43 protein-coding genes (2 of these 43 cut by a window edge) are annotated in these 57,671 nt (G+C 34.2%); 24 read left to right on the plus strand and 19 right to left on the minus strand.

Features of this window, described 5'->3' with window-relative positions; all coding sequences use genetic code 11:
* The 20 genes from F6P99_RS12960 to F6P99_RS13055 all read left to right on the plus strand — a co-directional run.
* A protein-coding gene (locus F6P99_RS12960; RefSeq protein WP_152287921.1) for a hypothetical protein crosses the window boundary here: on the plus strand, positions 1–1,352 show its 3' portion. Its footprint begins 187 nt before the window's first position; only the last 1,352 of its 1,539 coding nucleotides appear in the window; the start codon falls outside the window, past its left edge; the stop codon is at positions 1,350–1,352.
* Between the two features lie 25 nt (positions 1,353–1,377).
* On the plus strand, positions 1,378–4,515 hold the full coding sequence (locus F6P99_RS12965) for a SusC/RagA family TonB-linked outer membrane protein (protein ID WP_152287922.1): 3,138 nt from the start codon (positions 1,378–1,380) through the stop codon (positions 4,513–4,515).
* A gap of 32 nt (positions 4,516–4,547) precedes the next feature.
* Entirely contained in the window at positions 4,548–6,272 is a 1,725-nt protein-coding gene (locus F6P99_RS12970; protein WP_193316082.1) for a RagB/SusD family nutrient uptake outer membrane protein, read from the plus strand.
* A gap of 80 nt (positions 6,273–6,352) precedes the next feature.
* Positions 6,353–7,762, plus strand: a complete 1,410-nt coding sequence (locus tag F6P99_RS12975) for a sulfatase family protein (protein ID WP_152287924.1) — start codon at positions 6,353–6,355, stop codon at positions 7,760–7,762.
* A gap of 6 nt (positions 7,763–7,768) precedes the next feature.
* Positions 7,769–8,437 (plus strand): DUF6250 domain-containing protein, encoded by a 669-nt coding sequence (locus F6P99_RS12980; RefSeq protein WP_152287925.1) that lies wholly within the window; start codon positions 7,769–7,771, stop codon positions 8,435–8,437.
* A 143-nt stretch (positions 8,438–8,580) separates the two neighbouring features.
* Positions 8,581–9,780 carry a glycoside hydrolase family 88 protein gene (locus F6P99_RS12985; RefSeq protein WP_152287926.1) on the plus strand — a complete coding sequence of 400 codons (1,200 nt, stop codon included), beginning with the start codon at positions 8,581–8,583 and terminating at the stop codon, positions 9,778–9,780.
* Positions 9,781–9,785: 5 nt separating this feature from the next.
* Positions 9,786–11,342, plus strand: a complete 1,557-nt coding sequence (locus F6P99_RS12990) for a DUF4955 domain-containing protein (protein ID WP_152287927.1) — start codon at positions 9,786–9,788, stop codon at positions 11,340–11,342.
* Between the two features lie 17 nt (positions 11,343–11,359).
* On the plus strand, positions 11,360–11,956 hold the full coding sequence (locus F6P99_RS12995) for a CBM96 family carbohydrate-binding protein (RefSeq protein WP_152287928.1): 597 nt from the start codon (positions 11,360–11,362) through the stop codon (positions 11,954–11,956).
* Positions 11,957–12,019: 63 nt separating this feature from the next.
* Positions 12,020–13,585: a sulfatase family protein gene (locus F6P99_RS13000; RefSeq protein ID WP_152287929.1), complete on the plus strand. Its 1,566-nt coding sequence runs from the start codon at positions 12,020–12,022 to the stop codon at positions 13,583–13,585.
* Positions 13,586–13,596: 11 nt separating this feature from the next.
* Positions 13,597–15,270, plus strand: a complete 1,674-nt coding sequence (locus F6P99_RS13005) for a glycosyl hydrolase family 28-related protein (RefSeq protein ID WP_152287930.1) — start codon at positions 13,597–13,599, stop codon at positions 15,268–15,270.
* 101 nt (positions 15,271–15,371) lie between these two features.
* Entirely contained in the window at positions 15,372–19,214 is a 3,843-nt protein-coding gene (locus F6P99_RS13010) for a chondroitinase family polysaccharide lyase (protein ID WP_152287931.1), read from the plus strand.
* Between the two features lie 283 nt (positions 19,215–19,497).
* Positions 19,498–21,003, plus strand: coding sequence for a T9SS type A sorting domain-containing protein (locus tag F6P99_RS13015; RefSeq protein WP_152287932.1), 1,506 nt, complete (start codon positions 19,498–19,500; stop codon positions 21,001–21,003).
* Between the two features lie 152 nt (positions 21,004–21,155).
* Positions 21,156–24,206, plus strand: a complete 3,051-nt coding sequence (locus F6P99_RS13020) for a chondroitinase family polysaccharide lyase (RefSeq protein ID WP_152287933.1) — start codon at positions 21,156–21,158, stop codon at positions 24,204–24,206.
* A gap of 86 nt (positions 24,207–24,292) precedes the next feature.
* Entirely contained in the window at positions 24,293–25,291 is a 999-nt protein-coding gene (locus F6P99_RS13025) for a TRAP transporter substrate-binding protein (RefSeq protein ID WP_193316083.1), read from the plus strand.
* An 8-nt stretch (positions 25,292–25,299) separates the two neighbouring features.
* A complete protein-coding gene (locus F6P99_RS13030; RefSeq protein WP_226913086.1) occupies positions 25,300–25,761 on the plus strand; it encodes a TRAP transporter small permease in 462 nt (153 codons plus the stop codon).
* Positions 25,761–27,056, plus strand: a complete 1,296-nt coding sequence (locus F6P99_RS13035) for a TRAP transporter large permease (protein ID WP_152287934.1) — start codon at positions 25,761–25,763, stop codon at positions 27,054–27,056. The genes F6P99_RS13030 and F6P99_RS13035 overlap by 1 nt, the downstream gene beginning before the upstream one ends.
* A 183-nt stretch (positions 27,057–27,239) precedes the next feature.
* Positions 27,240–29,645, plus strand: a complete 2,406-nt coding sequence (locus tag F6P99_RS13040) for a TonB-dependent receptor (RefSeq protein WP_152287935.1) — start codon at positions 27,240–27,242, stop codon at positions 29,643–29,645.
* Between the two features lie 5 nt (positions 29,646–29,650).
* On the plus strand, positions 29,651–30,466 hold the full coding sequence (locus F6P99_RS13045; protein WP_152287936.1) for a DUF4249 domain-containing protein: 816 nt from the start codon (positions 29,651–29,653) through the stop codon (positions 30,464–30,466).
* A gap of 39 nt (positions 30,467–30,505) precedes the next feature.
* On the plus strand, positions 30,506–31,318 hold the full coding sequence (gene murQ, locus F6P99_RS13050; protein WP_152287937.1) for an N-acetylmuramic acid 6-phosphate etherase: 813 nt from the start codon (positions 30,506–30,508) through the stop codon (positions 31,316–31,318).
* On the plus strand, positions 31,315–31,533 hold the full coding sequence (locus F6P99_RS13055; protein ID WP_152287938.1) for a DUF6095 family protein: 219 nt from the start codon (positions 31,315–31,317) through the stop codon (positions 31,531–31,533). Before murQ ends, F6P99_RS13055 begins: the two co-directional genes overlap by 4 nt.
* Here the strand turns inward: F6P99_RS13055 and F6P99_RS13060 are convergent.
* From F6P99_RS13060 to F6P99_RS13150, 19 genes are all read right to left on the minus strand, one after another.
* Positions 31,530–32,027 carry a DinB family protein gene (locus F6P99_RS13060; RefSeq protein ID WP_152287939.1) on the minus strand — a complete coding sequence of 166 codons (498 nt, stop codon included), beginning with the start codon at positions 32,025–32,027 and terminating at the stop codon, positions 31,530–31,532. The two genes, F6P99_RS13055 and F6P99_RS13060, sit on opposite strands and share 4 nt — an antisense overlap.
* 81 nt (positions 32,028–32,108) lie before the next feature.
* Positions 32,109–33,563 (minus strand): lipopolysaccharide biosynthesis protein, encoded by a 1,455-nt coding sequence (locus tag F6P99_RS13065; RefSeq protein ID WP_152287940.1) that lies wholly within the window; start codon positions 33,561–33,563, stop codon positions 32,109–32,111.
* A 1-nt stretch (position 33,564) separates the two neighbouring features.
* Complete coding sequence (wecB, locus tag F6P99_RS13070) at positions 33,565–34,647, minus strand: non-hydrolyzing UDP-N-acetylglucosamine 2-epimerase (protein ID WP_152287941.1); 1,083 nt, start codon at positions 34,645–34,647, stop codon at positions 33,565–33,567.
* Entirely contained in the window at positions 34,648–35,928 is a 1,281-nt protein-coding gene (locus F6P99_RS13075; RefSeq protein ID WP_152287942.1) for a glycosyltransferase family protein, read from the minus strand. It abuts the gene before it with no gap.
* Positions 35,925–37,166 (minus strand): glycosyltransferase, encoded by a 1,242-nt coding sequence (locus F6P99_RS13080; protein WP_193316084.1) that lies wholly within the window; start codon positions 37,164–37,166, stop codon positions 35,925–35,927. Before F6P99_RS13080 ends, F6P99_RS13075 begins: the two co-directional genes overlap by 4 nt.
* On the minus strand, positions 37,153–37,656 hold the full coding sequence (locus F6P99_RS13085) for a methyltransferase domain-containing protein (protein ID WP_394349544.1): 504 nt from the start codon (positions 37,654–37,656) through the stop codon (positions 37,153–37,155). The genes F6P99_RS13080 and F6P99_RS13085 overlap by 14 nt, the downstream gene beginning before the upstream one ends.
* Positions 37,657–37,660: 4 nt before the next feature.
* Positions 37,661–40,075, minus strand: coding sequence for a YfhO family protein (locus F6P99_RS13090; protein ID WP_226913087.1), 2,415 nt, complete (start codon positions 40,073–40,075; stop codon positions 37,661–37,663).
* A gap of 15 nt (positions 40,076–40,090) precedes the next feature.
* Positions 40,091–41,746 carry a DNA repair protein RecN gene (gene recN / locus F6P99_RS13095; protein WP_152287945.1) on the minus strand — a complete coding sequence of 552 codons (1,656 nt, stop codon included), beginning with the start codon at positions 41,744–41,746 and terminating at the stop codon, positions 40,091–40,093.
* A gap of 141 nt (positions 41,747–41,887) precedes the next feature.
* Positions 41,888–42,778 carry a type IX secretion system protein PorD gene (porD, locus tag F6P99_RS13100; protein WP_152287946.1) on the minus strand — a complete coding sequence of 297 codons (891 nt, stop codon included), beginning with the start codon at positions 42,776–42,778 and terminating at the stop codon, positions 41,888–41,890.
* Entirely contained in the window at positions 42,771–43,982 is a 1,212-nt protein-coding gene (gene coaBC / locus F6P99_RS13105; protein WP_152287947.1) for a bifunctional phosphopantothenoylcysteine decarboxylase/phosphopantothenate--cysteine ligase CoaBC, read from the minus strand. The genes porD and coaBC overlap by 8 nt, the downstream gene beginning before the upstream one ends.
* A gap of 3 nt (positions 43,983–43,985) precedes the next feature.
* Complete coding sequence (locus F6P99_RS13110) at positions 43,986–44,312, minus strand: DNA-directed RNA polymerase subunit omega (protein ID WP_152287948.1); 327 nt, start codon at positions 44,310–44,312, stop codon at positions 43,986–43,988.
* A gap of 12 nt (positions 44,313–44,324) precedes the next feature.
* Positions 44,325–45,125: an outer membrane protein assembly factor BamD gene (locus F6P99_RS13115; protein WP_152287949.1), complete on the minus strand. Its 801-nt coding sequence runs from the start codon at positions 45,123–45,125 to the stop codon at positions 44,325–44,327.
* A gap of 120 nt (positions 45,126–45,245) precedes the next feature.
* The gene (gene dapA, locus F6P99_RS13120) at positions 45,246–46,133 is read right to left on the minus strand and encodes a 4-hydroxy-tetrahydrodipicolinate synthase (protein ID WP_152287950.1); all 888 of its coding nucleotides are present in this window, start codon (positions 46,131–46,133) and stop codon (positions 45,246–45,248) included.
* Positions 46,133–46,657: a DUF6913 domain-containing protein gene (locus F6P99_RS13125; RefSeq protein WP_152287951.1), complete on the minus strand. Its 525-nt coding sequence runs from the start codon at positions 46,655–46,657 to the stop codon at positions 46,133–46,135. Before F6P99_RS13125 ends, dapA begins: the two co-directional genes overlap by 1 nt.
* Positions 46,658–46,781: 124 nt before the next feature.
* Complete coding sequence (locus tag F6P99_RS13130; RefSeq protein WP_152287952.1) at positions 46,782–47,057, minus strand: ATP-dependent Clp protease adaptor ClpS; 276 nt, start codon at positions 47,055–47,057, stop codon at positions 46,782–46,784.
* Between the two features lie 45 nt (positions 47,058–47,102).
* Positions 47,103–47,942, minus strand: coding sequence for a 50S ribosomal protein L11 methyltransferase (gene prmA / locus F6P99_RS13135; RefSeq protein WP_152287953.1), 840 nt, complete (start codon positions 47,940–47,942; stop codon positions 47,103–47,105).
* Positions 47,943–48,070: 128 nt separating this feature from the next.
* A complete protein-coding gene (gene tpiA / locus F6P99_RS13140) occupies positions 48,071–48,832 on the minus strand; it encodes a triose-phosphate isomerase (protein WP_152287954.1) in 762 nt (253 codons plus the stop codon).
* 28 nt (positions 48,833–48,860) lie between these two features.
* Positions 48,861–49,358 (minus strand): TlpA disulfide reductase family protein, encoded by a 498-nt coding sequence (locus F6P99_RS13145; RefSeq protein WP_152287955.1) that lies wholly within the window; start codon positions 49,356–49,358, stop codon positions 48,861–48,863.
* 123 nt (positions 49,359–49,481) lie between these two features.
* Entirely contained in the window at positions 49,482–50,558 is a 1,077-nt protein-coding gene (locus tag F6P99_RS13150) for an ABC transporter permease (protein ID WP_152287956.1), read from the minus strand.
* Between the two features lie 118 nt (positions 50,559–50,676).
* Between F6P99_RS13150 and uvrA the strand changes: the two genes are divergently transcribed.
* The 4 genes from uvrA to F6P99_RS13170 all read left to right on the plus strand — a co-directional run.
* Complete coding sequence (gene uvrA, locus F6P99_RS13155) at positions 50,677–53,508, plus strand: excinuclease ABC subunit UvrA (protein WP_152287957.1); 2,832 nt, start codon at positions 50,677–50,679, stop codon at positions 53,506–53,508.
* Positions 53,509–53,594: 86 nt separating this feature from the next.
* A complete protein-coding gene (locus F6P99_RS13160; protein WP_152287958.1) occupies positions 53,595–54,308 on the plus strand; it encodes an LOG family protein in 714 nt (237 codons plus the stop codon).
* 14 nt (positions 54,309–54,322) lie between these two features.
* Positions 54,323–57,148 (plus strand): gluzincin family metallopeptidase, encoded by a 2,826-nt coding sequence (locus tag F6P99_RS13165; protein WP_152287959.1) that lies wholly within the window; start codon positions 54,323–54,325, stop codon positions 57,146–57,148.
* Between the two features lie 126 nt (positions 57,149–57,274).
* Positions 57,275–57,671, plus strand: partial view of an alpha-ketoacid dehydrogenase subunit alpha/beta gene (locus F6P99_RS13170; RefSeq protein WP_152287960.1) — the 5' end (the start) only. It continues 2,060 nt past the right edge of the window; only the first 397 of its 2,457 coding nucleotides appear in the window; the start codon lies at positions 57,275–57,277; its stop codon lies beyond the right edge, outside the window.

A 57,671-nucleotide genomic window follows, 5' to 3' on the forward strand; every position in this document is an offset into this window, starting at 1 on the left:
AAACAAACGGTCTCGTACCTTTTTTTGAAATCGTAAGTGCTAAAAAAGCCGACGGTACTGAATTGGATGAAACTTATATGAAAGATGTGACTATCACAAATCCAGTAGAAAAAACAGTAGACTTAGATCCTGAAGATTATATTATATTTGAGGGTGACACCATCAAGAGCTACACAGCTTACAATTATAGTAAAGCAGGTGTAATTGAAATTGCTGACGAAAATAATTTTGGAATAGACGATTATTATTTTAGTGTAAAGGTTTCAACTCAAAATGGTGAATCTATTACTTCAGCTACTTTTAATGATGTCTTTCATTTAGGAGTTGGTCCCGGATTGGTTACGAACCTATTATACTCTCCAATTGCTCAAAACTTAGTTACGAACACAAATGCTACCACAACACAACCTTACCTTATCACAGGAAACCCGGATGTAACATTTTCGTTAGCAAGTGATACTGATAAATTAAAAATAGATACTCAAACAGGGGTTATTAGTTTACAAGAAGACTATACAACTACACAAAATGACACAATTTACCCTACAGTAGAGGTAACAAGTAACATCAGTCAAGAAGTAACCGAATTTCAAGGATCAAGCTTTCTGTTTTTAGTAGCATCTAACGATCCTGTAGACCTTCCAAAACAAACCAATTATTTCTTTTACCCTACGTTGGAAGCGGAAAGTAAACTCTATGGTTATGAAAAAACCATCACTCAGCCGGGAGATGTTACAGAAGCGAAAACATGGATACAAGCAGCTCCTTCTCCATTAGCAGCTGATGAAAGACCTGAATCTGTAATTGGTAATAAGTCGCTTTGGACAAATATGACTGCCGGCGATTGGGAGCCACATGAATCATATATAACAATAAACCCACAAGACTTAACGCAATATAGATTAGGGTACGATCTTGCGATGGTATTCTATACTAAAAATCAATATGTAGAATATAAAACAGATGGAGCAACTCCAACCGAACTAGAAATTTATATTTCAACGGATTATACGGGGGACGATGAAACTTCAACATGGATACAAATCAATGATCAACTATCTTGTCAAATAAACAGTACAACAAGTACTCCATTTATCGGTACACCATACCCTGGTGATCAAAAATTGGGTGACGGTGACCCAGATGGCAGAAAAGACCCAACAAGAAACGCTGATGCAAAATGGGTAAGAAATGAATTGAACTTGAATCCTTACAAAGATTCTAAAAGTTTTGCTCTGAAGTTTAAAATAGTAGCAACCTATACAGGGCCTGGAAAACCAAGTTCCGGTGCCAAAGGTAGACCTGGTAGATACTATGTATCAGACGTACATTTCAAAGCATCAGAGGAGTAAAAAAAAATCATACAAAACCAATCAAATGAAAAACATAATAACAATATTCATCGCTTTTACTTGCTTTGCATTCTCTGGAATTGCACAAAAGGTAATTACAGGAAAAGTGTCTGACACAAATGGAAACCCTTTACCAGGTGTGTCTATTGTGTCAAAAGAAACAAATCAAGGTACTATTTCAGATTTTGATGGGCTCTTTTCAATAGACAATTTAAAAGAAGGTGTCAAACTTACCTTTAGTTACATGGGTTTTGAAACTCAAGATATTATAATCGGAAATAACTCAACACTGGATATTAAACTAAGAGAATCTAACGTAAGTTTAGAGGAAGTCGTTGTCGTTGGATATGGTACTGTCAAAAAGAAAGATTTAACGGGTGCTGTAGCTTCTATCGCAGCAGAAGATTTGGTAAATACCGCGACGACTAATTTTGATCAAGCTTTGGCTGGTAGAGTCTCAGGGGTTCAAATAGGGTCTGTAGATGGTACCCCAGGAGAAAGTCTCAATATCGTAATTCGAGGTGGAAATTCTATAACTGGTGACAACTCTCCTTTGTATGTTGTGGATGGAATTCCCTTAGAGGATTTTGACCCCGCAAGTATCAGCACTAATGACATCGAAAGCTTTGATATTTTAAAAGACGCATCGGCAACAGCCATTTATGGATCTAGAGCTGCGAATGGTGTCATAATAATTACAACTAAAGAAGGTAGAAGTGATGGTAAAACAGATGTGAAATTTAGCATCGCTCATAGCTTGCAATGGATCCCTAACAGATTGCAAGTTTTAGGCCCTTATGACTATGTCCTTTATCAAGAACAAATCGCAAAAGCTTTAGATAATTATACTCCAGGACAATACACAAACTATTTCAAAAGAGACTGGGTAGACAAAGAGCTGTACCGTGACGCCGAAGGTACTAGTTGGCAAGATGAAATTTTTCAATTAGCACAGACTTCACGTTACAACCTAAGTTTGAGTGGAGGTAACAAAACGACCAAGTTGTACTTTTCAACGGAATACCTCGACCAAGAAGGTACCATGATCAATACGGGATTTAAAAAATATTTAAATAATTTAAAATTTACGCATAGGATAAATTCTAAAACCAGTTTTAACGGTTATTTGCAGTATTCTCACCTTGATCGTACTGGTCCGACAATTTCTGGGAACAAATACACAAGCGTTATCAGAGATGCCGTACAATTTAGACCAGTAGAACCAATCAACGATGACGGATTGGAAGAAGGTGGATATGATTTTGAAGACATCAATCAAAGATACTTATTTAATCCTGTAAAAAACCTTGAAAACACAGACAGATCAAACCGTTCTGATGTAATTCGTGGTAGCTTAGCCATCACACATAAATTCAAACCTAATTTATATTTAAGAGTATCTGGAACTTATCAAGTAGACAACCGTAAAGAAACATTATTCTTTGGTTTAGATACGCAACAAGGTCGTAGAGGTACCGATCATATTAATGGAACACTTACCACTAGAAGGTATCAAACGCTTTCTACTTCTAATACCTTGACATATAAAAAGAAGTTTGGAAAAAACAATTTCAATGTTTTGGGGGGGCTAGAAGCGCAAGCTCGAGATAGTGAATATGCCAGAATGAAGAATTCTGAAATCCCAACTGATTTATTTGGTATGGCCAAATTAGATTTAGGTACTTCCCCTTCGATCCCTGTGACACAATTATCCGCGAATACATTGTTGTCTTATTTTGCAAGAGTCAACTATAGTTACAAAAACAAATATTTATTAACCGCAACGTATAGAGCTGACGGTTCTTCTAAATTTAGTGAATCGAATCGTTGGGGATATTTCCCATCATTTTCTGCAGGATGGAAAATTAGTGATGAAAACTTCATGATGAACCTAGACGCCGTTTCTTTTGCTAAACTAAGACTTGGATGGGGTAAAACAGGAAATAATAGAATTGGAGATTACGATGCTTATAGTCAACTAAATGCAAGTGTATCTAGTGGGTATATTTGGGGAACTGGTCAAACTTACCAACCAGGAGCCTATCAAAGTAATCTTGGTGTTCCTGACTTACGATGGGAAACAACGAGTCAAACTAATGCAGGTTTGGATTTAGGTTTTTTCAATCAAAAGCTACAAGCAACAATTGACTATTATAAAAAATCAACTTCGGATTTATTGTTAAGAGCAGAGATGGCCCCACACACTGGTTTCGATCGTGTTCAACAGAATGTCGGAAAAGTGCAAAATGCTGGTTTAGAAATCACTTTGAATACTGTAAATATTACATCGGACAAATTTAGATGGACTTCATCTTTTAATATTTCATTTAACAAAAATGAAACAATCGCTTTAAATGATGGACAAGAAGCTATATTTACAGATCCTGAATGGAACAATAGTTACTCAGAGTACCAATACATAACCAAAGTAGGTGAACCTGTTGGAATGATGTATGGCTTACAGTTTGACAGAATCTACCAAGTTGATGATTTTAACTGGGATAATGCTTTACAAACGTATATATTAAAAGAAGGAATCCCTGACAACGGAACTTTACCCGTAGCACCCGGTAGTGTGAAATTTATCGATCAAAATGGAGATGGTACCGTAAACGATCAAGATAGAGTTGTAATTGGTAATCCACATCCAAAACATTTTGGTGGACTTTCTAATAATTTTGAATTTGGAAATTTTGATTTCAACTTCTTATTACAATGGTCGTATGGTTTTGATATCTTAAATGCCAACAAAACAGTTTTTGGAGTCCCTGAAGCTGGTAGAAGAAATGGTTTTCCTAATTTGATTAACGCATGGTCACCAACGAATACAGACACGAATACTGGAACTATTAGATACTCAAATGTATACGGAGCAGCACCAAAAGGAAACCGAATTGACAACAGACATATTGAAGATGGTTCTTACTTAAAATTAAAAGCTATTTCTTTCGGGTACACACTTCCATCATCTATAGCTCAACAAATTAAGACTAAAAGTTTACGTGTCTTTGTAACTGGTCAAAACCTATTTACTTGGACGAATTATTCAGGATATGACCCTGATGTTTCGGTAGGTAGATACGGTGCTTTAACACCAAACTTAGATTATTCTGCATATCCGCAAAGCACCACGATAATGACAGGAATTGATATTATTTTTTAATGAAACTTTCAGAAACCTTAAAAATCAAAAAAATGAAAAAAATATATAAAATACTTATATGCGCATTCGCTATATCAGCGATAAGCACTGGTTGTTCTGATTTTCTAAATGAAGAACCTCAATCAACTTGGGGTATCAACGACTTTTACAGTACACCAACAGAAGCAGACATTGCACTGGCGGGGATTTATTCTGTTTTTGCAAGTGATCAAATCTACGGACAAGGATTGTCGGTAATCATGGAATCAGGTACAGATGAAGGTTATTACAATAGAAGATTCAATGAAAATTGGACCGTCGGATTATATAGACATACCTCAGCAGATAATTATGTGAAAGATTTGTGGTCATCACTTTATCAAATCATCAATCTAAGTAATATTTTTATTGAAAAACTGGATCAATCTGGTTTTGAGGAAGATGAATTCAACGCATATATCGGAGAAGCAAAATTCTTACGTGCCCATGCTTATTCGTTACTAGTATCATGGTATGAAGAAGTCCCTATGACATTGTCTTCGACCTTAGATCAATCAGCAAACCATCTAAAACCTTCAAGTCTAGAAGAACTATATGCACAAATCATAAGTGATTACACATTTGCTTCAGAACACCTTCCATTAATCAGTGATCCTAATTACATTCCTGGAAGAGCAAATAAAATGGCAGCACATGGTTTAATGGCGCGTGTATATTTGAAAATGGCGGGGTATCCTTTAAAGGATAACACGAAATACGCTAAAGCAATGGAACAATGTGAAATTGTTATCAACTCAAATGAACATAGTCTTACCCCTTCCATTGTTACAACAAATATTGTTGATGGAGAAGAAGTTGTGACGATAGTAACTGATAATTACAGAAAACATTTTTTAAGTTATTTAGAAAACGTTTACGACACTCAAGAAACCCTTTTCGAAATATCGTTTAAATATTTACGAGAATCTGGAATTGATGCGCATGGAAGAATTGGAGGAATAAATGGTCTAGCGTTTAATTATGGTGGTGGTGATGACGGCTATCCAGGTGCTTATGCTATGTTCAATACAACACCGGTAGTAAGAGATTTATTCGTTTCAAACGACGAAATCCTTAGAAAGGCTTGGAATGTTCCTGCCATGCAATATACAGGAAGTGGAGATGCTAAAGCAGTTACAAGTACCTTAGCTTCAAATTATTGTCCAGGTAAATTTCGTAGATGGGAACCTGCAGATTTTGATGATTTAAATGACTCTCCTCCAGCTGGGGAAATAGATCCGTATATAGTATTAGAAGCCAACCCTAATCCGAACAGAAATTTCACAGGAATAAACATTCCAGTTTTAAGATATGCAGATATTTTATTGATGCATGCTGAAGCAGACAATGCTTTAAATGGCCCTACTACTTCTGCTATCGGATATTTGGATGAAGTTAGAAGAAGAGCTGGATTAGATTTTATTGAAAACACAAGTAGAGCTGCCGCAGTTTCTACTCAGGAATTATTTTTTGAAGAAATTGTAGATGAAAGACTAAGAGAATTCTGTTTTGAAGGTAGAAGAAAACACGACTTAATTCGATGGGAATTATTGGGAACAAAACTTGAAGAATTAAATGCGGCTATCATCGCTTCGCCTGATTTCAAACCAACAGACGAAAATCACAAAGCATTCTTAAGATCTGGTGAATTTTTCGACGAATCGAAACACATGTCATTACCATACCCGTTACAAGAAGTAAACCTCAATAATTTATTAGACCAAAAGCCCGGTTGGTAAAATAAAAAGACAACAAAAAAACCTAGAATTTCAACTTTAAAACTGAAGTTCTAGGTTTTCTCTATTCAAATGATACAATCATGAAACGCAACATTACCTACATACTATTTTTTATTCCGTTATTATTTAGTGCTCAAACAAACAAACAACCCAATATCGTGTTAATACTTACCGATCAACACAATGCTCAAGCGCTTAGCTATATGGGAAACAAAAATGTAAGCACACCTAATTTAGATCAATTGGCACGTACAGGAATGTACTTTGATAATGCTTATGTAACTTTTCCGTTATGTACTCCTTCCAGATCTAGTATGTTTACCGGAAAAATGCCGCATTCCATAGGTGTCAATTCGAACAAAGACGGCGACAATCGAATCATCTCTAACGAAAAACAAAATGTTTTAGGTTCAGTGTTGACAAATGCTGGATATGACTGTGCTTACGGAGGAAAATGGCATGCTCATGAAGCAAGTATGTCAGCCGGTAATGGTTTTGAATTTATTGCCCCAATGGGAGATATCGGATTAGCTGAAAAAAGTGTTGCCTATATAGAATCTAAGAAAAAATCAAAGAAACCGTTTTTTCTCGTTGTATCTTTTGACAATCCACATAATATTTGTGAATGGGCCAGAAATGAACCTTTACCCTATGGGAATGTTTCAATACCCGATATCGATAAAACCCCCAATCTCCCAAAAAATTTTAAAAAATCAAGCTCTTTTCCTGAAGTAGTACAATTAGAACAAAATGCAAATAAAAAAGTTTATCCAACTTCGAACTACACAGAAAATGATTGGAGAAATTACTTGTACGCCTATTACCGTCTCGTAGAAAAAGTTGATTTTGAAATTGGTAAGATTATAAATGCGATTGATCAAAATAAATTAAGAGAAGAAACTATAATTATTTTCACATCAGATCACGGAGATGGAAACGCCGCACATGGTTGGAATCAAAAGACAATTTTATTTCAAGAAAGTGTAAAAGTGCCTTTTATCGCAAACTACAAAGGAGTGATTAAACCGGAAAAGACCACAAACAACACGCTCGTTTCAAACGGACTAGACCTCTACCCTACTATTTGTGCATTTGCCGGAATTAACAAAAAAAAATTACCAGGAAAAAACTTAAAAGACATCTTTCTATCAAAGAAAAAACAACTTGATCGTGAATATGTCATTGTAGAAACAAAATTCGAAGGAAAACAAGCCCTTGGAACAACTGGTCGTACGGTTATTACCAACAAATATAAATACATCCTTTACAATTGGGGTAAAAACAGAGAGCAATTGTTTGATTTAGAAAAAGACCCTTACGAAATGAACAATTTGGTGAATTCTACATATCATAATGAAATTTTAGACAATATGAGGAATACTTTACACAAGTGGTGTATAGAAAACAAAGATTATAAGTTCTTAAAAAAAGTAATCCTTCCTTCAAAAAGTGATGTTTCTAGCAGTACTCTTTTTATGACTCCTTATTAAGCCGATATGAAAATCTCAAGCATTTATTCCATACTTCTATTACTGGTTGCATGTAACCTTGATTCTAATAAGGATACAGTAGCCTTTACACAAAAAAACTGGGTAATAGAACAACAAGAAGGAGGTACTGTTTTTCTAAACAATACAAATATGGAAATCATAGATGCAAAAGGATGCACGATATGGTATCGAAATAAAATCAAAGAACCTCTGCAGATTGATTATATCGTTGAAGTAATAGATCAAGGTGGTCCGCACGATCGCGTTTCCGACTTAAATTGTTTTTGGATGGCAAATGATCCAAATGAACCAAATAACTTTTTTATAAACTCTGAATCAAGAAAAGGAAAATTCAATAATTATCATAGTCTTACACAATACTACGTTGGCTTCGGAGGTCATAATAACACAAAAACCAGATTTAGAAGGTACAATGGCGAACAGAACAGGCCACTACTACCTGAACATGATTTAAGTGGTGATAACTATAAAATATTTGCGAATAAAGACATTCACATAACAATAACCGTTGAAAACAACACCACTGTATATAAAAAAGATGGTGAAATAATATTTAAATATCAAGACAATGCTCCATATCGTACTGGATATTTCGGATTTCGAACAGTTAACAATCATATGGTTATAAAATCATTTAAAATCATCAATTTATAGAAAAACACCACAGCCCCCTATGTTTATTGGGTTTCACACGATATCCCCCCTCTTGTTGAACACTAAATCCCCCTAAATCACCTTAAGTATTTAAGAACTTGCAATCAGATAACAAAACAAAAATATCACACAATCAATACTATATGAAATATCTAAAATTATCTTTATTGCTAGTCATACCAATTATTATCGCATCTTGTATGGCGACTTCAAAGCAAAGTGAGGCACCACAGATTGAAGCACAAATAGAATTTGCCAACAAGCAATTGTCATTATTATTGAAAGTTGCCGAAGAAGAAAACAACATTCCAAGAACTTTAGACGCCGAAGGAAATATGCATTGGATCCATGAAAACTTTGATTGGACGGAAGGATTTTACCCTGGAACTAATTGGTATTTATATGAGTTGACAAAAGATGAAAAATGGAAAATTGCTGCTGAGCAATTCCAAGCAATTTTTGAGAGTCATAAGAATTATACGACAAATCACGACCTTGGTTTCGTGTTTAATTGTTCCTATGGAAATGGGTACCGTCTAACTGGTAATGAAGAGTTTAAAAATGTATTGATAACCGCTGGAAATTCTCTTATTACACGTTTTGATCCTAAAGTAGGTTGTATCAAAAGTTGGGATGTTGAAAAAGGTTGGCAATCTACCAGAGGGTGGAAATTCCCTGTGATTATCGATAATATGATGAATTTGGAATTGCTTTTTGAATTGTCAAAACTCACTGGGGATTCTAAATACGAACAAGTTGCAATTTCACACGCAGATACCACATTAAAAAATCATTTTAGAAACGACAACAGTTCATACCATGTAATCGATTACGATCCTGAAACTGGTGGCGTAAGAAATCGACATACTGCTCAAGGGTATGCACATGAAAGTTCATGGGCAAGAGGTCAGGCTTGGGGAATATATGGATATACTGTTTGCTATAGATATACTAAAAACCCTATCTACTTAAAACAAGCAGAAAAAATTGCAGATTTCATTATCAACTACCCTGGAACGCCAGAAGATGGAATTCCATATTGGGACTATAACGCTCCAAATATCCCTAACGAACCAAGAGATGTTTCAGCAGCTGCAGTGACAGTTTCTGCTCTAATTGAACTTCAAGCTTATTCAAAAGAATCATATCTTCCGGCAATAAATAAAATTATGAATTCACTGGCAAGTCCAGAATACACAGCAAAACTTGGTGAAAACAAAAATTTTCTATTGAAGCATTCAGTAGGAAGTATCCCTCACAACAATGAGATTGACGTACCATTAAATTATGCCGATTATTATTATTTAGAAGCCCTAGGCAGATACAAAAAATTATCAAAATAAAACTCATGACTATAAAAAACATCTATATCTTAGTTCTTGCATTTTTAAGTTCGACCGCACATTATTCTCAAACATCAGAAACTTGGGAAAATTATGTTCAAGCAAAAAAAAAGGGAAAAGAGCCCATACTACCTGATTTTTCTTACGCTGGTTACAAATACAGTGAAGAACAAATACCTAATGTGAATTTTAAAATTTTTGATGTTACAGAATATGGAGCAATACCTTCTGATTCAAAATCAGATAAAAATGCCATCAAGAAAGCAATCGCCGCAGCAATAAAAAACAAGGAAGGAATCATATTTTTCCCTAAAGGTACTTATCATGTCAATACAGATAAAGATGATAGCAGCCCAATCATTATAAACTCATCAAATATAGTCTTTAGAGGTGAAGGCGAAGGAGAAAATGGTTCAATACTCCATTTCATGAATGATTTGCCCCCAGCAGATCCTAAAAAACTGTACAGTTGTCCCGCTGCAATTCAGACGAGTGCAGGTGGTTCTGATAAGTTTTTAACCAACGTAACTTCAAATGCAACTAGAGAAACGTTTGAAATAAAAGTACAAGATGCTTCAAAACTAAAAAAAGGAGATTGGGTAATTCTAAAACTGATAAACAATGATAAAAAGTTGGTTCAAGAAGATATCTCACCCCTGGAACTTGAAGATGATTGGAAAAAAATAATCAACACAGGTGTTCAAGTTAATGAACGACATCAAATTGCCTCTATTAAAGGAAAAACCGTTGTTTTCTGTGAACCTATTCACTACAACGTTCGAAAAAAACATGGATGGAAATTGTATAGCTTTGCACATTCTGAAGGACTAGGTTTTGAAAACCTTAGATTCGAAGGAAATTGGAAGAAAGAATTTGTACATCATAGATCAGCTGAAGATGACAGCGGATGGGGCATTTTAAAAGTGTCGCGTGCAGTAAACTCTTGGGTTAGAAATTGTACATTTAAAAACGTTACGAATCCTTTAGGCTTTTCACAGGCGGCTTACAGTACAGCTATCGATATTACTATTGAAGGAAATATAGGTCACAGTTCTGTTCATGCAGGAGGAGGATCAACAGGAATATTAATTGCAAATGTGAATGATTTGGTTGGTATGCATCATGCAGTTGGCGTTGGTGGAGGAAGCACCTCGGCAACCGTTATCTGGAGAAGTAAATATCCTTCTCACACATCTTTTGAATCACATGCATCACAACCTAGATGCACTTTGTTCGACAACATTGAAGGTGGTTTTTTTACAGGTAGAGCTGGAGGTGCACGTCAGAGTCTTCCAAATCATAGTAAATACTTAGTATTATGGAATTATAAACAGACTAGTGCGGCTATCAAAGATTTTAGATTTGTCGCAACTGATTCTTGGTACTGGAGAATCGTACCCCCTATCATTGTGGGTTTCCACGGAGCAGAGACTACTTTCAAAAATGATGAAGTTCAAATCGCTGAAAGTATCGGGACTCCTGTACAACCTGAATCATTATTTGAAGAACAATTAAAATTAAGATTGGGAGAATTACCCAATTGGATACTTACATATAAATAAACTTAAATCTCAATAAAATGAAAAAATTAATCGCATTACTTGTAATAGTTTCTATGACCTACACTGTAGAAGCTCAAACTCAAAAATTAAAAGTGGTAGAAGATGCTTTTATTCAAGGTGGAAATACCTCGGACACCGCTTTTGGTGAAAGTTCACCGAAAAATCTACGAATTTTTAAATCCAACTCAGATACAAAATATTCACGTATTACTTATTTAAAATTCGAAACTCCAAAAAAACTAAAAAGCGTTGATAAAGTTACATTACATATACCGTTAAAAGTTTATAAAAATGAAGACCAACCCGATGCCACATTTAATTTAGAAATCTATGCTGTAGAGAATGACAAGTGGAGAGAGTTATCCATAACATGGTCTGATGCATTAGAGCTGGGAGAACTTGTTGGAAGCATGGAAGTGCCTCAATCTTTAGATGGAAAGAATCAAAAACTAGCAATTGAGTTAGATGCCAAAATCGTAAGCGATTTATTCAACGGAAAAAAAGATCGAAAAATCACGCTTGCATTGGTGAACTCTAATTTTAATAAAATAAGTGCAATGGCACCTTCAAAAGAACAATCAACAAAAGTTGCTTCTTATTTAATTATCGAATAACATAAAATTAAAAAGTTTTTTAAGGATGAGTTTACTCATCCTTATTAATTCAACTCAACTCCAATGTATTTAAAATATTTTTCATTATTTGTCCTCTCAACAATTTGTATATCCTGTAGTTCACAGAAAACAACAAAGAAAGTAGACACAAGTAAAAAACCCAATGTTCTGATCATCTTTCCTGATCAATTACGTCGGTACTCAGCCGGATTTTGGTCAGAAGCTCCTTACAATGTACACGTCAAAGGAAAACCTGACCCTGTAGTTACCCCGAATATCGATGGTTTGGCAAAAAACGGGATTGTTTTTACCAGTGCAATTAGCAATTTCCCCTTATGCAGTCCTTATCGAGGAATGCTAATGTCTGGTCGTTACCCTGAGCAAAACGGAATTTGGAACAACTGCAAGGTAGGTAGAAATCATAGTCTGAAAGATGACATCACTACAATTCCTGATTTATTTTTAGCTGCTGGATACAATACTTCATATTTTGGAAAATGTCATTGGTTGAAGAATGAACCATTATTTGATAAAAACGGGAATTATGTAGGTACTAAGAAAGCTCCTGGCGGGCATCATGTCAACAAATATGACACTTATGTACCAAGTGACAAAAGACATGGAATCGAATATTTTTATCAAGCCTTAAAAGACGAACATTTCAATCCGAGAATATACTCGAATGACCCTGATGCTATTGAAGGTAAAAAGGATGGAGAGCTCCATCTTCCAAAAATGTTTTCTGCAAAAAACGAAGCTGAAAAAATAATTTCGTATTTACATAACAAAAAATTCCGAGATCCCAACAAACCATTTTGTATGATTTGGTCGATGAACCCTCCTCACAACCCATGGGATGATGAAAATACTGATATGGAATCGTTACATCAGCACTATGATACCGACAAATTCCCACAAATTGACAAACAATTAGTAGTTAGAAAAAATGCAGATATTGATGTGGCAAACTATGCAAGACATTATTATGCAAACGTAACTAGTGCTGACAAATATATCGGTCAAGTCTTAACGGAATTGAAAAAAACAGGTCAACTAGACAATACGATTGTCATTTTTAGTTCAGACCACGGAGAAATGTTGGGTAGTCATGGTTTGACAGGTAAAAATGTAGTAGAGCTAGAATCTTTGGCTATTCCATTTATCGTGCATTGGCCCAAAGGAGTTCAAGCAGGAATTTCTGATATCTTGATGAGTGTTCCTGATGTATTACCAACAGTAATGGGCTTAGCGGGTCTTGAAAAAGAAATACCAAAAGACATCGAAGGTACCAACTATGCACCTTTATTGACAGAGCCTTTAAAAACAGATTTAAAAAAACCAGAGGCTGCATTAATCATGCTCGGTAATTCACGAGGTGTTCAAACGGATAGATACACTTTCTGTGTTCAAGAAAATAAAAGACCTTGGCATAAGAAAAAAGCAACTTCAGTGACTGCTGTTTTTTTCTATGACAATGAAAAAGATCCATACCAACTCAACCAAATACTACCTGAAGAGCAACCTGAAGTAGCCGAAAAATTACTTCATACTCTTGGAGAGCTATTAAAGAAAACTAATGACCCTTGGTACCAAAACAAAACGTATCAAGAAATAATTCCATATAAATAATAATTATTCAAATGAAAATCTGGGTCATTTCTATCTTAAGTTTGTTTCTATTTAGTTGTAAAGAATTTACAAGTGATAGTTTTGAACCCAGAATTTTAAAAAACTTCAAGAAAAATAAGGTTGATTCTAATCTACCAGACTACTCATATGCTGGTTACGAGTATGGTGAAAAAAGTATTTCAAACAAAAACGACCTCCATTCTTTCAATGTACTAGACTTTGGAGCCACTCCAAACGACTCTATAGATGACACAGATGCAATTAATAAAACCATTGAAGCAGCCGGTAAGAATCATGGAGGCATTGTTATGTTTCCAAGGGGAACATTTTTAGTAAATTCATTACCATCAAAAACGAACATCGTTAGAATCAATCACAGTAATATAATTTTAAGAGGGTCTGGTTCGGAAAACGACGGCACGATAATATTCAGTGGTTCTTCAACAAACCAAAATGAAAACGATAGTCCTTGGTTATCTCCTTTTGTTTTTCATAGCGGACTAAATCTGCATGACACTCATAGTTTTTTTCATGTTGATTCAATCCCTCCTACCTCCTCTATATCAAAAAGTGTTTCAAAAAACGAGACAATCATACACATAATTTCTACCGAAAAAATACGCAAGGGTGATTATATTATGATTTCTCTTCAAAACACAGATCAAAAAGGAAACCTAATTCATGAACTGATGCACCCCTTGGTTTTTGAAAAGTTTCAAAAAAGTTATGTCGATGCCGGCAAACAAAAAGCAAGATCATTTCAGTGGTTGGTGGAAGTCGACAGTATTCTTGATTCAAAAACGATAAAAATCGCGCAACCCACGAGAAGAAAAATTGATCAAAAATTCAATCCAATAATTACCATAATACCCATGTTAAAAAATATTGGTGTCGAACATTTTTATTTCAAATCTGCTTGGGATGGAAATTACAAACATCACGGAAATAGAGAAATGGATTATGGTTGGGGAGCAATCAATTTACACAGAGTTGCAAACGGTTGGATTAAAGACATTCATATTGATAACTACACTCAGACCACACAACTCGTAAATAGTAAAAATATCACGATAGAAGATATTCTTATTACGGGTAAATCAGGACATTATGCACCTAAAATGTATCACTCTTCTGACAACCTAGTGCAAGATATTGACGTTCAAAGTAAAATGACGCATGGTCCTAGTTTAGAAGGTTGCTCTTTTGGAAATGTTTTTAGAAATATAAAATTCAAACATCCATCTACTATCGATCTTCATGGAATTGGGAACCCTGGATTTTGTCCACCTATGTACAACTTGTTCGAAAATATTTCCAACATTGAAAAAATTGCAGGCGGAGGGGCTCCACAAAACTTACCTCATTCTGGAGAATATAATACATTTTGGGATATAGAAATTGAAGGGTGGAGAGATGGTGAGTTTAACGAACTGTTTTATTCTTGGATATGGAGAGATCCTAAACGCTTTAAAAACAAACTTCATATAGATTGTCACAAACAATACCTACGCAGCAATGTAGTTGCACTACGATCAAAAACACCTCATAAAAAACTTAGTATTGAACACCAATTTCAAGATAGAAATGACCCATACATTTACGTAGAAGGTTTAAATACTACTAAAAAAACTGTTCCATTATACAGTACGCAATTAGCGCTAAGACTAGATAATCAGAAGCATTGAGCATTTTTACCCTCTTCTTAAGCCAACCAGCCCCCTCTCAATTTCTTTTGTTATTTTTAATTTTATGGATTCAACCAAAATCCAACTAATTAAAAAATCAAATGAAAAAAATTAACATTAAACATTCTAAAAATATACTCCTCTATATAGTATTTGTATTATGCAGTATAGATATTCAATCTCAAGACCAATCTTTTGAAACCAACAGTGTTCCAAGTAACTGGTCAGCATCTTTAGGTACATTGAGTATTTCAGATAAACATACCAAACTTGGTGACAAGTCTTTGAAGTGGAATTGGAGTGCAAACGATGTTCTAACCGTTTCCGACCTAAACCTAAACGGTTTGATCAAAGATGAGGTTCAAGATTACTACAAAAACATGTTTAGAATGTGGATTTACTCAGAACAAGCCATTTCCGGTGATTCCTTTCAAATCGAATTTAAAGACAACAACAATGCTACGCAATTTTATTATGATTTCTTTATAAACTATACTGGCTGGAGAGCTGCTTCTGCTAGTTATAGATACGAAATGTCAGGTTTGAAATCAAATGATGACCTAAGAACTCTAATAATAAAAGCTCCTTCAACAGGAAGTGGCACCATGTATTTTGACTATATCGATTATACTATGGATAGAAATACTTCACGTGCACCAGATTATCAACTTACCTTTATCAATGCAAACAACAATGAACATTGGGGAGATTTAGTTTATTTTCAATCTTTACCCAAAACTGTTGCTATTGATAACTCACCTTCTAATCAAGAATTAACAGATCTTGCCAAAGTAAAACAAGAATACGATTCTTTTATATTGAGTTCGAAACCCGGTGCTTCCGTTTTAAATAAGGCTATTACAGCATATCAAGACCAGGAGATTGAATATGAAAACGGAATTATCTCTGGTCTCCCATTGTATGGAACAGATTACTCCGACAGTCAATCAATAGCCGCAGTAGATGACTTCATCCATATATTTGCAAGAGAGTACAAGCATAACAACAGTAATACGGCCTGTCTAAACTATTTTCTTAACTCTGTCCGATATCTTCTTGATCAAGGGTATGCAGATGGAAGTTTGGTAGAAACTATTCATCACATTGGGTATAGATTTAGAAACGTTGCCAAAGCCATTCATTTAATGAAGAATGAATTAGAAAACGCTGGCTTATGGGATCAAGCTCAAAAAATGGTAGAATGGTATGCTGCTATTGATATCATCTGGCATCCAACTGCACATGACAGCAACATGGACGATGCACTTACAAGGTCACTTCCATTACTTGGCGCTTGCTTATACAAATCAACTCAACCAGAGCAAATCCAATATTTGAAAGGTTTTAGAAATTATGCGCAAACATGGTTGACCACCTATGCGAAAGAAAGAAATGGGGTGAAGGTTGATTATACAGGATTCCATCATCATGTTTATTACCCTCAATATGCATTCGGATCATACAAAAGTCTAGCGCAAGCTGTAAACTACATATCTAGTAGTAGTTTCGGTATTTCTAGCGAAAAAAGGAATGTTTTTAAAAATATACTCTCAGTTGCTAGGGTTGTTATGTCTGATGACAATTTTAATAATTCTTTATCAGGTAGGTCTCCTTTAACCCCAATTTCAATTTCTAGTGCTTATAAAAACCTTGGCCTCATTGCACCTGTTGACGAACAATTAATCGGAGCCTACAATTATATCGAAGGGGCTGATGGTGAAACGAACTCGTATCCTGCAGAAACCCCTCCAAATGGTTTTTGGCAAATCAATTTTTCAAATTTAGGCGTGTACCGTCAAGGAAATTGGGTGGCAGATATAAAAGGTTTTAACAAATATTTTTGGGGAACTGAGATTTATACTAAAGACAATCGATATGGAAGATATCAAAGTTACGGAGCAGTAGAAATCTTGTACCCTGGTGGACATGAAAATTCTGGCTTTAATATCAATGGTTGGAACTGGAATATGCCTCCTGGAACTACAAGTATCCATTTGCCTTTTGAAGATTTAAAAGCTGCAATTAATAGACAAGATGAAAAAACCAACTCAAATTTTGCAGCTAGTTTAAGGTATGGAACTAAAGGTAGTTATTATGTTGATAGTAAATTAGAAGGAACTATCGGAATCTTTGGGATGGATTTTACTCAAAAAGACATTTTATCTGGGGAAGAAGGAGTTACATCAAGTTACAACCCAACATTTACATTTAAAAAATCAATGTTTTGTTTTGATGGAAAAATTATTTGTCTAGGGTCCAATATTAATAACAATGACAACACCAACCTAACAGCAACGAACTTATTTCAAAATAAATTAAACAGTAAATCTACCCCTATTACTATCAATAATAGTAGTACAACTACTTTTCCTTATACACCATCTCCATTATCTTCTTCGAACAATCATTGGATACTTGATGCTTACAATACGGGTTATTACATCAAAAGTGGCTCAGAGATTGTTGTTACTAGAAAAAACCAAACATCACCTCACGAAAATGGTGTTGATGCTGCCACTACTGGAGATTTTTCCTCAGCGTATATCAATCATAATACAGCACCAAATAATGAAGCATATGAATATGTGATAATCCCTGGAACAACAGCTACCCAAATGCAAAGTTTATCGAATGACATGGAAAACGAAAACACTGCTTTTTACCAAGTCATTCAAAAAAATGCAACTGCCCATATTGTCAAATACAACTCGAAACATGGATTTGTATTATTTAACAGTGGATCCTACGGTGCTACTACCCCAATCAAAAGCAACGATACACCCTGTCTAGTTATTACCGAAACTGCCGGGAACAACTTGAAATTATCAATTATGCAACCCGATTTAAATTTTGCTTCTAATTATGGTGCTAGTCAATCAATTACAACCACACTCGTGCTTAATGGAGATTGGTCACTGCAAACATCATCTGGAGGAAATGTTCAAATAACTGCTGGAACCAATGAAACAACGCTACAAGTAGATCTCAAGGATGGTCTACCTGTAGATATTGAACTTTTTTCAGGAGTTTATAATCCATTCTACCCTACTTTCTTTTATGAAGATTTTAGATACAATAACGGTACGAGAGGATATGATGTACAAATTGTTAAAAATACAGATGGTCAGTTAGAATCAAACTTGGGAAAAACGATTTCAAATATCGTTGACAACACTGATTCTAATGATGAATTTAATGAATCTAGACCCAATGTAAGAATTCCCAACAATACTACAAGAGACCAAAAAGCGATTTCAGTAGTTGGAGCTACATCTGGACAAAATTATGAATTGGAAGTTTGGATTCCGCTAACTTCAATTGACTTATCTAGCAACAATCCCTATATTGATGATTCAGACTCAAAAAAATACATTACATTTTGGACACAATCTAGATATGCCAATGGTGGTACTTCATCATTATCTGCACTTATATCTACTGATTATACAAATGACGTAACTACAGCTAATTGGACCGACGTTACTTCTCAACTTGGAAATATTGCCAAAAACGATGATACTAACAACCTAATATATTTGAAATCTATTCTTGATATTAGTGACATTGATAGTGATAATTTTACGTTGGCATTTAAATACGAAAGTAATAACTCTGCTTATTCTTTAAGTAACAGGAATGGTACATTCTACATTTCAGATGTGCATTATTTTACGAGTTCTGAAATCCTAAGTACACAAACTGTAGCTAAAGAGAACCCTTTAATCATTTATCCAAATCCAACCAACTCCAAAATCAATTTCAAATTAAATATTGAGGCTACAGAAAATATTATGGTTAAATTATATAATAGTTTAGGGCAAGTTGTGCATATACAGAACACGAGAAACCCCATTCCAGTTTCAGAGTTTAAGAAAGGAGTATATTTTTTAACAATTCAGCTTTCAAATGGATCTATTTTTACTAAGAAAATAATGATTAATTAATCACTTGACAACCTCATAGATTTTTGCTAATTTTCTATGAGGTTGTATTAAAAAAATATTATTACACTTTTTAAACAACGCAAATTTTGAATTTACAATTGATGAAACCTGAATAACATCCTCTTTTCAATTCAAACAAGAAACAACCACAAAACACTTACAATCAACAAAATAAAAAAACAACGAACATTTCACCCCTCAAAATAGACACGCTACCCCCCTACTGAGAATGCAATAACCTAATAATTTTGTACAGACATTAACCATATAAAGCTTATTAATTATGCGAAAAATTACATTATTTAAATTCTTTTTTATCACAAGCTTCCTGATAAGTTCGACAGTATTCGCTCAGAACGTGATTTATTATCAAGATTTTCAATATTTCACTAACTCTGGATTTAGATCATTTGCTACAAGCAATCCTGATGGAGAAACTTTGGAGGCTTCATCTGGAAACGCCCTTGTTACAAGAAAAACTGGATCAGGAGATATTGCACCTGAAACAACTTTAGGTTATACTCGACCTAGTACAACTATTCCAGATGGAGGAAGCAGAACAACAACAAGTGTTAAAATCGCGGGAAACTATGGTAGTAACAATTTAAATGCAACTGTTTGGGTTGTAACAGATGAAGTAGATATTTCGAATTACGAGAATATGACTGTTTCTTTCGCTACTAAAAATGCCTTCAAAGAGGGGACTAGTTCAAATACATTCAAAGTAATGATAGCAAAAAACTACACAGATGGAACTTCACCTGATGATGTATCATTAACTTGGATAGATGTCACATCCGACATTGTAGATTCAAACAATGATGGCAAAGTATTTGGAAATGATGGTAGTTTCGCCTACACTTATATTGATCTATCCGATTATATTGATGACGCAGGTTCAGACAAATTTGCACTTGCTTTTAAATATGAATTCACAGATCCAGGAGATTATGATAGTCCTACACAACCAATAAGAAACGGTGTTTGGTGGGTTTCGGATGTTCGTTATTATTCTACCCCTGTCGATGTTGCAATAGGAGCATTCTCAGCATTAAACACAAGTGCAAGCGGACAAACAAATATTTTTAAGGCTCCAACTGCAGCTATTTCAAATGCTAATTTTTCTAACAGCGGTACTGCTAAATGGGACGCTATTTTTGTAGATGATAACAGTGTTCCTAGATTAGCCGATGGTGTTGAGGCTCCAGTCAACGAAGGGTATTTATTCGAAGTTGCAGGAGAATACAATCCTATTTTAGTAAGCGAGGTAAGACATAAACTTGCAAATGCAACTTCTTCTAAAGGAGCAACTGGAGATTCTGAATGGATAGTTCAAGCTAGTAACGACGCAAGTAGTTGGACAACAGTGAGTACAGTAATAACTGTAGGATCTAATTCTGCTGACGAACGTACAACAATACTTTCTACTGCTGAAGCATATAGATATTATAGGTTTGTTTTGAATGGACCATGGACACCTAACCAAGCATATACAGCCCTACAACAGTTAGATTTCACAACTGCAGATGAAACGGCTTCAACAAATAATACTATTGATACTTTCAATTTATCAGTTTACCCGAATCCTTCAAATTCACAAATAAACATCGATGTAAAAAACAACGATGCGATTACAAGGGTTAATTTGATCGATTTAACAGGTAAAACAGTTTATTCAAATAACTCAACACAAACTATTGATGTCAGTAACTATGCGAAAGGAATTTATATTTTACAAATTTCAACAAAAATCGGTGAGTCTTCTAGTACCAAAATAGTTGTAAAATAATAGTCAAATGTTTAAGCAAAAAAGCCTCTATAATTTATAGGGGCTTTTTTTTATGAGTATTCTACCCCTTCTTGAAGAACAATATTCCCCACGGTAAAAATTTTAAACTGTGTTAATTTTAACATCTATTCATTTAACATTAACTTAGAATTATGAATCATTCGATATTCCAAATAAATAAATTTCTTTTTGCCTTTGCATTTATTGCACAAACAATTATAGCTCAGAATTCGTATACACCTGCGATAGAATCTTTTGAATACGACACTTCTTTAGATTATTATTCTAATACAAATGGCTCTACCCTATCTACAAGTAAAGAACACCATAAATTTGGAAAACAATCATTAAAATGGTCATGGACCGCTCCAGGAGCAATTTCTACCAAAAATTTCAGAATTTTAAATATAGATGAGAGTCCACTTAAATACGGAGATCATTTTCCTGCTAGTCCTACCTTGTCATTATCTATATACAACGAGGTTGCTCAAAATGAAAAAATAAAAGTATCCGCAACAAACAATTCCAAAAAAGAAATTTATTTCGAATTTGAAATAAACTTTACGGGTTGGAGAACCATTTGGGTTCCCTATTATGAAATGCAAGGTGCAGCTCCTGCGAAAGGTGAAGATTTGCAAATAGATAATTTTTCTATTAGCACTAATGCAACAAACGGAACTCTATATTTTGATGATATAGTTTTCTCTCAATATCAAGATGATCGTCATTCATACCCAGATAAAACGGTACCTTTTATAAAATCAGACAAAGAACCAGGTTCCGATCATTGGATGCCTTTGTTAAAATACATAGATTTTATCAACTCTGTTCAACAATTAGAAATATCAAAACAAAAAATATCTGATTTAAACTCAATTGAAAAAAAATTAGATAATTCTATAGGAACCCATAAAAAAACTCGCGTCAACATAGGAAAAATCAGAGCTGAATTTGAAAAATTAAAGCTTGTAGATAATGGTAAAACCGTTTTAGGTCCGCCAATGAATTTCAAACAAGAACAAGTATATTATAATAGCAAACAACAAGGAACTATCAAAGGAAATGAAATAAATGATTTAGGTAAATTGATAAAAAACATTGGTAAATGTTATCATTCTGCCTCCACAGCAGAAAAAGAAGAACTTAAAGACATGTTTTTAATGGCTACCAATTATTATTTAGATCAAGGTTGGCAAGAAGGAGCTTCTGGAGGAACAAGACATCATATTGGATATAATGTAAGAGAATTGGCAGAAGGTTTCTTTATGTTGCGTAAAACACTGCAAGAGTCAAACCTTTTAAAAGAAGTTGGAGGAAGTCTACAATGGCTATTCAATGTTGGTATGGTTTTGGACGATGAAACCAAATTTCACGTAAATCTCGACTATTTAAATACACAAGCCTATTATCATTTACTACTGATATTTATGGTTGAAGACTTGAACAAACAGGCAACCATACTAAGTGCATATGCAAATTACATAGGTATTACTCTTGGGCAACAAGATCAAGAATGGGGCTTTAAAATCGATGGTACTGCTTGGCATCATAACGGTCATTATCCGGCCTACGGAATGGGAGCATTTAGAAATGTACCAAGAATCATTCAAACTTTATCAGGCACCGAATTTAGAATTTCTGAAAAAGGACATGCGAATTTTAAAAATGCATTTTTAGCGACAAGAACATACAGCCAAAAAATGGATTATGGTTTTGGAAATGCTGGTAGACATCCTTTAGAAGATAATAGTATCAAATCTCTGAAAACGCCCTATCTACAGATGGCTTATTCTGGAAACCCTGAAGGAACGGAGAAAATCGATAGAGAAGTTGCCAGTGCTTACCTGAGACTCTGGGGCAGAAGTGATGCTTTAAACCGAAAAACTTTTACAAGTCTAAACAATATACAAGAAGAAAATTTAGATGGATATAAAACATTTCCATATGCTGCAACAGCCGTCCATAGAAGAAATAATTGGGCAGCCATCATAAAAGGATATAGCAAATATGTTTGGTCGTCAGAGATTTATGTTGGTTCGAATCGCTATGGTAGATATCCTGCAAACGGAACCATACAACTTTTGAATGAAAAAGGAGAGGCTGCAAGTGGATTCAAACAAAAAGGTTGGGACTGGAATAGATATCCTGGTGCAACCATTATTTATCTTCCTTTTGATGAATTAGAGCCTAACACTCCCCTATTAATGTTCCGATCAGCAGAAACATTTGCAGGAGCAGTTACTTTAGATGATAATGGTGTTTTCGGTATGGTTTTAAATGAATCAAAAGGATCTAATGCCGATGGAAACGAAGTTAATGTTGGTTTCCCAGGCAAGCTGAAGGCTAAAAAATCTGTATTTTCTTTTGGTGATAAATTAATTTGTATCGGTACAGGTATCTCGAGCATTGATAATGAAAATCCCACACAAACAAACTTGTTTCAAACTTCAATTACGAAAGCTAATCCTCCTACTTATACCAAAAAAGATAAAAGTATCACAAAGTCATCTTACGAAAAAGAGTGTGGCAATTGGGTAATTGACACCTATGGTAATGGTTATCATATCTTGTCTGACTCCAAAGTAATGACCGCTAGAAAAGAGCAATTTTCATATCATAATAAATATTCCGTTAAAACAGGCAAAATGGATCCTAAAGGAAAAGGACAAAAAGAAACAAAAGGAAAATTTGCAACTGCTTGGATAGAACATGGAATGAACCCGAGCAATGCATCTTATCAATATGTAATCTACCCTTTTCTAAAACAAGAAGAAGTCAAAAATTTTGGAAAAAAAATAAAAAAAGACAATTCATACGATATACTACAAGCGGATGATTTTGCACATATTGTGAAAGATAAAGAGACCAATACTGATGCTTATGTCATTTTCAACGCCTCGGAACCTATTAAACATGGTTTAATCACAGAAGTTTCTGAACCAGCTTTAATTATGTCTAAACAACTAACCGAGAAATCGTACGAAATTTCAATAGTACAACCAGATTTAAATTTTGAACAAATAAAGTCCAATCGATATATTAATAACAGTAGATTGGTTAACCTCAAAATTACGTTGAAAGGAATATGGTCGCTTAAGTCGGATCCAGCTGTTAAAAATATTTCTACTGAAAATGGAAATACAGTTATCGAAATGGTTTTTCAACATGGATTAAAATCTGCCTTAAAGTTAGCCATTAATTAGATTTACTGCATTCAAAAAAACAAATACAATCGATTGTATTCTTGATTTCGTTTACTATATTTACAAAATATTTAAAACTAAAAACTTTGAAGCCAAAATATAAACATTTCAAGATTACAAATCTTCTGTCTGCAGTATTGCTTGTTGTTTTCACATACTCATGTGATTCTATACAACAAACAAAAACTATCAAATTAGCCCATGGGCTAGACATGAACCATCCCGTTCATAAAGCGATGGAATTTATGGCCACAGACCTAGAGAAAAGATCTAAGGGTACATTGAGCATAAAAATATATCCAAACCAACAATTAGGTAACGAAAGACAAACCGTCGAGCTTTTGCAAATCGGGAGTTTAGGAATGACAAAAGTTTCTGCTGCCGTTATGGAGAACTTTGCACCAAACATGAAAATATTTGGGCTTCCGTTTTTATTTAGAGACCGAGCTCATGCTTTTTCTGTTTTGGATGGGGAAATCGGACAAGAACTTTTAGATGGAGGTAAAAAATATTGGCTAAAAGGTTTAGGATACTACGACTCAGGGAGTAGAAGTTTTTACACGAAAGAAAGACCTATTGAAAAGCCAGAAGACTTAAAAGGATTAAAAATTAGAGTTATGGAAAGTGTCACTGCAATGAATATGGTGAACAGTTTAGGTGGCTCTCCTACTCCTATTTCTTGGGGTGAATTGTATACCTCTTTGCAACAAGGTGTTGTAGATGGTGCAGAAAACAATCCTCCTAGTTTTTATTTATCAAGACATTATGAAGTTTGTAAATACTATTCGTTGGACGAGCACACCACTGTACCTGATGTTCTAATAATGGGAACTCACCTATGGGATAGTTTAAATGAACAAGAAAAAAAATGGGTGCAAGAGTCGTCTACGTCTTCTGTCGTATATCAAAGAGAACTTTGGTCGAAAGCTGAAACCGAAGCTTTAGAAGAAGTTCAAAAAGCAGGAGTTAAAATCTTTAGACCAGACAAAAGTAAATTTCAAGAAAAAGTAACTTCTATGTATGAAGACTACATAGATGACAAAGAGATATACAGTTTAATACAAAGAATTCAAGCAGTTAAATAAAAAACATAATGAGAAAAAAAGTAGATAAATTTTTAGGTTCTTGTTTGTCTATAATTATGGCTATTATGGTTGTAAATGTATTGTGGCAAGTATTCACGAGATTCATTATTGGTACGCCAAGTTCTTTTACAGATGAACTTGCTCGATATTTAATGATTTGGGTTGGAGTTTTAGGTGCTGCCTATATTTCTGGTCGAAAAATGCATGTTGCAATTGATATAATTCCATCAAAACAAAAAAAATCAAATCAAATCAAGATAAAAGTATTTGTAAATATTTTGATCATATTGTTTTGCTTTGGAGCGCTAATCATTGGTGGAATCAGGTTGGTTTATATAACTTATATATTAGACCAACACTCTGCAGCACTGCAAATTCCTCTTGCTCTCGTATATTTAGTGATTCCAATCAGTGGAGCACTAATTATTTTTTACAAAATTTCTGACATCATCAATAAACAAATATTATAATGGAATACATACCAATAGTTATTTTAGTCTTAAGTTTCATCAGCTTTTTATTGATCGGTGTACCCGTAGCTTGGAGTATCGCTATTTCTTCACTATTAACCATGTTCGCAAGTATTCCGGTGTTACCTGCCCTAACTACTGTTTCACAAAGAATCGGTACTGGATTAGATAGCTTTGCGCTACTCGCAATCCCATTTTTCGTTTTATCAGGCCAACTTATGAACAAAGGAGGTATCGCTCATCGACTCATCAATTTCGCAAAAACATTGGTTGGTGCTCTTCCCGGAGGATTGGCATTAATTAATGTTATCGCAGCAATGTTGATGGGCTCTATTGCTGGTTCAGCAATGGCTTCTGCATCGGCGATGGGAAGTATTCTCGGACCTGAAATGGAAAAAGAAGGGTATTCAAAAGAATTTGGTGCAGCGGTAAACATTACCTCTTCTACCATCGGATTGATCATCCCTCCAAGTAATGTATTGATCGTTTACTCATTAGCTAGTGGAGGCGTTTCGATTGCTGCTTTATTTGTTGCTGGTTATATCCCTGGTATATTAACAGGTCTCTTTTTAATGCTTGTTGCCTCTTTTTGGGCGAAGAAAAAAGGTTATAAACTTGGAGAAAGAAGCACTTTTAAATCAGTAATCAAAACTTTTTCAGGAGCATTTCCAAGTTTAATGTTATTGGTTGTTGTTATTGGAGGAATTGTAATCGGAATATTCACAGCTACAGAAGCTTCTGCAATAGCCGTTTTATACACACTAGTTCTAGGTTTCTGGTACAAAGAAATTAGCCTTAAAGATTTACCTCAGATATTATTAGATTCGTGTGGTACTACCGCAATTGTAATGTTGTTAATTGGTGCTTCAATGAGTATGTCATGGGTAATGTCGTACGAAAATATTCCTCAAAATATTTCTGAAGTTCTTTTGGGAATCAGCGATAATAAAATTGTCATCTTATTAATTATAAATTTCCTATTACTCTTTGTTGGAATTTTTATGGATATGACACCTGCCGTATTAATCTTTACCCCTATTTTTTTACCAATTATCACAAAATTAGGCATGGATCCTGTTCAATTCGGAATCATCATGGTTCTTAATCTTTGTGTTGGTCTTTGTACTCCACCCGTTGGTTCTGTATTATTTGTGGGAGTTGGAATAGCGAATACAACTATAGAGAAAGTAGTGAAACCATTGCTTCCATTATTCTTTGCTATGATTATTTCTTTATTATTAATTACATACATCCCAGCATTAAGTCTTTGGTTACCAAGTCTATTTGGTTTGTAGATTTAACTACAACAAACAAAAAAAGCTTTTCTTAATCGGAAAGCTTTTTTTGTTTTGCACTTATCTCAAAATACTATAAACAAAAACAATACATAAATAAACAAATATCATTCAAGAATAGTACCTATAAATGATCGTATTTTGTATTTTTGTTTAACATTATTTAAATTGTACTAAACATTTATGAAAAAATATACACTGAATTTTGTTTTTTTACTGCTTACAACATTTATGTACGCACAAAAAACTTACACATTAAGTGGTGTAATTTCTGAGAAAAGTAGTGGTGAAACACTTATAGGAGTAAATGTAATTTTCACAGAACTACAACGAGGAACCGTTACCAATGGTTATGGGTTTTACTCTATCACTCTTCCCGAAGGAACATATAAAATCGATATTAGCTATCTAGGTTATAAAAACATCAGTAAAACGATTGTTTTAAATTCTAATGTCAAAGAAAATTTTAATCTAGAAATTGCAAGCGAGCAAATAGATGAAGTCATCGTAAAAAGTAATAGCCCTACTTTCAGTTTAAAAAAACCTGAAATGAGTGTACACAAAATAGGTGTACAAACCATCAAGGAAATGCCAGTAGTATTAGGAGAAGTAGATATAATCAAGTCTATTCAACTCTTACCTGGTGTAACTAGTGTTGGTGAAGGTGCTTCTGGGTTTAACGTACGTGGAGGTGCTGAAGATCAAAATCTAGTTTTGTTAGACGAGGCAACCCTATATAGCTCTTCTCACTTGTTTGGGTTTTTCTCAATATTTAATGCCGATGCCGTTAAAGACATTAAGTTATATAAAGGAGGTATCCCTGCTAAATATGGAGGACGTGTCGCATCTGTATTAGATGTACATCAAAAAAACGGAAACAAACAAGAGCACCACTTCACTGGAGGACTCGGATTAATTTCAAGTCGTTTAATGGCAGAAGGACCGTTGCAAAAAGGAAAAAGTTCATATTTGGTTGCTGGTAGAGGATCGTATGCACACATATTTTTAAAATTCAACCCTGAAACAAAAGACAATACGGTTTACTTTTATGACTTAAATACGAAATTGAACTTCGATATTGATGATAATAATAAATTATATGCCTCTGGATATTTTGGAAGAGATGTTTTCACTATCAATAATTTTTTCACAAACTCTTACGGAAATCAAACATTTAATGTAAGATGGAATCACTTATTCTCAGACAAACTATTTTCAAATCTAACGTTGATTTATAGTGAATACAAATACTTTTTAAATTTAGATTTTATTGGTTTTGATTGGGACTCAGGTATACAGAACTTTCACCTGAAGTACGACTTTAAAAATTACATTTCAGACAATTTTACACTCTCTTATGGATTGAGTGGAATTCATTATCATTTCAATCCTGGAGAAATTACACCAAGTAAACCTGAATCACCTATCAACCCTGATAAACTGGATCAAAAATATGCTATTGAGCCAGCTATCTATGCAGAAGTTGAGCAATCACTATCTGAAAAATTCTCAATGAATTATGGTTTGCGAATCAGTTCATTTTTTAGAATGGGTGGTCAGAGTATCTATACATATGAAAATGACGAACCTATATCCTTCAACCAAGAAATCGGTGTCTATGAGGAAGGTGTAGTAAATGGAGCAAATGAGTATGCAAGAGGTGAGGTAATTCGTACGTTTTACGGTTTTGAACCCCGATTTTCAGCATCTTACAAGCCCAATGACAACAATGCTTTCAAAGCGAGTTATAACAGAATGTTTCAATACATTCACTTAGTCTCAAATACAGTTTCTGCTGCCCCATTAGATGTATGGACACCAAGTGGTACTTATATTGAGCCACAGATTTTAGATCAGTATGCTATAGGATATTTTAGAAATCTTAAAGATGGAGATTATTCTATTGAAACCGAATTATATTATAAAGACGTTCAAAATCGTTTGGATTATAGAGATGGTGCAGATTTGATTGCTCAAAACCAAATTGAAACTATTGTCTTAAGTGGTAAATCTAGGGCCTATGGTTTAGAACTTTCATTAAAGAAAAATGTCGGTAAATTTAAAGGGTGGATTAGTTATACTTTGTCAAATACTGAGCAAAAAGTTGAAGGTACTCAACCTGGTGCAACAGGTATCAACAACGGAAATTGGTACAAATCACCTTACCACAAATTACATGACATCTCAATTACAACAAGCTATAGCAACTCATTAAAGTGGCGATTTGGAGCGAACTTTGTATATCAATCAGGTAGGCCCGTTACCTATCCTAATGGACAATATACTTCTGCTATTAATGGAGATTACAACAACCCAAGTTCAAATCTTAGTGTTCCAATCTATAGCGACCGAAATCAATTTCGATTGCCAAGTTATCATCATTTAGACATTTCTGCTACGTACACCCCGAAGCCAAATAGCACCAAGAGATGGAAAGGTGAATGGGTATTTAGTATTTACAATTTATATGGTAGAAGGAATGCTGCCTCGATAGATTTTAGAACAAACCAAGAAACGGGTAGAAATGAAGCTGTACGAACATCAATTTTTGGTTTCACTCCTTCGTTTACTTATAATTTTAAATTTTAGTCGTGATGAAATATATATACATATTTATAACAATATTACTTTTTACATCATGTGAAGATGTTATTGATTTGCCTTTAGAAGAAGGTCCTAAACGTTTGGTGATTGATGCAAATATAAACTGGCAAAAAGGAACTTCTGGGGCAAATCAAAAAATTAGGCTAACCGAAACAGCAGGTTTTTACGATCTAACTGTACCTGTGGCAACTGGTGCAACTGTTACCGTGACTAGTGGAGCTGGTACCGTTTTTCCATTTACTGAAGAAGGAAACACAGGTATTTATTCAACAACTACTTTTTTACCTGAGATTGAAGAAACTTATACACTTTCAGTTAATTACAACGGAGAAACATTTACCGCAGAAGAAACTTTAAAGTCCGTTTCGGAAATAGTTTCTATAGAACAATCTATTCAACCAATTTTTGGAACCGATTTAATTAAAGTAGAATTCTTCTTTCAAGACCCAGAAGGAGAAGAGAATTATTATATAAATCAATTCAACTACCCTGGTTTTTTAATTGATACTTACGGAGCCAGAAGTGATGAATTTACAGATGGACAATTAAATAGTGTCTTTATTCAAGATGAAGATTTAGTACCTGGACAAAAACTTACATTATATTTTTATGGTGGTTCCAAAACATATTTCAATTATTTCAATTTATTGTTAGATCAAATTGAAGCTGGAGGTCCTTTTGCAACACCTCCAGCTGAAGTAAAAGGTAATGGAATTAACATAACAAATCCTGACAAAAAGCCTTTAGGTTATTTTAGGTTGTCTGAAATGGTGGTTGAAGAATATGTAATCCAAGAAATTGAATAAGAATCAAGAGATTTAGTACTTTTGATAAAAACATCAAATTTGGATTTTTTAAAAACTACGGAGCAAAGTTCTCATTACAATAACTTAGAAAACATGTCGGCAAGTGAATTGCTGACACACATCAATAATGAAGATAAAACAGTGGCAGTCGCAGTGGAAAAAGCCATTCCACAGATTGAAGCCATTGTAAAAGAAATCGTTTCAAAATTAAAAACTGGTGGTAGATTGTTCTATATCGGAGCTGGAACTAGTGGAAGATTAGGAATTTTGGACGCCTCGGAATGTCCTCCTACTTTCGGAGTAACTCACGAACTTGTGATGGGCTTGATTGCAGGTGGAGACACAGCAATAAGAAAAGCTGTTGAAAACGCCGAAGACGACACGAATCAAGGTTGGAAAGACTTGCTTGCCTATAATATCAACTCAAATGATGTTGTGATTGGAATCGCTGCTTCCGGAACCACACCTTATGTGATAGGTGCTTTAAAAGAAGCAAATAAATCAGGAGTAACTACCGGCTGCATTACGATGAATGAAAACAGTCCTTTACATTTAACTGCAAAATATCCTATTGTTGCAGTAGTCGGGCCAGAATTTGTGACAGGAAGTTCTCGTATGAAAGCAGGTACTGCTCAAAAACTAATTTTAAACATGATTAGTACTTCTACCATGGTATTATTAGGAAAGGTAAAAGGGAATAAAATGGTAGATATGAAACTTTCTAATGACAAACTTGTTGACCGGGCCAAAAGAATGGTCATGGAAAACCTAAACGTATCACTCGAAGAAGCCACTATACTTATAGAAAAACATGGCAACGTTAGAAATGTTCTTGAAAAATATAAAGCATGAGTACTAACCCACCAAATATAAAAAAAGGATTGAAGTTTGTTTTCGGATCGATTCCTTTTATCATCTTAGCTCCTATTTTAATGAATATTGGTTTTTCTGCTATTAAAAAGGATGAAAATTATATAATAATTACTATTGCCTTTGTGATCGCAATTATTGCAATAGGGTTTGTAATGAATGGGATTAGACTTGTTTTGAAGGCCTTATTTCACTAAGAAATTACCGGAACTTTTTTTGGTGTGGTAGGGTTAAAACCAAACATATCATCTGGCAATTCAATACCCAATTGATGAATGATATAACCAATACTCGCATAATGATGGATTGCATGACTATGCGCCTGTATTAAAGCAGCAGATAAAGTATATCGTGCTCTAATTTTCCCATTCCCTAAATCGTCTATTACAAAAATCGTTTGTTCCAAATCAACGTGTGTTAAGTATTTTAACTTTTCTATAGTAGAAACTATATATTTTTCACCAACTTCAATAATCTCCTCGGCTTCCTTGTTTCTTTTTCTTGCTGTTAAATCTATTTCACCACTTTCTACACCGTCAAACACACAATTAAACATATCTAAAATATGTCGTATATGTCCACCAATACTTGAATTATAGGGTTGTACAGAAGTGTCTTTGTATTGTCCTTCAGAGATAGTATTTAATAAATGGATTCCCTTTTCTAGATTACTTTCTATAGCTTTGATCATGCAATTATATCTTTACGAGGCTTTGACGTAAATATACAAATTCAATTACACAAAATTTAACAATAATATTTAGGTCAATTGTTACTTTTTAACAATTTTCGATAAAGCCATGTTTATATCTACTGATATAGAGAACTTTATCAGTAAAAACAAGTAAGGAACAGCAATACAAATACTCTTTAAAAGAATATTTATGAGTGGATGAAACGGAAAATCCCAAAATATAAATACAAAATAAAAAATGACAATCTGAAGTAAAAGCAACCCCGTTTTATTCGTAAAAGGCAGCAATTTAAACTTTTTATGAACGTAGTAAATCTTAAGGCTATTGAATACAAGTACTACTAGTAAAGTTGACAAAGCAGCCCCTACAATACTCAATAAATCGATCAAATAATGATTCAATAGAATCACAGTTATTGCCATAGCAACACCATAAGGCAATAAAATCTTATAGTATTTTGAATTAGAAATTATTGCACCGTTACCACCTAAAAACATATGGTAAAGTTTCGCTATAGAAATTGTCAAAACGACCCAAAATCCGCCTCTAAATTTTTCAGGAAGCAACTCGTACATTTCTGTAACATTCAAATTTATTAACAAAAACACAAGTCCAGAAACAGCCAATAAATTGATGGAACTTTTTTTATACAAGCTCGCTACCTCAGTCATATTGTTTTCATTTATATTTTTCGAAATTAGTGGCTGTAAAATATGTGCCATAGCTCTTCCGGGTGTCTCTACTACAGAACCAATATATACTCCAACAGAATAATAAGCTGTTAAGGCAATTGCCTCCTTTTGAGGTATCATAAATTTATCAATATCAATCAAGATAGTTCCAGCAGCTCCGGCCAGAATTATGTACAACGAATATTTTAAAATATCAATACTATTTTCTGGCAGTTCAAAGACAAATTTCGGAGGGTAAAGATAAAATGCATAGAGCATCATCAATAGCATTCTAATAAAATATGCACCCGACAAATACCATACAAACTCTTCTACTGAAATCCATTCAAAATAAACAGAAAACAGTAACACCATAGCAGCCACTCTAGAAAAAAGTTCTTTCAACAAATTACCATAAACCGATTGCATTTGTACCTTAGACCAAGCATAGAAAATTTCGAAATAAGCTGTTGCAATCGCTACGAAATAGATCACCCAAACATACTCTTTGACAATTGGATTTTCCAACGAGAGATAATTTGAAATCGATTCGTAAAACACCACTCCAACAAACCCTGAAGGAATTGCAATTAACAACGGGAGAAAAAGAGCTGTCGATAAAAAACGATCCTTTTCTAGTTTGGTTTTATAAGAAGAATAAAACTTCAGTATAGTATACTGAACTCCAAACGCTACAAAAGGCATTAATAAATTTGCTGTAGACAACAAAAAAGTTACCAATCCGTAGTAAGTATCTTCTAAAAAAGATGTGTATAAAAACAATGCATTCACTCCACCTATGGCAAAAGCTCCATAGATAGTAAGTGTATTTTTAAACGATTGTTTTAATACAATTCCCATTTTAATTGATCAACATTTTTATTGCCTCATGAATTTTTTCTCCTACTTGATTTCCAAATAAATCAATTGAAAAATCACCTTTCATTGCCAATAACTCTTGGTAGGCTAGTTTCATTTTCTTTGCGTCTGCACCTACTATTTTTGCAAAACTATTTTCAACCAACTCCACCCATTCTGTTTGTTCACGTGCAACGATGCAATACTTCTTATTGAAAAAAGCTTCTTTTTGCAGTCCTCCACTATCGGTAATAACCATAGCACAGTTTTTCAATAACTCCAACATATCGAAATATCCCACAGGAGTAATAAATCGAATTGGATACTCTAAACCATGTTGTTCTAAAATTCGTTTTGTTCTTGGATGTAATGGCATCACAACTTGCTTCTCTAAATGTATTTCAGAAAGGCCTTCAAAAATAGCTGTTAATTGTTCTAAAGAATCTGTGTTCTCTTGACGATGTATTGTTGCCAATACGAAATCATTATTTTTTAAATCAAGGTTACTTATGATCGAAGACTTTCTTTGCGAAAACTGACTGTAATAGGCAACGGCATCTTTCATTATATCACCACATTTATCCACTTTTATAGGCAATTGATCATATCCTTCTGCGGACAAATTTTTCAATGCTGTATCTGTTGGACACAGTAACAAATTCGCTATTCTATCCGTTAATATCCTATTCACTTCCTCCGGCATTTGCATATTAAAAGAACGCAATCCAGCCTCGATATGTACAATTTTCACTTGTAATTTCTGTGCTGCCAAAGCACCTGCTAAAGTCGAGTTTGTATCACCATAAACAACCACCAAGTCTGGTTTTTCATCAAGCAAAACTTCTTCAATTTTTTCAAGCATTTGCCCGGTCATAGCACCATGTCCTACCCCATTTACATTTAAATTGTATTTAGGATGAGGAATATCCATTTCTTTAAAAAACACTGCACTCATATTGGCATCATAGTGTTGTCCCGTATGCACTATTACCTCTTCAAAAAAGGCATGTTTATTTATGATACGACTTAACACTGCGGCTTTTACAAACTGGGGTCTTGCCCCTAAAATAGTAACAATTTTTTTCATCTATGCAACGGTTTGCTTAATCAGTTCTGCCAGTTTTTTCGTTATTTCTTTTCTGTGGTACTTTTCAATTCCGATAGAATTCACAGACAATCTTGTTTCTTTAAATATTTGATACATTTTAATCAATTCTGATTTCAACTGCTCTTTATCATCGAATCCAACTATAGAACCTGCTTTAGTCGCTTCTAAAATATTCGCCAAATCGCCATCTATTGGCCCTATTGCTAAAATAGGTCTTTTTGCAACCAAATACTCAAATACTTTTCCGGTTACTATACCTTTTGCGCTAGGTACTCTATTTATTGACAATAACAATAGTTGCGATTTTTTTTGATAGTTCTGAACTTCTTCATGCGGAACATAAGAAATAAAGCTGGTATTTTTCTCTAATTGATTTTTCTCAATCTCATCAGTAACGCTAGCATCTATTTTACCGATCAATTGTATTTCAAGAGCAGCAGAAAAGCCATCAATTTCTTCAGTAAGTTCTGATAAAACTTCCCACAAAACACGAGGATTTCTGTCTTCGTTCATCATACCAATATGGGTAATTGAAAAGGCAGTATCTAAGACCACTTTGTCAGAAGTTACTTCAGTATCAAAACCGTTTGATAGTACAACAGTATTACTATTTAATGCTAAATAATTCTTTCGCATCGTCTCACCAACAACAACAACCGCATCTGACTTAGAAACCACATTTTGCTCGTATAACTTGTGTTTTTCCAATGCTTTTTTTGTCAGTGGTAGTTGATGAAAATAATCTATATCTGTCCACGGATCTCTAAAATCAGAAATCCATTTAAGATTCATTTTTTGTTTCAATTTCATAGCAATACAATGCAAACTATGAGGAGGTCCAGATGAAATAATTAAATCTACCGGATTCTCTTTAAGGTATTTTTCTAAATACGAAACAGATGGTTTTATCCAAAACATTCGTGCGTCTGGAATAAAGTAATTTGCTCTAATGTAGCTACTCAATCGTCCAAACATACTTTTTTGCTGTGAAAGAAATCCAGCATTGGTCATATTTTTCTTGCCTTTAGATAAAAGGTTCACTAATTGATAAGGCTCCCATATTGGTTGCTTAAGCACTTCAATATTTGAAGGTATCTCATTTAACAAGCCTTCATCTTGTATCGAAAAATCTGGATTTTCAACAGTATATACCACTGGCGTTATGCCAAATTCTTGTAAATATTTTACAAACTTTAGCCAACGTTGTACACCTGAGCCTCCTGCAGGTGGCCAATAATATGTAAGAATTAATACTTTCAAATTTGCCAATTATTATATAAATCTAGCAATTTTTCGCTCTCTGATTCCCAATTTTCACCTTTTTTAGTAACGGCATCAAATGCATTTTGTATTTTCTGTTGATACTCCTCTATATTTGAATGAATCTCGTGTACTTTATGTGAAAAATCAAGTGAATTACCAGCTTCGAACACGACTCCTGCATCGTAAGTACCAACAATCCTTTTCAAAGGTTTACATGAACTCACCAACAACAAACTCTTACTCAACATAATTTGAAACAACTTGTGCGGTATGGTATTGTTCGTATGTTCGTCTGCATTATGTGGTATCATATTAATATTTGAAGCTTGCATGATTGCGGCTACTTCTTTGAAAGGTCTGTAACCAACAATTTCAACATGATTTTGCAATTTATTGGATTCAATCAAACCAACTAATGTGTTTTGCACATCTTTACTTCCTTTGCCAATCAGATACATTTTTGCTTCAGGAATGTTTTCTGAAACTAGTTTCATTCCCTTAATAGCTGTGTCTAGACCTCTATGTGGACCAAAACCTCCTACATATGTAATAGAAAAACGTTCTGGATCAATACAATTCTGTATTTTATTATTTTCAAAATTTTCGACAAAATCAATCTTTTCATGATTAGAAATCACGAGCATCTTACTTGAATCAACTTGAAAATTATGAGCAAGTTTTGCTTTCATTTCCTCTACAACACAAATAATCTTATCATACTTTTCACAGTATTTTTTTTCTTTTTTAGACCACTGCTTCGGATTAAAGAAAAGTGCATTTTTTAACTTGACTATCGAGCTCTTTCTCCATGCAAACCAAGTTTTCAATGCCTCTGGAAAGTTTTCATGTAGATCGAGTATCAAACCTTTTTTCACTTCTTCTTTAAACAAGTAACCCGTGCCTGCAATTGGCAAATCGTGTATATGTAAATAGTCTATTGCAAATTTTCGAAATACTTTTTTCAATCCAAAATAAAAGAAAATATTGATGTCGGTGATACTTTCTACAATGTCGTATATTCCTTTTTTTTTAAAGCTGTAATTATCACCTATTCTATAAACCAATACACCATTGATGGTTTCTTGTTTTGGCAACTCTTTTTTCGCTGGGCAAATAACTAAAATTTTCTTTCCTTTTTCAGCTAATGACTCTGCTTCTTTTCGAACTCGTATATCATTTGGATAATTTCCATCTACAACCATACAGATGTATCCATATTCGTTATCTTTCTGCATATACGGCATAGTATCTCGGTGTGAATGTTCTCAGTATCGGCCTAAAACCTATTTGTTTAATTGGACTGGTCCATTTCTTAGATGTCTTAGCATTCCAACCAGATTTTTCTAGCAACCAATCAAATTGCCAATCTTCAAATTCATGATAGTGACGATCCCACATATCGGTTTTGCTTCTATACGCACTAGCAAACCATAATTTCAAGGGTATTGTAGTAATCAACTTGTTTGCATTTATCAATTTTAAAACATTGTACGGAGCTAATAAATGCTCAAAAATCTCAAACGCTGTTACTGCATCAACCTCTTTATCATTCACAATTTCCGGCAATTCATCTAAATCTTCTCCATGCGTATTGTAAACGGTATAACCATTCGCTTCCATAATTTCTGAAAAAGGATTTCTAACACCTAAATCGAGAATTACAGCCGGAGCAGGTAATACTTCTTTTAAAAAAGCTAAGGTATGCTCATACCTTTTGTTTGGCATTGTTTTATACACGTTTTCTGTTTTTAAAATAACCAAAAGCCAATATCCCTAAAAAGAAAATCAAAGCTCCTAAATTAATTATATTTCCTTTTGCGATTACTGTTGGCTCAAACTTAAATACTATTTTATGTTCACCAGCAGGTACTTGCAAAGCACGTAGAACATAATTTGCTCTGATATATGGTACTTGTTTACCATCTATATAAGCATTCCAACCATCTTTATAATAAATCTCAGAAAACACCAATAATTGATCTAAATCACTTTGAACTGAATAACTGAATTCATTGGTTTTAAATGCATCTAAAGCAACACTATTCGAGGCTATAGTTTCTGTTTTTTTGTACGCTTCATAAAACTTAGGAAATTCATTTTTATTGACAATTGCAGTCGACTTCGAATTGAAACTCGCCAATGATAAAATTTCTTCATTTGCATTCGAAACAAATTTTACATCATTTACAAACCAAGCATTTCCGTTGGCATCTGAATTTACTTGTAGCGCTTCATTTCCTTCCTCATCGGGTAAAATAAAGTATTTCGTATTCAACATATTCAAGACCTGTAAATTGTTTTTCGCAATATGAAAATCAACTAGCTCTTGATAACGTCCTAATTTCGCAGCATGATACCCCCCTATAGAATTATGAAAGTAAGATGTCGCTCCATCATTCATAAAATTCAATGTAAAATTAGCCACTCTATAGTGACTTTTATCTTTCAATATCGCTTTGTCTATAGATGATTTCACAAATGGTTTTTCAATACGTATCGCCTTGTGAAAATCACTTTCATCAACATATCTTCTTGCTACGCCTACCATATCAAACAATAAAAGCAAGGCCAAACCACCAAATAAAATAGTTTTCTTTAAAGATCCTTTTATATAACCAAACAACAATACTGCAGTAAATAGCACTAACAAAAATGATCGCAAACTATCGTCAAAAAATATAGCTTTTCGATCGGCCTCAATTGCTCCAGAAAAACCTTTGATCATATTGTCATAGGGAGTAGCTCGGTAAAAATCTAATATTGAAGTTCCGAATACAGTAAAAAACAACGCCAAACCACCTACTATATAAAAACTCTTTTTTAAGATGGCTAACTTTTCACTAGTAGACTTTTCTCCAAATAATAATTCTTTCAACCCTAGCATCCCCAAAAGAGGAGCCGCAATTTCAGCTAAAATCTGAATGGATGAAACCGCTCTAAATTTATTGTACAAAGGAATGTAGTTTATAAAGAAATCTGTTACCAATGAAAAATTATGTCCCCAGCTCAGTACAATCGACAAAACAACAGTACCAACTAACCATTTTTTCAACCTTGCTTCCACAAGAAAAATCCCTAGAACAAATAAGAAAACAAATACAGCTCCAATATAAGGGGGACCTGAAACACCTGGTTGACTTCCCCAATAAGTAGGTAAGCTTTTCGAGAAGTCTTTCGCTTGGCGACTGTCAATTCTAGAATTTAATAATGCATAGGTATGAGAGTCTTCTCCGAGATTTTCAACACTAGCACCTCCCATAAACCTTGGAATAAACACATTCAAAGTTTCTAAGACTCCAACACTATACGCGGTAATATAGTCCTTAGACAAGCCCGAAGTTTGCTCTTTTTGCTTACCCTCGGGTGTTATAGTTAATTCACTTTTACCACGAGTACTGTAATCTGCGTATTCTTTTGTTGCTAACAAACTACTCGCATTCATTGCCAAAGCAAGAAACCCAGCGAGAAATAAAACTCCCACTTGTCTAATAAACACTTGCAATTGCTTTTCTTTTACACTTTCAATAAGAACTACTAAGCCCAAAATCAATAATGAAAACAACATATAATAAGTCATTTGTGGATGACTTGTATTTAACTCCAAAGCCAAGGCAATTGTTGTTAAGAAAAACCCAGTCAAATATCTCTTCTGAAAAACTAACAGCACTCCAGCAAAAACCATTGAAATATAACCAATCGCATGTGCCTTTGCATTATGTCCTGCGCCAAAAATTATAATAAAATAGGTTGAAAATCCAAAAGCCAAAGAACCGATAATAGCAAGTTTCCAATCAAATTTCAATACCATTAAGAGTACGAAAAAGCCTAAGAAATATAAAAACAAATAATCTGCAGGTCGCGGTAAAAACCGAATCAAACTGTCTATTTTTTTGATATAATCATTCGGATAATAGGTACTCAGTTGGTACGATGGCATTCCAGAAAAAGCAGCATTAGTCCAATACGGTTCTTCTCCATAAGCCTCACGATAATCAACTATTTCTTTAGACATTCCACGAAATTGCTGGATATCGCTTTGAAATAATTTCTCACCTTTTAATACCGGTGAAAAATACAACAAGGCTACCACTGCAAATACAACTATTGCTATTAAATACGGTGCTATTTTTTTAATTTTCATCATGTTATGTTTTCTCAATTAAGCCTTTAACAGCTCTTTTGCATGCTCTAATGCTGATTCGCTTATGTTTTTACCACCTAAAATCTCTGCCACTTCAATAATTCGTTCTTCTTCATTTAAAGGGCTCAAGAATGTCGTTGTAACACCATCGATGTCTTTTTTATAAACTTTGAAATGATTGTCTCCTTTTGCAGCTATTTGAGGCAAATGGGTTATCGTAATCACTTGCATGTATTGACTCATTTCTTGCATAACCTCTGCAATTTTATTGGAAACTTCTCCGGATACTCCAGTATCAATTTCATCAAAAATAATGGTAGGTAATTTTGTGTATTTTGACAAAATCAATTTCACCCCAAGCATAATTCTCGACAATTCTCCACCAGAGGCAACTTTTTTCAGCTCATCGTAATTTCCACCTTTGTTTGCGGAAAACAAAAATCTTAAATCATCTTTTCCATTCGTATAAAATGAAGTTGCCGGATCAATCGTTATTTGAAAACTTGCATTCTCCATGCCCAACTTAGACAATACTTCTTCCAATTGCTTTGTCAATGTTGGAATCGCAGATTTCCTATTTTTAGAAATTTTATTACAAGTTGCATTCAATTTCATCTCAACAGCAGCAATAGCCGCTTCTTTCTCTTGAATCAATTCAGATGCGTTTTCAACCTGTGAAACCTTAAGTTCGAGTATATCCCTAATTTTCAATAATTCTTCAACAGAAGCCACCATATGCTTTTTCTGCAAGGTATAAATCAACTGCAAACGATCATTCAATCGCTCTAATTCTTCTGGGTTGATTTCAACGTTTTCTATAGATTTCTCTAATTCAAAAACAACATCATCCAATTCTATTTTCAAACTTTCGATACGCTGTTCGTAATTAGCATATTCTTCTGAAAACGAAGCTATTTTAGAAAGAGCTGCTTTTATTTGGTACAATAAATTCTGCACTCCTACTTGCTCATCTGTGGCCAATTGCACACTTTCTGCAAGTGAGCTACTTATCGACTCACTATTGTTTAACTTCTCTAAAGTTTGCTCGAGTTCTTCTTGTTCGTCTGGACTCAAATTTGCTTCAACCAATTCATGGTATAAATGCGAATTGTATGCATACTCTTGTTTTGCTGCTTCTTGACTCTCTAACAAAACCGTGAACTCTTTTTTAAGTTTTTTGTATTTTATCAATTCATCTGAATACGCTTCTAATAGCGTATTATTGTTTGCAAGTGCATCCAGTATTTGAAATTGATAACTCAACTCTGAAAGTTGTGCCGTTTTATGTTGCGAATGAACATCAATTAACTTTTCTTTTAAAGCATGTAGTACAGACAAGGTAACCGGAGTATCATTTACGAAAGCTCTTGATTTACCGCTTGGTAGAATTTCTCTACGAATAATTGTCTCTTCTTCGTAATCCAAATCTTCTTCTTCAAAAAAAGTTTTAAGATCATAAGCTTCAATTGAAAACACACCTTCTATAATACATTTCTTAGAGGTATCTTTTAAACTATTTAAGTCAGCACGGTTTCCCATAACCAAACCTAAAGCACCTAAGACAATAGATTTACCAGCCCCAGTTTCACCGGTTATTATTGATAATCCGTTAGAAAACTCAGTTTTTAACTCTTTAATTAATGCGTAATTTGATATTGATAACGTACTTAACAATGCTTCTTAATTTGTAAGATTTGAATTCTTGAAAGCCGTAAATTTAACGATTCTTTTTGTGAAAATTTGAGTAATGAGACGAATAATAAGCATAAAAAAAGCCTGAATAATATCAGACTGATGATTTATTGAAAATAGCTATTACTTCATTTTTTTCCATTTGCTATTATTGGTCGCAGAAACCCTACTAAGCAAATCTCTTAAATCTTTAGTCTCTAATTTCGGACCTGACTTAAACACCTCAACTACTTCATCCGACTTAGCATCAAAAAAGATACGGAACAAGAATGAGTTTTGACTTCTTTTGTACAAATCTCCAAACGTCATCAGCTGCTCTTTTATCTCTACTTTCGCGCCCAACGGTTCAGATGAAAACACATCCATACCGTACCTGTGATAGCGATACATCACTTGTCGATACTCTCTATGCGCATTGGACATGATTAGATCTACTAAGGAAAAACGGTTCAAAGAGTTTCTTTTTGCCTCCCACCCCGAATAATTTCCTTGTTGCGCTAAATTAACAATATCTAAGGCCTGTTCGTAGTACACATCCCCTCCCTTATTCTGAAAAGTATCTGCATCAATTGCGAGTATCATATACACGTAGTACGACATCAAAGACACCAAGTTTGACTCAAAGGTTGCTGGATTGTAAATCAACGGCTCAAACTCAACATAATCAAAAGAAATAGCATCGTCTTTAAAGTTAAATATGGGGGTTTTATAAGTACTCCCAAACACCGGTCTTACCGCATTTACTTGCAAGGTACCCGAAAAGGTATTGTTATTCCTCGAGTTGATGATCAACGTCATCCCACACTCGATCTTCTCATGATTTTTGTATGATTTATTTGTCCATTGTCTTTTATTCACAAAATCGGACAATGCCCTTTCTAAAGTCTGAAAAACTTGTTTATTACTGACCCCAATTTGATCTGAATTGATAGAAAAAGTACAATTTAATTCTTGTGCCATCGAAATAGAGACACAACAAAAAAATAAAAATATAGTAATGTGTTTTTTAAACATCCGTTCTTTTTAGAATCTCAGAAAAAATATCAGAAGCAACCTCTTCTTTAGACTTTAACGAATATTCAGCAATATTATTGGATGCATCAATCACACAAATTTTATTCGTATCACCACCAAATGCCGCACCTTTATCATTCAAAGAATTCAAAACAATCAAATCAAGATTTTTACGTGCCAATTTTCCTTTTGCATTCGCTACCTCATCATTAGTCTCTAATGCAAAACCAACCAAAAACTGTTCTTTCTTAGAGTTTCCCATAGCAGCCAAAATGTCTTTGGTTGCTTTCAACTCAATTGGCAGATTCCCTTCTTTCTTTTTTATTTTTTGCTTTGCCTTGTTTACTGGAGTGTAGTCTGCAACTGCTGCAGCAGCAATTGCGATATCAACGTTGTCATAATACGAAAACACGGCTTCGTACATCTCTTCTGCACTAACAACATCAACTCTCTTAACCAATGAATGCTTTATTGTCTGAGAAGTTGGTCCTGATACCAAAATAACCTCCGCTCCCAACTCAGCCGCTCTTGATGCGAGTTCGAAACCCATTTTCCCTGAAGAGTGATTCCCAATAAAACGAACTGGATCAATCGCCTCATAAGTAGGGCCGGCTGTAAGCAATACTTTTCTACCTTTTAAAGGTAGTTTTTCTAAAATATCGTTTTCCATAAACGAAACGATATCTTCTGGTTCTGCCATACGTCCTTCTCCAACTAACCCACTTGCAAGCTCTCCACTTGCAGCAGGGATTAAAAGGTTTCCAAACTCTTGAAGTTTAGATATATTATCAGTTGTAGATTGATGTTTAAACATGTCCAAATCCATTGCTGGTGCAAAGTAAACCGGACATTTGGCTGAAAGATAAACAGCTAATAACAAATTATCAACTGTTCCGTGTGTCATTTTCGACAGTGTATTTGCTGTAGCTGGCGCTATCAACATATAATTTGCCCATAAACCTAAATCTACATGATTGTTCCACAATTCATTCTCTTCATTTTTTTCATAAAACGTAGAATGAACTGGATTTTTCGAAAGCGTAGATAAGGTTAACGGAGTGACAAAATCCTTAGAAGCAGGAGTCATAACCACTTGGATTTCGGCTCCTGCTTTTATAAATAATCTAACTAGATGTGCTGTTTTATAGGCTGCAATTCCTGCGGTTACACCTAAAAGAATTTTTTTACCTTTTAAAACACTCATCTACTATTCTTTTTGGTCAGCTGAATTTCTAAAGTAAACTTTATCGTTTAACCACTCTTCAACAGCTAACGCATGCCCTTTTGGTAATTTTTCGTAGAATTTAGATACTTCGATTTGTTCTTTGTTTTCAAAAACCTCATCTAAACTATCGCTATACGTAGCAAACTCATCTAACTTCTCAACCAACTCTTTTTTCAAATCTCCATTGATTTGATCAGCTCTTTTTGCAATGATAGATATTGCCTCATAGATATTCTGTGTAGGCTCTTCTACTTTAGATCTATCATAAGTAACTGTAGTATCTGGTGCATTCGTGTTTTTGTGATCCATTTTAAATATATATTAACTTAATATTAATGCTTTTTCTTCTAATACTTTATCCAATAAATCTTGAGATTCTTCGAGATATATTGAATTCGGATAATTTCTTTTTAATTTTTCAAATGCTTTTTCAGCAGCAACCAAACGTTTATATTTCTTAAGAAAAGTACTTCGCATACTTAATTCGTAAGCCGACTTAAATTTGTAGAAATACGCTTCTTCTCTATATTCAGTTCCTAAAAATTCAGATGTTAGATTATCAAACGCTACAACTGCAGATGAGAAATACCCTATATCGAAATACTGCTTGGCTATTTTAAATGCTTTTGTTTCTAATTTGTATTGCAAAGCCTTCACCATTTCATTTGCCTCAGCCATACGAGGTGAATCTGGATACAAATTGATATACTTTTGAAATGCTACTAAAGCTTCTCTAGTTTCTGTTTGATCTACACTGTATTTCGGAGAAGCTAAAAAATGACATTTCGCTGCATAAAACAATGCCTCTTCTCGTTTTGAACTTTTTGGATAATTCGAGGCAAAACGCTCGAAATAATATGCAGCATTAGCATAATCTTTTGTGTTCATATAAGATTGAGAAACCATAAATTGAATACGTTCCATTTGAGGTTTCCCTTTATATGCAGGAGTAATCATCTCAAACAAACGCAGAGCTTTGTCGAACTTTTGATTTTCATACAACTCAGTCGCCATCTTATATTTCTCTCCTAGACTTCCTTTATTAAGCACTCTATTGTACTCACTACAAGAAGAAAGGATTACGACAAACAGTAAAAGAATTAGTTGTTTCAATTTAAGCATTTTGCAAAATTAATCATTATTTATGAATTAGTAAAGTCATTTTTTACAGAATAACAAACTCAAAAATAAGCTCAAACTGAGAAAATCAAAGGTTTTACCTCCTAAAAATATGTTAATTCATTATTCGCAATAAGCCAGCGCGAACTTTCTTAATTTTTCTTGTAAAGTTTCTGTTGCAGAAACCAATGGCAAACGAACTTCATTTGAAGATCCAATTACATCCAACATAGACAATAATGCTTTAATACCTACTGGATTTCCCTCTTCAAAAATAAGATCTACAACTTCCATCATCTGATAATGCAGTTTGTAAGATTCAGAAACCGATTTATCCAAACCAAGTCGAATCATTTCAGAAAACTCTTTAGGATATGCTTGACCTAAAACAGAAATAACACCGCCACCTCCTGCTAAAGTCATTGGTAATGCAATCATATCATCCCCAGATATTACTAAGAAATCACTAGGCACTAATTGAATCAATTTCATCGCTTGAACCAAATCACCAGCAGCTTCTTTAACAGCGATAATATTCTCGCAATCAACAGCCAACCTAGCAACGGTTTCTGGAGCAATATTTGAACTAGTTCTACCAGGAACATTGTAAATAATCACCGGAACAGGACTCGCATTTGAAATCGCAAGATAATGCTGATATATACCTTCTTGCGATGGCTTGTTGTAATAAGGTGATACTGACAAGATCGCTTGGAACCCAGAAAGATCAAGAGTTTTTAAATCATTGATCACAGTTGAAGTATTGTTTCCTCCAACTCCAAGCACCAAAGGCACGCGACCTGAATTTTTAGCGATGATCGTATTCTTCACAAGCTCTTTTTCTTCAGAAGTCAATGTTACTGATTCTGCCGTAGTACCTAGAACTACAATATACTCGACTCCATTTTCTATTTGAAAATCTACCAATTGCTCTAAAGCAGCGACATCAACACTTTTATCGTCCTTAAATGGAGTTATCAAAGCGGTACCAGTTCCTAAAAATGCTTGCATTATACTTTCTTTAAAATCTTTAAATATTTGACCATCTCTTTGGTAAGAACATCTAAATTTCTTTCCTGATCAGAAATTGACAAATCGTAAAGCGCTTCTTCTTGTGAAGCAAACCCTACTTTAAAATTTGATTGAGAGTGCAAAGTTATTATATTCCAATATAAATTTTCTTCAAATCCGTAATTTATCAACAAGTCGTATTCATTTTTAACAAATTCCTGAAGCTTGTTTAATTTTAAACTTCCATACCAACCAAAGTCCTTTTCATTGATCTCAAAGTCAGCATATGTTTCTTTTTTTTCAAAAGGTTTAAAGACCAAAAGCTCAATATTTTCCATCGGAATTTTGAACTCTTGTGTTAAAACATTCAAAGTTTGGTTGCTTTTTAGTAACTGAGCTTCTTCCATCAAAACTCCAATACTCTTAATTACTTTGGTATTTCTATTGCGAGATACCTTAGAAAAAGCTAATTTCTCTTTTTGATATCTCTTAAGGGTATATTTTTTCTTGAGTTTTGAAAACATAGGAAGCCTCTTTCGTTTCCAACAAAACTAGTTATTTTAATTTTTCTATCAATTGAAAAGTATAAAATTCACAAAAAAAACAGCAACCAAATTCGGTCACTGTTTTGTATTCATTTTAATTTTCTTAAACAATCTCAGCCGAAAGCCCTAACTCTTGAAGTTTTGAGCATTTAGGCTCTAACTCCTTATACTCACCGGTTTTCACTGCACATTTTCCTTTGTAATGCACAAGTATAGTACATTGCTCTGCTTGCTCAAGGGTATGTTCACAAACACTGATCAATGCATCAATAACAAAATCAAAAGTGTTCACATCGTCATTATGCAAAACAATTTCATGCTTCGGTGTCAACATCTCTAAGACATCAACTTCTTCTTGAATTTTTTCCTTTACACTCATCTTCTATAGTTATACTAATTAACTTTTTTCTAGACTGTTACAAAATTACGCATTTTTTAAATATCGCAAAGAAACCCATTTATTTCTTTCTAACTGATGCTGCAATCTCATGCCTAAAGCTGAAGCTTTTTCATCTAATAGCGGAATATCTTCAGCATAAAAACCACTCAACAACAAGGTACCGCCATTATTCAAACAAGCTCCGTATGTTGCCAAATCATTTAACAGAATATTTCTATTGATGTTTGCAATTATCACATCGTATTGCTTTCCTTCCAACAAGCTAGCCTCTCCTTCATACGAAGTAATTTGCTTGCAATCATTTCTTTCTACGTTTTCTACTGTATTCAAATAACACCAATTATCAATATCAATGGCATCGATAGGCTGTGCTCCTTTCATCTCAGCAAATATTGCTAAAATTCCTGTTCCACATCCCATATCTAAGGTCTTCTTACCTTTTAAATCTAAATCCAATAAATGCTGCACCATCATATGAGTTGTTTCATGATGTCCTGTACCAAAACTCATTTTCGGCTCGATTACAATATCATACTCGAGATTTGGGTTTTCGTGAAACGGTGCTCTAATCGAAACTTTTTCATCAACTTGAATTGGAGAAAAGTTCTTTTCCCATTCACTATTCCAGTTCACTTGCTCTATTTCTTCTTGCGTATACTGAATATCAAACTCTTCAGAATTCAACACATACACCTCTTTCAACAGTTCTTCGTTAAACTCTTCTTTTTGAATATATGCAATCACTCCTTCTTCATTTTCAACAAAACTTTCGAAACCTGCATAACCTAATTCAGCTATTAACATTTCTGTTGCTGGCTCTCTAGGCGTTACCACAAAAGTAAAACCATAATAAATCGCATTCATACCTTATAAATTTAGAACTGCAAAGATAGTTAGAACTTAGACTTTACACCACAATCTTTGCTTAAAAATATTGCATAAAAAAACACCGTTAACCAAAAGCTAACGGTGTTTTTTATCTTTATCTATACTTATTGAATTGCTTCAATAATAGCAATAAAATCAGTAGCTTGCAATGCAGCACCACCAATCAAACCACCATCTACATCTTCTTTAGAGAAAATTTCTTTCGCGTTACCAGGCTTACAAGAACCTCCATATAAAATAGAAACCTCTTCTGCCAAAGCAGCATCATATTTATCAGCTACAATTTTTCTGATAAATGCATGCATTTCTTGTGCTTGATCAGCACTTGCAGTTTCACCTGTACCAATTGCCCAAACTGGCTCGTATGCCAAAACAATATTTTTCCAAGCTGCAGCTTCTAAACCAAACAATGCATTAGAAATTTGAGATTCTACTACAGCAAAGTGATTTCCTGATTTACGATCTTCTAAGACCTCTCCAAAACAGAAAATTACTTCTAAGTTATTTGCCAAAGCAGCAGTTACTTTTTCTGCCAACAATGCATCAGACTCACCAAAATACTCTCTTCTTTCTGAATGCCCTAAAATCACAGATTTCAAACCAATAGAAGTCAACATCTCTCCAGAAATTTCACCTGTAAAAGCACCACTCTTTGCCTGGTGCATATTTTGAGCAGCAACCTCTACAACAGAACCTTCTGTAACTTCTTTTACTGAAGTTAAGTTTACAAACGTTGGAGCTACAACAACTCTTGTGTTAGTTAAGTTTTTATCTTTTAAACCTTCTACCAATCCATTAGCTAACGCCTTTGAAGCTGCTAAGTCGTTGTTCATTTTCCAGTTACCTGCTACAATTTTACTTCTCATTTTATTTATTTTAATCGTTTATTTTAATTTATACTTTTTCCTTTATTGACTCTTCGAGGTTCGGATCTATGGCTTTCGTAGCTTTAAATAAACTAATTTCACCTGATGGGTTTACCACAATATATCTTGGTATCCAATCCAAATCTATCGATTTATTAAAATCACTTCTCCATCCATTCGGAATAAAGTAGTGTTCTCCTGCTACTTTGTATTTTTTAATTCCTTTTTTCCAAGAAGCTATATCTTTATCTAAGGAAAGAAATAAATAAATAGCATCCGGATATGTTTCTTGAAGTTCTTTTACCCTAGGCATTCCTGCGATACAATCTCCACACCAAGACGCCCAAATATCAATAATTACCTTTTTGCCTTTATAACTATTGATAATCTTTGCAAACGTGAACTCATTCCCTTCTGTATCTAGCATTACATCACCTAAAGCCTTTTTAGAAAAATGGGTTTTATCTTGTGCTTTGGTACAAGCCACTAGCACTATTAACAAAAGAAAAACTATATGTTTTCTCATCTTTTTTTACGTTTTTAACGTTATAAGATTTCACCTATAACAAGACCACAAACTTACAGCTAAATCCTTAGATAAAAAAGCTTTATGAATACAGGAATACTTAAACGTTTTCGACCAAAACATTTAGTCAATTCTAACCTTTGGATCTAACCAACTATAAACAATATCTACAAAAATATTTATCAAAATAAACAAACTTGCGATTACCAACACTGCCCCCATGATTACAGGCTGATCCAATGTATTCAAAGCCTCTACAATTTCTTTCCCTAGTCCGTTCCAATTAAAAATATACTCTACGAAAACGGCCCCTGCCAACATAGAAGCAAACCAACCAGAGATGGCGGTAATTACTGGATTTAATGAATTTTTAAAAGCATGGTTTTTAATGATTTGAAATCCAGTCAATCCTTTTGCCTTAGCAGTTCGAATATAGTCTTGATTCAAAACTTCTAACAATGAATTTCGCATCAATTGAACAACAACAGCCAAAGGACGAATACCCAAAACTATCGCAGGCAGGATCAGATTTTTTAACTGCAACACGACTCCTTCTCCAAAATCATCAACTTCATACAAACTTCCTGTCATATTCAAATGGGTATATTCTTTCAATACAAAACCAAAGAACCAAGCAAATAATATCGCAGATAAAAACGAGGGTAAACTCATACCCAACGTACTAACAACAGCTATAAAACGATCAAAAAAAGAATCTTTGTACAAAGCAGAGAAAATCCCAAGTAAAATTCCAATAAACAAAGCAATCCCAATGGAAGCTATTGCCAAAATTGCCGTATTGGGTAATGTTTCTAAAATTATTTTCCCAACAGATTTCCCATTTTTCTGAAAAGAATTACGCAAATATGGTGTTTTAAGAGCTATAACAAACGTTCCCATGGAAAATTGAGTCATAACATTGTATTTGTCGACATCTAAAAATGTAAAATCATCTTGATTTTTACTATGAAATGAAACCAATGAAATATCATTAATATAATATAAGTACTGCGTAGAAAGTGATTTATCAAAACCGTATTTTTTCTTCACACTCAACAGCTGTTCACTATCTTGTCGCTGATCCAAAAGCATTCGAGCAGGATCGCCTGGTAATACATTGAACAATAAAAACACGACAGTTGCCACTCCAAACAAAGTGAAAACACCATACCCTAATTTTTGAAAAACGTGCTGAATCATACTCAAACAAATGTATGAAATATATTCACTAACAAACACGAAAAACTATTTCGGAATCTCATCAAACAGATAAGTTATTTTTACTTTTTAAGTTATCTTTGTGTTTTTTTGAAAAAATATGGAGCAGACGCAAGAATATATTGAAGTTCTAGGAGCTAGAGCACACAACCTTAAAAACATTGACATAAAAATTCCACGTGAAAAACTAGTAGTTATTACTGGTTTAAGTGGTAGTGGAAAATCTTCCTTAGCTTTTGATACCATTTATGCGGAAGGGCAAAGAAGATATATAGAAACATTCTCTGCCTATGCTCGTCAATTTTTAGGAGGACTAGAAAGACCTGATGTTGACAAAATTGATGGATTGTCTCCTGTAATTTCTATCGAGCAAAAAACTACGAACAAAAATCCTCGCTCTACAGTTGGAACCATCACAGAAATTTATGATTTTCTGCGATTATTATTTGCAAGAGCTGCCGATGCTTATTCTTACGAGACTGAAGAAAAAATGGTGAGTTACACCAACGAGCAAATTCAAGAACTTATCTTAAATGATTACTACGACAAAAAAACAATTATACTTGCTCCTGTTGTTAAATCAAGAAAAGGGCACTACCGTGAGTTATTTGAGCAGATTTCGAAGCAAGGATTTGTGAAAGTAAGAGTTGACGGTGAAATTAGAGATATTGAAAAAGGAATGCGTCTAGACCGATACAAAACACATGATATAGAAATCGTGGTGGATAGATTGGTTGTAAACAAAGAAAACATAAAACGCTTGGAAGAGAGCATTAAAACTGCCCTCTATGCTGGAGAAAATATTTTGATGGTAATCGAACATCGAGGTGAAAAACCAAGATATTTCAGTAAAAATTTAATGTGCCCTACTACAGGAATTGCTTACCCGAATCCCGAACCGAATTCCTTTTCTTTCAACTCTCCTAAAGGTGCATGCGACACTTGTAACGGATTAGGTGTTGTAAAGCACACAACATTTCAAAAATTAGTTCCGGATGATTCTATTTCAATTGCCGCAGGTGGATTTGCTCCCTTAGGCGAACAAAAAAACAGTTGGATCTTCAAACAATTACAAGTAATCGCTGATCGCTTCAACTTCAAACTCACAGACCCAATTAAAAAAATTCCAAGTGAAGCTTTAGAAGTAATTTTAAATGGAGGAAAAGAAAAATTTGAAATCAATTCGAAAACCTTAGGAGTCACAAGAAAATACGAAATTGATTTTGAAGGTATCAATGCCTTTATCAGTGATCAATACCACAACAGTGAATCTTCATCAATAAAGCGTTGGGCAAAAGGCTTTATGGACGAAAGCAATTGTGCTACTTGCAACGGAAATCGTTTGAAAAAAGAATCGTTACATTTTAAAGTTTTAGGTAAAAACATCTCTGAGCTTTCTAAAATGGATGTCAATGAATTAGCTACATGGTTTGCAGAACTAGAGCCTCAACTAAGCGATAATCAAAAAATAATTGGTGCAGAAATCATCAAGGAAATAAAAACAAGAATTCAGTTTTTGTTAGATGTTGGTCTCGATTATTTAACACTCGACAGAACCTCTAAATCTCTATCAGGGGGTGAAGCACAAAGAATAAGACTTGCAACTCAGATTGGTTCGCAATTGGTTGGGGTATTGTATATTTTAGATGAACCAAGTATTGGATTACACCAAAGAGACAACGAACGGTTGATTCAATCATTAGTAAAACTTAGAGACCTTGGAAATTCTGTATTGGTTGTTGAACACGATCAAGATATGATGGAATGCGCCGACTACGTACTTGATATTGGACCTGGAGCAGGCAGACATGGTGGAGAAATCGTAAGCAAAGGTACCTTTGAAGAAATGAAAAAAGAAAGTACACTTACGGCAGATTATTTAACGAAAAGAAAAGAAATCACTGTACCAAAAACTAGACGTAAAGGCAATGGTAAAGAACTGATATTAAAAGGAGCCAGTGGCAACAATTTAAAGAACGTTACTGCCAAGTTTCCTTTAGGAAAAATGATTTGTGTAACCGGAGTTTCAGGAAGTGGAAAATCTTCACTTATAAACGGGACATTATATCCTATTTTAAACAAACATATATATCGAGGTGTCAAAGAACCGATGCCATACACTTCTATAAAAGGACTAGAACATATCGACAAAATTATTGATATTGACCAGAGTCCGATTGGAAGAACTCCTCGTTCGAATCCAGCAACATATACAGGTGTTTTTAGTGAAATAAGAAGCTTATTCGCTAAAACCCCAGAAGCCATGATTCGTGGTTACAAAGCAGGTAGATTCTCTTTCAATGTGAAAGGTGGCCGTTGTGAAACATGTCAAGGTGGTGGCCTGAGAGTTATCGAGATGAACTTCTTACCTGATGTTCATGTAGAATGTGAAACTTGTCAAGGCAAACGTTTTAACAGAGAAACGCTAGAAGTTCGATACAAAGGAAAATCTATTTCTGATGTTCTAAACATGACCATTAACGAAGCTGTGGTGTTCTTCGAATCGATTCCAAAAATCTACAAAAAAATTAAAACCATTCAAGATGTTGGATTGGGATACATCACCTTAGGACAACAGTCAACAACCTTATCTGGTGGTGAAGCACAACGTATCAAACTTGCATCTGAATTATCTAAAAAAGACACTGGAAACACTTTTTACATACTCGACGAACCAACTACAGGTCTGCATTTTGAAGACATCAATGTGTTGATGAAAGTTTTAAACACGCTTACAGACAAAGGAAATACGGTATTGATAATTGAACACAATATGGACGTAATCAAACTTGCAGATCATATCATTGATGTAGGATTAGAAGGTGGAAAAAAAGGAGGTACAATTCTTTGCACAGGAACCCCTGAAAGCATTGTCAAAAACAAAAAAAGTTATACCGCAAAATTTTTACAAAAAGAACTCTTGCGAGCTTGATGTAAAAACTGTATCATTAAGCTATAGAAGAATCTAGGTTTGCTAACCTCGATTTTTCTAAGTTTTAAACACAAAAACACTGAAATATGACACCAAACGACGATAGAAAAATACGAGAAAAATTCACTCCAAAAACCTGGAATGAAACCAAGACAAATGATTCTTGGGCCATCTTTAAAATTATGTCTGAATTCGTAGAAGGTTATGAAAGACTTAGTAAAATTGGACCTTCGGTAAGTATTTTTGGTTCAGCAAGAACAAAACCTGAAGACAAATATTACAAACTTGCCGAAGAAATCGGATACAAGCTTTGTAAAAACGGATATGGTGTTATCACTGGTGGAGGACCTGGAATTATGGAAGCTGGAAACAAAGGTGCACACCGTGCAAACGGAACCTCTGTGGGACTAAACATAGAATTGCCCTTTGAACAAAACGACAACCCATACATCTCTAACGGAATGAGTTTAGATTTCGATTATTTTTTCGTTAGAAAAGTAATGTTTGTTAAATACTCTCAAGGATTTATTGTGATGCCTGGAGGATTTGGTACACTAGACGAATTATTCGAAGCTATTACACTGATTCAAACAAAAAAAATCGGTCGTTTCCCTATCGTTTTGGTTAGTTGTGATTTCTGGTGCGGAATCATCGACTGGATTAAAAAAGTACTGCTAGAAGAAAACGCCACAATCAGTGAAGAAGACTTGAATTTATTTAGAATTGTAGACACGGCAGATGAAGCCATAGACCATTTAAATAAATTCTATGCTAAATATAGTTTAAAACCTAACTTTTAAGCCATATTTCAACTGTGAAAAAATTAGAACTTTTACTTATTTTTTTATCAGTTATTGCCTCTGTTGGAAACGCGCAAAAATCAAAAATCGACATCAAAGCTTTACTGCTCGCCGATTACGATCAATTAGCTATTCAACAGAGAATTACTTATGTGAATACAAGTAGTGACAGCTTAGAAAATGTTGTTCTTCACAACTGGCCAAATAGTTTCAAAGACAATAACACCACGCTAACAACGAGAATGTTAGAAAACTTTAAAAAATCACTTTATTTTGCCGATTCAATTGACAGGGGGAACACTAACTTACACAGAATTCGAGTGAACTCAAAGCCAGTGGCATATAGCGAATTCGAAAACAAATCAGATATTCTTGAGATTGTTTTAAATGAAAAATTAGCTCCAAAAGATAGCGTCAGTATCTCCCTAAATTACCGCACAAAAATCCCAAATAGTAAATTCACGAGCTACGGAAAAAACGGCAACGAAGACTATATCCTACGTTATTGGTATCTTGTGCCCGCGGTTAGAGAAGGCAATCAATGGAAAGCTTATAGCAATCAAGACATCGATCATATGTATATGGAAGTAATGGATTATGACCTACAAATCCACGTTCCAATAAACTATCATGTCAATTCTGACTTAAAAAGCTTAAAAACTTATTCGAAAAATTTAGCAAATTATAAATTAACGGGTAAAAACAGGGTTGACATTCAACTAAACATCACTAAAGAAAAGAGCTATCCTCATTACAAAACCGACCATGTACTTGTCGTTTCTGACTTAAACGATGAAAAACTACCTAAAGTCTTAAAAAAATCTGTTATCAATCGAGAAATTGCCTTTATTGAAAAACACCTAGGCTCGTTTCCTCACAATAAAATTATGGTCGATCAAACGACTGCAAATAAAAACAGGGTTTATGGATTGGATGTTCCTGAGTTCTTGAGTGATTTTTCTGATGTATTTAAATGGGATATTCGTTTTTTCAAAGCCTTATCGAAACGAATAGTAGAAGAAATGGTTATTGTTAATAAAAACGAAGACTACTGGCTTCCAGAAGGTATAGAAATATATTTATTGATGGAATATTGTAAAGAATTTTATCCAGAAGCGAAAATACTCGGTAATCTATCTGATATATGGGGATTGAGAACCTTAAACCTTACTCAAATGGATTTCAATGCCAAATATCCGTTTATGTATCAATTCACTGCCAGAAAAAACTTAGACCAACCATTGACCACTAGAATAGATTCGCTCTCTAATTTTAATAGAAAAATAGTCAATAGTTATAAAGCGGGTCTTGGATTGCGTTATCTAGAAAACTATCTTGAAGAAAACGTTTTAAAAAACAGTTTAAAAGAATATGTTGTAGTCGATAAATTTAAAACCAACTCAACTCAACTATTCGAAGAAATACTAACTTCTAACACCTCCAAAGACTTAGCATGGTTTTTTGGTGATTATCTGCATTCAAAGAAAAAAATAGATTACACCATAAAAAAAGTAAAAACCGTAAAAGATTCAGTCTACGTCACCATTAAAAATAAAAGAAATTTTTCTGCTCCAGTCGCTTTATATGGAGTAAAAAACAAAAAAATTGAATGGAAAAAATGGATACCCAATATAGATTCTACAGAAACTATCGCAATCGAAAAAGGTGATTATAATAAGGTTTCTCTTAATTATGAATATTTGTACCCTGAATTCAACCAACGTGACAATTGGAAAAATGTAAAAACAAAACTATTTGAAAGACCCTTACAATTAAAACCTATCAAAGACCTTGATGACCCCTATTATACACAAGTTTTTTACAGACCGAGAGTTGGTTACAATTATTATGACGGACTAATTTTAGGGATTCAATTTCACAATAAAGCAATCCTAGAAAAAACCTTTGAATACAAAATTGTACCTACGTATAGTTTCAAAAGTAACAACGCTTCAGGTGGCTTTTCTTTTGCCTATAATGTCCACCCAGAAGAAACATCAATTTACAAACTTTCTTTCGCTTTAGGTGGGTCTAGTTTTCACTACGACAGAGACTTTCGGTACAGTACATTAACCCCGAGTGCTACTTTATATTTCAAAAGGAAAAATTTACGTACTCCAGGAAATAATTTTATTCGATTAAAGTACCATATCGTTGATAAAGAAATTGCTCCAGGAATTGAAAAATCAAACGAAGACAAATACAATCTCTGGAAACTTACCTATAGTTATTCAAAACCAGAATTGATTAACGATTTTAGATTTATGACTAATTTAGAAACTGGGTCATTTTTTAGCAAGGTTAGTGCTGATTTTAGGTATCGAAAATTAACTAAACACAACAAACAATTAGATTTTAGGTTATATGGTGGAGCATTCATAGGCAACCAAACCGACCCTGATTCTGACTACTTTAGTTACGGATTGAGTAAACCACAAGACTATTTATTCGAATACAACCTTTATGGGCGCGAAGAAGATGCTGGTTTTTTATACCAACAGTATATAATTGCCGAAGGTGGTTTCAAGTCATTTTTTAACGAACCACACAAACGATTTGCTAATCGTTGGATCACTACACTAAACACTAGTTTTAGCATTTGGAACTGGATAGAAATATACAATGACATAGGATTGTTAAAAAGTGCAAATTCACCGGTTTTTTTTGGATACGAAACAGGAATTCGCTTCAATTTTATGCACGAAATCTTTGAACTATACATCCCTGTCTATTCTAATAACGGGTGGGAAATGAATAATAATTATTTCGATAAAATAAGATTTACATTCGTTTTAGAACCACTAAAAATATTTAATTCTGCCAGAAGAGGATTTCTTTAGTCAAGAAATATTTTTATGTAAACAATCACTCCAAAACAGCTTATTCACTTAGTATCAGTCAATAAACCTCTTTTTAATTTCCATTAAAAAGCAGTAGCTTTGCATCTTGTAAACAGCTATTTTTTTATGACGTCAACCACATCTAAAACCGAGAAAGAAAACCTCTCATTCCAACAGTTTAAAGAAGAAATCTTACAAGATTACTATATTGCTGTTTTGAGTAGAGAATGTAGCTTACTAGGTAGAAAAGAGGTACTGACCGGTAAAGCCAAATTTGGAATCTTTGGTGATGGAAAAGAACTTCCACAAATAGCCATGGCCAAAGCCTTTAAAAAGGGAGATTGGAGATCAGGTTACTATCGTGATCAAACCTTTATGATGGCACTTGGTGAATTTACACCTCAACAGTTTTTTGCCGGATTGTACGCTCATACCGACATCGAAGCTGAACCTTTTTCTGCTGGACGTCAAATGGGAGGTCATTTTGCCACTCATATCGTAGACGAAGAAGGTAATTGGAAAG

The sequence above is a fragment of the Flavicella marina genome (assembly GCF_009193215.1).
Taxonomy (GTDB): Bacteria; Bacteroidota; Bacteroidia; order Flavobacteriales; family Flavobacteriaceae; genus Flavicella; species Flavicella marina.

Bases quoted from the DNA above. Each gene is read 5' to 3' on its own strand.
- F6P99_RS13115 (WP_152287949.1), bottom strand. From the start codon at position 45,125: ATGCTTAAATTGAAACAACTAATTCTTTTACTGTTTGTCGTAATCCTT.
- F6P99_RS13125 (WP_152287951.1), bottom strand. From the start codon at position 46,657: ATGTTTTCAAAACTCAAGAAAAAATATACCCTTAAGAGATATCAAAAA.
- F6P99_RS12965 (WP_152287922.1), top strand. From the start codon at position 1,378: ATGAAAAACATAATAACAATATTCATCGCTTTTACTTGCTTTGCATTC.
- F6P99_RS13040 (WP_152287935.1), top strand. From the start codon at position 27,240: ATGAAAAAATATACACTGAATTTTGTTTTTTTACTGCTTACAACATTT.
- tpiA (WP_152287954.1), bottom strand. From the start codon at position 48,832: ATGAGAAGTAAAATTGTAGCAGGTAACTGGAAAATGAACAACGACTTA.
- F6P99_RS13110 (WP_152287948.1), bottom strand. From the start codon at position 44,312: ATGGATCACAAAAACACGAATGCACCAGATACTACAGTTACTTATGAT.
- F6P99_RS13060 (WP_152287939.1), bottom strand. From the start codon at position 32,027: ATGATCAAAGCTATAGAAAGTAATCTAGAAAAGGGAATCCATTTATTA.
- F6P99_RS13160 (WP_152287958.1), top strand. From the start codon at position 53,595: ATGACACCAAACGACGATAGAAAAATACGAGAAAAATTCACTCCAAAA.
- F6P99_RS13130 (WP_152287952.1), bottom strand. From the start codon at position 47,057: ATGAGTGTAAAGGAAAAAATTCAAGAAGAAGTTGATGTCTTAGAGATG.
- F6P99_RS13085 (WP_394349544.1), bottom strand. From the start codon at position 37,656: ATGCCAAACAAAAGGTATGAGCATACCTTAGCTTTTTTAAAAGAAGTA.
- coaBC (WP_152287947.1), bottom strand. From the start codon at position 43,982: ATGAGTGTTTTAAAAGGTAAAAAAATTCTTTTAGGTGTAACCGCAGGA.
- F6P99_RS12995 (WP_152287928.1), top strand. From the start codon at position 11,360: ATGAAAAAATTAATCGCATTACTTGTAATAGTTTCTATGACCTACACT.
- F6P99_RS13010 (WP_152287931.1), top strand. From the start codon at position 15,372: ATGAAAAAAATTAACATTAAACATTCTAAAAATATACTCCTCTATATA.
- dapA (WP_152287950.1), bottom strand. From the start codon at position 46,133: ATGCAAGCATTTTTAGGAACTGGTACCGCTTTGATAACTCCATTTAAG.
- F6P99_RS13090 (WP_226913087.1), bottom strand. From the start codon at position 40,075: ATGATGAAAATTAAAAAAATAGCACCGTATTTAATAGCAATAGTTGTA.
- F6P99_RS13020 (WP_152287933.1), top strand. From the start codon at position 21,156: ATGAATCATTCGATATTCCAAATAAATAAATTTCTTTTTGCCTTTGCA.
- F6P99_RS12985 (WP_152287926.1), top strand. From the start codon at position 8,581: ATGAAATATCTAAAATTATCTTTATTGCTAGTCATACCAATTATTATC.
- F6P99_RS12990 (WP_152287927.1), top strand. From the start codon at position 9,786: ATGACTATAAAAAACATCTATATCTTAGTTCTTGCATTTTTAAGTTCG.
- F6P99_RS13150 (WP_152287956.1), bottom strand. From the start codon at position 50,558: ATGATTCAGCACGTTTTTCAAAAATTAGGGTATGGTGTTTTCACTTTG.
- F6P99_RS13000 (WP_152287929.1), top strand. From the start codon at position 12,020: ATGTATTTAAAATATTTTTCATTATTTGTCCTCTCAACAATTTGTATA.
- F6P99_RS12975 (WP_152287924.1), top strand. From the start codon at position 6,353: ATGAAACGCAACATTACCTACATACTATTTTTTATTCCGTTATTATTT.
- F6P99_RS13065 (WP_152287940.1), bottom strand. From the start codon at position 33,563: ATGGGAATTGTATTAAAACAATCGTTTAAAAATACACTTACTATCTAT.
- F6P99_RS13045 (WP_152287936.1), top strand. From the start codon at position 29,651: ATGAAATATATATACATATTTATAACAATATTACTTTTTACATCATGT.
- F6P99_RS12980 (WP_152287925.1), top strand. From the start codon at position 7,769: ATGAAAATCTCAAGCATTTATTCCATACTTCTATTACTGGTTGCATGT.
- F6P99_RS13055 (WP_152287938.1), top strand. From the start codon at position 31,315: ATGAGTACTAACCCACCAAATATAAAAAAAGGATTGAAGTTTGTTTTC.
- F6P99_RS13145 (WP_152287955.1), bottom strand. From the start codon at position 49,358: ATGAGAAAACATATAGTTTTTCTTTTGTTAATAGTGCTAGTGGCTTGT.
- F6P99_RS13030 (WP_226913086.1), top strand. From the start codon at position 25,300: ATGAGAAAAAAAGTAGATAAATTTTTAGGTTCTTGTTTGTCTATAATT.
- wecB (WP_152287941.1), bottom strand. From the start codon at position 34,647: ATGAAAAAAATTGTTACTATTTTAGGGGCAAGACCCCAGTTTGTAAAA.
- prmA (WP_152287953.1), bottom strand. From the start codon at position 47,942: ATGAATGCGATTTATTATGGTTTTACTTTTGTGGTAACGCCTAGAGAG.
- porD (WP_152287946.1), bottom strand. From the start codon at position 42,778: ATGTTTAAAAAACACATTACTATATTTTTATTTTTTTGTTGTGTCTCT.
- F6P99_RS13080 (WP_193316084.1), bottom strand. From the start codon at position 37,166: ATGCAGAAAGATAACGAATATGGATACATCTGTATGGTTGTAGATGGA.
- F6P99_RS13015 (WP_152287932.1), top strand. From the start codon at position 19,498: ATGCGAAAAATTACATTATTTAAATTCTTTTTTATCACAAGCTTCCTG.
- F6P99_RS13005 (WP_152287930.1), top strand. From the start codon at position 13,597: ATGAAAATCTGGGTCATTTCTATCTTAAGTTTGTTTCTATTTAGTTGT.
- F6P99_RS12970 (WP_193316082.1), top strand. From the start codon at position 4,548: ATGAAAAAAATATATAAAATACTTATATGCGCATTCGCTATATCAGCG.
- F6P99_RS13035 (WP_152287934.1), top strand. From the start codon at position 25,761: ATGGAATACATACCAATAGTTATTTTAGTCTTAAGTTTCATCAGCTTT.
- uvrA (WP_152287957.1), top strand. From the start codon at position 50,677: ATGGAGCAGACGCAAGAATATATTGAAGTTCTAGGAGCTAGAGCACAC.